Here is a 55,677-nt window from a genome sequence, read left to right as displayed (position 1 = left end):
TCCTGTCTCACCCATTGCTTCTCTTTCATAAATGTCCTTCAGAAAAACTTCTATATCTGTGATATATTCATTTTGCAGCAGGACCTCCGCTAGTTCTTTTAATGCTTCTTCCTTACTCTTAGCTTTCATATCGGTTCTAATTGTGTTTATATCTACAATATCTTTTACTTCCATGCTATCTCTCTCCCATCCCATCTTTTAAGAAGCTTATCTCGGCTGTACGATAACTTCTGCTGCCTTAGCAATTAATTTATTTGGCGATTTAACAGCTACATCTGTTGGAACTTCAATGATACGCTTTCCTTCAAAACGTTCTCTTCCTGCAATCTTTACGTCTGCAGCTATGATCACGATGTCCGCTTCCGCTATTTGTTCCTGCGTCAATTCGTTTTCCGTTCCGATTGTTCCTTGTGTTTCCACAGTAATCTCATATCCTGCTTTCTTGCCTGCGTTCTCTAATTTCTCCTGCGCGATATAAGTGTGAGCAATACCCACTGTACATGCTGCTACTCCTACGATTTTCATGATTATTCCTCCTGTTATCTTTTGATTTGTTTATAAAAATCGGCTTCTTCCTCAATCGTCAGCAACCGGTCTACATATTCTTCATCCGCTAACGCTCGCATGAATGAAGCTATTTTTTGCTTTATTTGTACATCTTCGTTTTCTTTCAGTAAAACACCGATTATCAGCCGTATATCTTTTGTTTCCGCATCCCAGGATTCTATTGAATGTAATAAACGGATAAGGATGATTTGGCTTTTCCCCACCTTATTGCTCTCGATATGCGGCAGCACGACATGTTCAGCAATTAACATGCTCCCTTGTCCTTCTCTTTGTATTAATTGCTTCACAACAGCTTCTTTTTGCAAAGGATCTTCTAACCTAGCAACGTTTGAAAGGAAAACATATACCTCATTCTTGGTACTTAACGCAGCGTTAGAATAAATTTGATAGAAAGAGTCATCCTGCATGATTAATTTCCTCTATCTTTCTCTGCAGCCGCTTTTGATCATCCACCGTAAACATTGCACTCACCAGTAAATGATGCATTGGTACCTTGTCTTTTAATTGAACCGTACTTAGAATCAATTCAGCATCTGCGTACTTCTCATTTACCATCTGTATATTTTGCGAAGCTACTACATCTACGATTTCCAGCTCAGGGAATTTTCTTGACACCTTAGCTTTTAGAAGCTCTGACGTACCAATGCCTGTCGTACACATAATAAGTGTTTTTATCGGGCGCTGATACTGACCCGTTACAATGACTTTTGCAAAATAGAGTGTAATAAAGCCATTTTCATCGTCATTGATAGCCGGCAGATTATATTTCTCACATACAAATTGAGAGACTTTTGCGACCCCCGAATATACATCACCATAAGTTGCTTTAATTTGGTTTAGCACACTGTTCTTCGTTCGAATCTTATATTCCAATCTGTTCAGCATCGGTTTAATATGGTTGGCTAAATCATTGAAAATAGATTCACTTTCTATATCGATACCCAAGTAAACACGCATGCCTTCAATATACGCATCGGTCACTTCGATAACCTCTGGTGAAAAGGTAGAGGTTTTTGCAGCAGAACCCTGCATTCTCGACGAAACTAAATACTGATAGAGAAAATAAATCTCAATATCCGGCAGAGAGCAGTTTAGATACGTTTGGGTATCATGCACAACGTCTTTCGCAACCGCATACAAAATTGTGTCTCTTTTCATATTTTCTAGTTCTTCATCAGAAACCTTATCAATAAAGAGCAAGGCAGGCACTTTTCTTAAGCGGCTGAGCAGTATATATAAGTGAGAGAAAATGTTTACATTATACGGATAAGGAATCGTACTATCTAAAACCTTCTCCATGTCTCTTAACTGTCCTAATATAAACAACACATCGAATTTATTAAAATTGAGTTCCTGATTTCGTTTCAGATCATCGAGATCAATCGTGTTAAATATCTCATTAACGTGCTTAATCGCCTTTCTGATTTCAGCTTCTTCCCCAAGGATGACCAGCTTCCGATCTTTCCGCTCTAATACTAAGTTGTACTTTTTCAGTTCTTTGCTCATTATCTGTTCATCATTAAAAATGACAGATTCACCTACGTAGTAGTCACTAAACAAATGGTAAATACTTATTGGCTTAGGGGATGACAGTAGCAGTTCTTCCATAATACGTTTGCGTCTCTCACCCGGCGAAAATTGTTTCTCGTGATACTTGTTATTACTTTTTTGGTAGTTAATGAAGTTTTCATAATCTAATCGATAACCTCTCCCTCTCTCCGATAAAATTAAGGGACTGCCCATGGACCCATCGTTGATTTTCTTTATCAGGCGGTAGATTGTTTTCTGTGATACATCCAGTTCATCTACCAACTCATTTGAAGTAACATAATCCTGCCTTATTGAAAGGAACAATAACAGATCTTGTTCGCGATTATCTTTTGAACTCATCGGTCATGCCTCCCTTGTATTTATAGTAACGCATTTTATGTAAACGCTTCCTTTGAAAAATGGCCGTTGTAACGGTCATTTTTTTGTCGCTTTATAGGTATTTTATGATCTTTGAGATGTCAATGAAGGTAAAGTGAAGCGTTCCGGGTTAATAAAAACAGCCATTACAGGCATTGGAGCCAAAACAAACAATTGTGACATGATTTTCAAATGTAATTGTCAGAACCTTTAGTATCTTACTTTTGCTGATAGTCTCCCGCTCTTATGCTGTTACTGAAAGAAAAAATAGCCATCTGGCACCAAGGGACAATACCCGCTAAGTACGGTCAATGGAATTTTAAAAAAAGGGTCTGCCCCTTCATAATTGAAAGGACAGACCCTTTTTTTATTTATCTCTTACATTAAATATAGTGGACCGAGATATAGATATTGCCTATGTCTCAAAACGAATAGGACATATAAATTCTCAGACCACACAGAACTACTACCTAGAATTAATGCCAGAAAAAAAGCACCAGCAAGATGCTGATGCTTTAAATCTGTTGAGTGCTTTATCCAGTTGATAATTTGAACCAACTTGAACCAAAGATCTCTTGTAAACGTTGATGCAATAAGGAATTGATTAACGTTTTGAGAACTGTGGAGCGCGACGTGCACCTTTAAGACCGTATTTCTTACGTTCTTTCATACGTGCGTCACGAGTTAGGAAACCAGCTGCTTTAAGTGTTCCGCGGTATTCTGGGTCCGCTTGTAGAAGCGCACGAGATACACCGTGACGGATAGCACCTGCTTGTCCTGTGAATCCACCACCACTAACGTTGATTAGAACGTCGTAGTTACCAGCAGTTTCTGTTGCAACTAGTGGTTGGTTGATGATTGTACGAAGTGTTTCGTATGGGAAGTAATCTTCCGCACTACGGTTGTTTACTGTTACTTGACCTGTGCCTGGTACTAGACGTACGCGGGCAGTAGAGCTTTTACGGCGACCGGTGCCGTAGTATTGTACTTGTGCCACTATCGTTTACCTCCTTTTTATTAACCGCGAAGCGTGTAAGCTTCTGGTTGTTGTGCTTGGTGTTTGTGCTCAGCGCCACGGTATACGTGAAGCTTTTTAATCATTTTACGTGCAAGTGGACCCTTAGGTAGCATGCCTTTAACAGCAAGCTCAAGCATTTGCTCAGGGTATTTTGTACGCATTTCATCAGCAGTACGCTGTTTCAAACCACCTGGGTGGTTAGAGTGACGGTAATAAATCTTGTCAGCAAGTTTGTTACCAGTAAGTTGAATTTTTTCAGCGTTGATGATGATTACATTGTCACCAGTGTCGGCATGTGGAGTGTAAGTTGGTTTGTGCTTACCGCGAAGGATAGCAGCAACTTCACTTGCAAGACGACCAAGAGTTTGGCCTTCTGCATCCACAACAAGCCATTTGCGTTCGATATTGCTTTCGTTCGCCATGAATGTTGTACGCATGTCAGTTCCTCCAATTTTCGATTTAAATCGTTCATTTATTATTCTACACAATTAGTCTTCCGGGGCTAATCGTGGTATAGAAATAAAATGCCATAAACCATAGTATATCATCATAGTCGCCTATGTCAAGTTCATGTAACGCCCGAATGCGTTGTTTTACAAAAAAAGTTTTCAGTAATCTACTTTCCAAAGGAAAAGGCCGCTTGCAGCCGCTGTTTTACTTGCTAGCTGACGGTCCTTCGAAGCTAGTATGCCAGCCATATCCTCGGGCTCCTTCCGGCCGTTTCCGATATCAATTAATGTACCGGCAAGAATTCGCACCATATTGTAAAGAAAACCGTTTCCGGTAAAGGTCAAAACGAGCATATCATCTTGCTTTTCACAAGTGGCTTCATAGATGGTTCGGATCTTCTCACCCTTTACCTCCGCACGAGCAGAACAGAAGGCAGTAAAATCATGCGTTCCCTCTATAACTTGGATTGCTTGCTGCATCCTATCGAACTCGAGGTTATACGGCACATGGTGCACAAAGCGGCGCTTAAACACATCTTGTTCCGGGGCATTATGAATGAAATACCTGTATTGCTTCCGCTTCGCGTTGTAGCGCGCATGGAAGCCTTCCTCCGCCTCTGTTATATCTACAATACGAATATCGTCAGGCAGCAGCGTGTTCAGCGCCTTACGCCAATTATAGTCTCCTAAACGGAGCTCTGTATCGAAGTGGATAACCTGGCCCTTTGCGTGCACGCCTGCATCTGTGCGGCCTGATGCCTGGATCCTGATCTGCTGTCCTTTATGAATCTTGGTAAGTGCTTTCTCTATTTCACCTTGGATAGTGCGATACTGATCCTGCACCTGAAATCCGGAAAACTTCGTACCTTCATAGCTGACAATCGCCTTCATACGTTGCGTCATTTTTCTTTCTCCTAACTATAATCTCTCGTTATCAGCGCTGCGGCTGTGATGACAATAAAGCAGACAAGCGCTGCAACATCTCGTTTTACCACCCGCAATTCCCGAAGCTTGGTCCGGCCTTCTCCGCCGCGATAACCTCTTGCCTCCATTGCCATAGCGAGCTCTTCCGCCCGTTTAAACGCACTTACAAACAACGGCACAAGCAAAGGGATAACCGCCCGCACACGCTCTCGAAACGGCCCTGTACGGAAATCTACACCCCTGGATGCTTGAGCGTTGGAAATCTTCTCCGTTTCCTGCAGCAAAGTCGGGATAAAGCGCAGGGAAATAGACATCATTAATGCTAATTCATGGACAGGAAATTTGAATCGGCGCAGCGGTCCGAGTAACGATTCAACAGCATCCGTTATCTCAATTGGTGTCGTTGTTAATGTCAGTAGAGACGTTAACAAAATAAGCAAAAAGAAACGCAAAGAGATTACCGCACCTTGCTCTAGCGCACCGCTGTAGATGGGCAAACCGAAGACATGAAACAAGACAAAACCTTCCCTGGTCACAAATAAGTGCAGAATGAATGTGAACACAATCAGGAACCATACTGGCGTCAACCCTTTGGCAATAAAGCGCCGCGGCACCTTCGTCAGTATCGTACTTCCTAATGCGAACAATGTGAATAAACCATAGCTAATTACATTATTGGCAAAGAAAATAAAAATAACGTAAAAGAAAATAATCAGCATTTTCACGCGCGGGTCCATTCGGTGCACGATGGAATTAGTCGGTACATACTGACCTACGATTAATAGATTATTCATCCCTATCACCTGCCAAAGCTGCCAGCTGTTCTGCCAGTCTCTCAACATCCTGCCCTTGATAAGCAAGTGGTTTTCCAAACTGGTCCGAGGCCTTTAAAAGAAATTGAAACATCTCTGGTACGTCCAGCTGAACCTGCTGAAGCGCCTCACGTTGAGAGAATACCTCGACTGGTGTGCCCTCCATGTATTTCTTGCCTTTATCCAGTACAAGCACATGGTCGGCATACGCAAGCGCATCTTCCATACTGTGTGTCACCAGTAACGTCGTCAGCTGCTGTTCCTTATGAATACGATAAAACATGTCCATGATTTCCTTTTGTCCACGCGGATCCAGACCCGCTGTTGGTTCGTCTAAGACCAATACTCGTGGACGCACAGCCAATATACCTGCAATCGCTACTCTTCGCATTTGCCCGCCGCTCAATTCAAACGGCGAACGTTTTAACAGATCTTCACCCAGACCAACTGCCCGCGCACTTTCTGCTACTCGCTTTTGAATCTCTTGTTCCGGCACACCGAAGTTACGCGGACCAAAAGCGATATCTTTCTCTACTGTCTCTTCAAATAACTGATGTTCTGGATACTGAAAGACAATACCGACTTTTTCACGGAGCGCTTTTGCGTGCTTTGGTTTCTTTTTCGGTTCTAATACGTAATCACCGATGCGGACCTTCCCATTTGTCGGTCGGATTAAGCCGTTCAAGTGCTGGATAAGGGTAGATTTCCCGCTGCCAGTATGACCTACAATGGCTGTAAAACTGCCAGAAGGAAGATGGAAAGACATACTATCCAGTGCTTTATGCTCGAACGGGGAATTCGCTTGATACGTATAGTCTACTTTCTCGAATGTAATGTCCATAATGTATCTAACAACTCCTCGTGATCAATCGGCTCTTCCGTAAGCGGTACACCTAGCTTCTGCAAAGCATGCGCAAGCTGGGAGACGAACGGCACGTCTAGTCCAATCTGCTGTAATTCAGTTTGTTTCTTCACTAACTCTCTTGGTACTGTCGTCATCCATACTTCCCCATTATTCATCACTAAGACTCTTTCTGCCTGCATGACTTCATTTAGATCATGTGTGATTGTTATGAGGCCGATCTGCTGCTCTGCTTGTACACGATGCACGGTATCCAGGATTTCTTTTCTGCCTAATGGATCTAGCATTGCTGTCGCTTCATCTAAAATGATGACACGCGGAGATATAGCCAGCACACCAGCAATCGCTACTCGCTGCTTTTGCCCGCCTGACAGCCGGTACGGTTCATGCAGAAGATAATCATGCATACGCACTTGCTCTAAGGATGACGTGATACGTTCCATCATCTCTGTACGCGGCACACCGCGATTCTCTAAACCAAATGCTACGTCATCACGTACAGTTGTACCAACAAACTGATTATCTGGATTTTGAAATACCATTCCAACTTGGCTGCGTATCTCCCATATATTCTCCTCTGTTAAAGGGATGCCATTAATGAAGATTTCTCCTTCACTAGGGAACAGTAAGCCATTCATCAGCTTGGCGATCGTTGATTTACCGGAACCATTGTGCCCGATAATAGCCAGCCATTCACCAGTCTCTACTTGAAAACTCACATTGCGTAATACGTAAGGCTGGTCTTCTTCGTAGCGAAAAGAAACATTCCTAAATTCAATCGCGTGCATACTTGTCGTGCTCCTTCGTCATTACCCGACTATTTCCGGGGAAATACTGCAAACGTGTATGTCCGTTCCTGTCATTTCTATTGCTAGTATAAATAAATTAGACAAAAAAGAAAAGCAAGCCCCATAATGGTGCTTGCTTTTAATAAAAGAAAAAGGGCCGGAATACACCTCGTGGTAGAGATTTTCCTGCCCTTGTAGCTTACTTATACTAGTTCAATGATTGCCATTGCGGCACCGTCACCACGACGCTGTCCAAGTTTCAACACGCGTGTGTAACCACCTTGTCGCTCTTCGTAACGTCCGGCGATATCGCTGAATAGTTTTTGTACTGCATCTTGGTTCTCATCCGCTTTTGTACCGTACAAGAAAGAAGCAGCTTGACGACGAGCGTGAAGGTCTCCACGTTTGCCAAGAGTGATCATTTTTTCTACTACAGAACGAAGCTCCTTCGCTTTCGCCTCCGTTGTTTCCAATCTTTCGTGTACGATAAGATCAGTTGCAAGGTTGCGCAAAAGCGCCATACGAGCATCAGTAGTACGTCCTAACTTTCTAGCCATAGGTTATCCCTCCCTTTCCTGGTGTCAAAATGCTTCGCTAGGCGGGATTAGTCTTCTTTGCGAAGACCAAGTCCTAAATCGATTAGTTTCTTTTTCACTTCTTCTAATGATTTACGTCCTAGGTTACGCACTTTCATCATATCTTCTTCAGATTTATTAGCAAGTTCTTGTACTGTGTTAATACCAGCACGCTTCAGACAGTTGTAAGAACGGACAGACAAGTCCAGCTCTTCGATTGTCATCTCAAGAACTTTCTCTTTTTGATCTTCTTCTTTTTCGACCATGATTTCAGCATTTTGTGCTTCATCAGTAAGACCTACGAAGATATTTAAGTGCTCCGTATAAATCTTCGCTCCAAGAGATACTGCCTCTTCTGGTCGAATACTTCCGTCAGTATTGACATCCAACGTCAACTTGTCGAAATTAGCCAATTGGCCAACACGCGTGTTCTCCACTTGATACGTTACTTTCGAAACTGGCGTGAAGATCGAATCAATCGGAATAACACCGATTGGCTGATCGTCATGTTTGTTCTGATCAGCTGGGCGATAGCCGCGGCCGCGTTCTGCCGTAAGCTTCATGTGCAAGTGCGCATTTTTACCCAATGTTGCAATGTGAAGATCCGGATTCAGTACTTCTACATCACTATCAAAAGTAATGTCAGCAGCTGTTACTTTTCCTTCACCTTGTACATCGATCTCTAAAGTTTTCTCTTCATCAGAGTAGATTTTCAGAGCCAGTTTTTTCAAGTTCAAAATAACAGTTGTCACGTCTTCTACTACGCCTTCAATCGTAGAGAATTCATGAAGCACACCGTCAATTTGAATGGATGTTACAGCAGCGCCAGGAAGTGAGGATAATAGGATACGACGCAAGGAGTTTCCTAGTGTAGTACCATATCCACGCTCAAGCGGTTCTACAACGAACTTTCCAAATGTAGCATCATCGCTGATCTCAACCGTTTCAATCTTTGGTTTTTCAATTTCGATCATTTCTAAAGCCCTCCTTTAAAACGTCGAAACCCCGGTTAGAATTACTTCTAACCGAAATTCCCCATATTGGTTCCCGTTTCTGCATCTTGGCGATACGTCTCTTGCTGTATGACCTGATCGCTTTTAAGCTATCATAACCCATTATAGACAAGGATACAAATTCTATACAGCAAGCAGGAAAAACTTATACGCGACGACGTTTTGGCGGACGGCAGCCGTTATGCGGAACTGGAGTGACGTCACGAATCGCTGTTACTTCAAGACCTGCAGCTTGAAGAGAACGGATCGCAGCTTCACGGCCAGCACCAGGGCCTTTAACTGTTACTTCTAGAGTTTTCATGCCGTTTTCGACAGAAACTTTAGCAGCAGCTTCAGCAGCCATTTGTGCAGCGAATGGAGTAGATTTACGGGAACCTTTGAAACCAAGGGAACCTGAGCTGCTCCAGCTGATTACGTTACCTTGAACATCAGTAATCGTAACGATTGTGTTGTTGAAAGTAGAACGGATGTGAGCAATACCAGTTTCGATATGCTTTTTCACACGACGTTTACGTGTTTGTTGTCTACGTGCCATAGTTTGTTACCTCCTTACTTATTTTTTCTTGTTAGCGATTGTGCGGCGTGGGCCTTTACGAGTACGAGAGTTGTTCTTCGTTTTCTGACCACGAACCGGCAAACCGCGACGGTGGCGAAGACCACGATAAGAACCGATTTCGATCAAACGTTTGATGTTAAGAGAAATCTCACGACGAAGATCACCTTCAGTTGTGTAAGCATCAATTGCTTGACGGATTCTAGCTAGTTCGTCTTCTGTAAGATCGCGAACGCGTGTATCTTCAGAAACACCAGCTTCTTTCAATACTTGTTGCGATGTGTTTTTTCCAATACCGTATACATATGTTAGGGAAATAACAACGCGTTTGTCGCGTGGAATATCAATACCTGCTATACGTGCCATTAGCTACGTGCACCTCCTTGTATTATCCTTGTTTTTGCTTATGCTTAGGATTTTCACAGATTACCATTACTTTGCCTTTACGACGAATAACTTTACATTTTTCGCATATAGGCTTTACAGATGGTCTTACCTTCATCATCTATTCCTCCTTTAGTATCGGAGCTAGTCAATTTATTTATAACGGTACGTAATACGTCCTTTAGTTAAGTCATAAGGGGAAAGCTCTACCGTTACTTTATCTCCTGGAAGAATTCGAATAAAGTGCATACGAATTTTACCGGAAACATGTGCTAAAACGGTGTGGCCATTCTCTAACTCCACCTTAAATTGCGCATTTGGCAATGTATCGGTGACAGTTCCTTCTACTTCAATTGCATCATCTTTCGCCATCGGTCTATCTCCCTTCTTCAAATCTCTTCACGGTATGATTGACATAAGTAGATATCGCAAATCGCAGTTTACCATTGGTTACGCGACCAGCTTCTAGAAGACTGATCCGGACTTCCGGAGATATATACGGCAGCAGCTCTACATGGCGCAAAGCTTTGCGCTTGGAGAATCAAATCTGCGTTTATCACCGTCAGCAAGCAACACAAAACGACTGTCAATTTTTCGAATGACAATCGCAAGCTGGCCTGCTTCTCGCCCATGTACGATACGAACAACCTGCCCGATTTGTGGAACTGTATTCGTTTCGCTCAAACATGATCACCTTCAGTTTAGCTCGTTTCGAAGCTGTACATAAGTTAGCATTATATGCTGCAAACAAGGAGCATATTCTACCACCTTCCTGCCCAGATGTCCAGGTTAGGAAAGCTGCATGTTAGGGAATCTATATAAAGTCCACAAACTGGAACACAATTTGTTTCATGATTGTTCATATTCAGCCTTGTCAATTAGCGTCAGGATATCAGTAAGGCACGGTTCCGATGATGGAAGTTTGAACGAGTCACAAATGTAAATCGTTTCAACTCTACCACGAGGTCTATTATACTCTATCAAGGGACAGAATGCATCCTTACGCTATTAAGAGCTAAAGAACAATTCCATCCGTTTTAAGAGAGTATAGTTTGCACACCTGTATCAGCGAAGATTATTCAAGCGCTGATCGATGTCGTGGAAGACCTGATCGATTGCTTGGTCACCGTTCACTGTTACAAGATAGCCCTTGTCGTTGTAGAAATCTAATATCGGCTTTTGCTGCTCGATATTGACTTCCAAACGTTTTTTCACCGTTTCCGGCTTATCGTCGTCTCGCTGGATCAGCGCAGTACCATCCTTGTCACAGACGCCTTCCTCTTTTGGAGGGTTGTAGACGGTATGATACGTAGTACCGCATGTCGGACAAACCCATCTCCCAGATAGACGCTCCACCAACTTCTCTTGCGGAACCTCTACATGTAAGACGTAATCTACATTAGCATTCAATTCGTCCAGCAATGCGTCAAGCGCTTCTGCCTGAGCAAGCGTACGAGGAAAACCGTCAAGTAAAAATCCGTTATTGGTGTCATCCTGCCCTAAACGGTCACGGACTATACCAATGGTTACTTCATCCGGAACTAGTTTCCCTTGATCCATATAAGCTTTCGCTTCACGGCCAAGTTCTGTTCCTTCTTTGATTGCTGCTCGGAACATATCTCCTGTAGAGATATGAGGGATGCTATATTTATCTACAATCTTCTCTGCCTGTGTGCCTTTACCAGCACCTGGCAGACCCATAAGAATTAAATTCAACGAAATTCCCCTCGCTCTCGTCTGTTTGTAGACTGTCTCTATTTCATGAAGCCTTTATAATGACGCTTCACTAACTGGCTTTCTAACTGCTTCATCGTCTGCAACGCTACCCCTACCACGATCAGCAGGCTCGTTCCTCCGATTTGGACAGAAGTCGGCAAGTTGGCAATAGAACCTAGAATAATAGGTAATACAGCTACAGCAGCCAAGAAGAGAGACCCAACGAAGGTTAAACGATACATCACACTGGTGAGGTACGTTTCTGTGCTTTTACCTGGGCGAATACCCGGGATGTAGCCACCTTGCTTGTTTAAGTTCTCTGCCATTTGTTCCGGATTAACCTGAACAAATGTATAGAAGTAACTAAATGCAAGAATTAGGACTACATAGATTACCATCCCAATTGGTTGCGTATAATCGAATACGTTCTCGATCGTAGTTGCCACGTTACCTTCAAAAAAGCTCGCGATAGTACGCGGCGCATAGATAAAGGAAACGGCGAAAATTACAGGGATTACACCCGCAGCGTTAACTTTGATCGGCAAGTGAGTGGATTGCCCGCCTACTTGAGATCGACTAGTTGTACGCTTTGAGTACTGGATCGGAATTTTACGAAGTGCTTGGGTAATATAAATTACACCAACAGTTACGGCAATGATCACAATAGCGATAATTGCAACGATCACGACATTCAGGAATAAATCATCACCAGGATTGCTGAAGTACTGTTCCCATAGCTGGTTTACACCATTTGGGATAGCTGCAGCGATACCGGCGAAGATGATAATAGAAATACCATTACCAACACCATGAGCTGTGATCTGTTCTCCTAACCACATCAAAAATGCTGTTCCCGCGGTCAACACGAGTGCAATGACAGCGAATTTGTAGAAACTTGGTTCAGATATAAGCATGCCGCCGGATAACTGATTGAATCCGATGGACATACCGACTGCCTGTATTAACGCTAGCACGATAGTGGCATAACGAGTCACTTGTGCTAATTTACGACGTCCCATCTCACCTTGCTTTTTCCACTCACTGAATGTTGGTATAACATCCATTTGCAGAAGCTGCATGATGATCGAGGCAGTGATGTATGGCATGATACCCATCGCAAGGATAGAGAAGTTCTGCAATGCACCGCCGCCAAATGTATTCAAGAAGCCGAATACGTTCTGCTGGTTCATAAAGTCGATCGCGGAACGATCTGTGAAAGGAACCGGAATAAACGTACCAATCCTGAATACGATCAACATTAACAATGTGAAGATAATTTTATTTCGTATATCTTTTACACGCATAAAATTGGAGATTGTACGAAACATTAGATCACCTCTGTTTGACCGCCCGCTGCCTCAATCGCTTCTTTAGCAGAAGCTGAGAACTTGTGAGCTTTAACAGTAAGTTTCTTTTCAAGATTCCCGTTACCTAGAACTTTGATACCGGCTCTCAATTTGCTAACAACTCCGCTTTCTAGTAGAAGCTCTGGAGTTACTTCAGTTCCCTCTTCGAAACGGTTAAGGGAATCAAGGTTAACGATTGAGTACTCAGTACGGTGGATGTTTGTGAATCCACGTTTAGGAAGACGTTGGAATAGTGGCATTTGTCCACCTTCGAAACCTAGACGTACACCGCCGCCAGAACGTGCTTTTTGTCCTTTATGTCCGCGGCCCGATGTTTTACCGTTACCTGAAGACATACCGCGACCTACACGATTGCGAGTCTTACGTGTTCCTTCTGCTGACTTCAATTCATGAAGTTTCATAATGGCACCTCCTCTTTTACATTTGAATCATTATACTTCTTTAACTGTTACTAGATGAGAAACTACGTTAATCATACCGCGCACAGTTGGGTTGTCTTCCAAGACAACTGATTGACGGATTTTCTTAAGACCTAGAGCAGCAACAGTTTTGCGCTGTTTCTCAAGTCTTCCGATCGTACTGCGGTTGAGGGTGATTTCTAATTTGTTAGCCATGTGCTTTCCCTCCTTATCCTAACAGTTCTTCTACAGACTTTCCACGAAGTTTCGCAACTTCTTCTGCACGTTTCAATCTGCTAAGGCCGTTAAGTGTAGCACGAACCATGTTGATTGGTGTGTTAGAACCAAGTGATTTAGAAAGGATATCTCCAATACCACCAAGCTCAAGCACTGCACGTACAGGTCCACCGGCGATAACTCCAGTACCTTCTGCTGCTGGCTTCATCAAGATGTTTCCAGCGCCGAATTCACCGATGATTTCATGTGGAATAGTTGTACCGACGATAGGTATAGTGATTAGATTTTTCTTCGCGTCTTCGACAGCTTTACGAATCGCTTCTGGTACTTCTTGTGCTTTACCAGTACCGAATCCTACATGGCCGTTTTTATCGCCTACTACTACAAGAGCAGCGAAACGGAAACGACGACCACCTTTTACTACTTTCGCAACACGGTTAACCGTTACTACGCGTTCTTCAAGATCAAGTTTGTTCGGGTCAATTGTTGTACGCAAAATATGTCCCTCCTTTTACGATTAGAATTGAAGTCCAGCTTCACGAGCTGCTTCAGCCAATGCTTTTACACGTCCGTGGTATAGATATCCTCCACGGTCAAATACGATTGTTGTTACGCCAGCTTCTTTCGCACGGTTAGCAACTGCTTCTCCGACTTTCTGAGCAGCTTCCACATTGCTAGTAGATTCTAGGTTAAGGCTTGCATCCTTAGTAGAAGCGTTAGCAATTGTTTTGCCAGTTGTATCATCGATTAGCTGTGCGTAGATGTGTTTGTTTGAACGGTAAACGTTCAAACGCGGACGCTCAGATGTTCCTGAAATGCTCTTACGGACACGGTTGTGTCTTCTCTTACGCAATTCGTTTTTTGCAGCTTTTGTAATCATTCAGGTCACTCCTTTCTGGTTCCAAGAAAACCTTATTTCGCTGTTTTACCTTCTTTACGACGTACGAATTCGCCTTCGTAACGGATTCCTTTACCTTTGTAAGGCTCTGGAGGACGGATTGCACGGATGTTAGCTGCAACTGCGCCAACTGCTTCCTTATCGATACCTTTAACTACTACACGAGTGTTAGAAGGTACTTCGACTTCAATTCCATCACGGTTTTCAACTTCAACTGGGTGAGAGTAACCAGCGTTGATTACGACTTTCTCACCTTGTTTAGTAGCACGGTAACCTACACCGATGATTTCAAGAGCTTTCTCGAAACCAGTGTGTACGCCTTCTACCATGTTACCAAGAATGGAACGAGTAGTTCCGTGAAGAGTACGGTGTTCCTTACTTTCAGATGGGCGTTCAACAGTAAGAACGTTCTCTTCGATTTTGATCACCATATCTTGGTTGAATGTACGAGTTAGTTCCCCTTTAGGACCTTTAACAGTCACAGTGTTGTTATCGTTAGTGATTTCAACTCCTGCAGGGATTTCAAGAATCTTTTTACCTACGCGGGACATATGTGCACCTCCTTACTTATTGTGAAATATTACCAAACGTATGCTAGCACTTCGCCGCCTACAGCTTGCTCACGTGCTTCTTTATCAGACAATACGCCTTTAGAAGTTGAAACAACTGCGATACCAAGTCCGTTTAGGACACGTGGAATCTCGTCAGATTTCGCGTAAACACGAAGACCAGGCTTACTGATACGTTTAATACCAGTGATAACACGCTCGTCGTTTTTACCGTATTTCAAAAAGATGCGTAGAACACCTTGTTTATCATCTTCTACGAATTCGTAATCGCGAATAAAGCCTTCACGTTTAAGGATATCAGCAACATCCTTTTTTAACTTAGAAGCAGGAAGCTCCAGTTTTTCATGACGAACAGTATTTGCATTACGAATACGAGTTAGCATATCTGCGATAGGATCTGTCATAACCATTAATCATTACCTCCTTCCCTGATTTAGGGGATTACCAGCTTGCTTTTTTAACGCCAGGAATTTGACCTTTATAGGCTAGTTCGCGGAAACAAATACGGCATAGCTTGAATTTACGAAGTACAGAATGTGGACGTCCGCAACGTTCGCAGCGAGTGTACTCTTGTACTTTAAATTTCTGTGGGCGCTGTTGTTTCGCGATCATAGATTTTTTAGCCACAATATTCCCTCCTTTTTACCTTTATTTTTGGAAAGGCATGCCTAGCTGAGTTAGTAGCTCACGAGCTTCTTCGTCAGTGTTGGCTGTAGTTACGATAACGATGTCCATTCCACGTACTTTACTTACTTTATCGTAATTGATTTCTGGGAAGATTAGCTGTTCTTTAACACCTAGCGTGTAGTTTCCACGACCGTCAAACGCTTTGTTTGAGATTCCACGGAAGTCACGTACACGTGGAAGAGAAACTGCGACTAATTTTTGAAGGAATTCATACATACGCTCTCCGCGCAATGTAACTTTCGCTCCGATTGGCATACCTTCACGTAGACGGAAACCTGCGATAGATTTCTTCGCTTTCGTGATGATAGGCTGCTGACCAGCAAGCAAAGCCAATTCTTCTACTGCAGAATCAAGTGCTTTAGAGTTTTGAACGGCGTCACCGACACCCATGTTGATTACGATCTTTTCGATCTTTGGTACTTCCATAACGGATTTGTAGCTGAATTTTTCCAATAGAGATGGAGAAATTTCGCTTTGGTATCTTTGTTTCAATTCATTCATCGAGTAGCCCTCCTTTCAGAAGAAATTATTTATCGATAGCTTGACCGGATTTCTTAGCGATACGGACTTTTTTGCCGTCTTTCACTTCGTAGCCAACGCGAGTAGGCTCTCCAGTTTTAGGATCGATCAGCATTACGTTAGAAACGTGAATAGCTGCTTCGATGTCAAGGATTCCGCCCTGCGGGTTATCCTGAGAAGGTTTTGCGTGTTTTTTGACGATGTTTACGCCTTCGACAAGAACACGGTTCTTCTTCGGATAAGCTTCAAGGATGGTACCTTCTTTACCACGATCTTTACCAGTGATTACTTTGACTTTGTCACCTTTTTTAACATGCATGTGTACTGCACCTCCTTAACAAGGCATTAAGTGTATTACAATACTTCAGGAGCAAGGGATACGATCTTCATGAACTTAGCGTCACGCAATTCACGTGCAACTGGTCCGAAGATACGAGTTCCTCTTGGGCTCTTGTCGTCTTTTACAATTACAGCCGCATTCTCATCGAATTTGATGTAAGAACCATCTTTACGACGAACGCCGCTCTTCGTACGAACGATAACAGCTTTAACAACTTCACCTTTTTTGACAACGCCACCAGGTGTTGCTTGTTTCACCGTACAAACGATTACGTCACCGATGTTAGCTGTTTTACGACCAGATCCGCCAAGTACTTTAATAGTTAGTACTTCACGAGCACCAGAGTTATCAGCGACTTTCAAACGAGTCTCTTGTTGAATCATACGAGTGTTACCTCCCTTCGGAATCCTTCCGAGCGATCTTAAATTAGATAATTACTGCTTCTTCTACTACTTCAACCAAACGGAAACGTTTCGTTGCAGACAATGGACGAGTCTCCATGATACGGACCAAGTCACCAGTTTTTGCTGTGCCGTTTTCATCATGTGCTTTTAACTTCTTAGAGTACTTAACACGTTTGCCGTACAGCTTGTGAGTTTTGTAGGTTTCAACAAGAACAGTGATTGTTTTATCCATTTTATCGGATACAACGCGTCCAACGTAGACTTTACGATTGTTACGTTCACTCATGTCGCGAACCTCCTCTCGGAATTTAGTTATTTACGCTTACTTCTCTTTCACGAACAACAGTCTTCATGCGAGCAATTGTTTTACGGACTGTGCGAATACGTGCAGTATTCTCAAGCTGTCCAGTAGCTAATTGGAAGCGCAGGTTGAAAAGTTCTTCTTTAAGAGACTTAACTTTTTGTTCAATTTCGGCAGTGGTAAGTTCTTTGATTTCATTAGCCTTCATTGATTTCACCACCAATTTCTTCACGTTTTACGATCTTTGTTCTTACTGGTAGTTTATGAGAAGCAAGACGCAATGCTTCGCGAGCCACCTCTTCAGGTACTCCAGCGACTTCGAACATAATTTTACCAGGTTTTGTAACAGCTACCCAACCTTCAGGTGAACCTTTACCAGAACCCATTCGAACTTCTAGAGGCTTTTTAGTGTATGGCTTATCCGGGAAGATTTTGATCCATACTTTACCGCCACGTTTCATGTAACGAGTCATTGCAATACGGGCAGATTCGATTTGACGGCTAGTAATCCAAGCTGGATCTAAAGCTTGAAGACCCCATTCACCAAATGCAACTTCTGTACCGCCTTTAGCACGACCATTCAATTTACCACGGTGTTGTCTACGATATTTTACGCGTTTAGGCATTAACATAATGCTTTTCCCCCTTCCTTATCGGTTGTTTTTTGTTGGAAGGACTTCGCCACGGTAAATCCATACTTTAATACCAAGCTTACCATAAGTTGTGTCAGCTTCAGCTGTGCCATAGTCAATGTCAGCACGTAGAGTATGAAGTGGAACTGTTCCTTCGCTATAAGATTCTGCACGAGCGATGTCTGCTCCGCCTAGACGACCAGAAACTTGTGTACGGATACCTTTAGCACCAGCACGCATTGCACGCTGCAATGTTTGTTTCTGCGCACGACGGAATGAAATACGGTTTTCAAGCTGACGAGCGATGTTGTCTGCTACCAATTTAGCATCAAGATCGACACGTTTCACTTCTACGATGTTGATGTGAACACGTTTGCCAGTAAGGCTGTTTAGAGCTTTACGAAGCGCTTCAACTTCAGAACCGCCTTTACCAATTACCATACCAGGTTTACCAGTATGAATAGAGATGTTTACACGGTTAGCAGCACGTTCGATTTCCACTTTGGAAAGCGCAGCATCTTTCAAACGTTGTTCTAAATAATCACGGATTCTGATATCTTCGTGTAATAAATCGGCGTAATCTTTGCCACCGTACCATTTGGAATCCCAGTCACGGATGACGCCGACGCGAAGACCTGTCGGATTTACTTTTTGACCCACTGCTTAACCCTCCTTCTTTTCTGTAACAACCACTGTAATGTGGCTAGTACGTTTGTTGATTTGGCTTGCACGACCTTGTGCACGTGGACGGAAACGTTTCAATGTAGCACCTTCGTTAACGAATGCTTCAGAGATAATAAGGTTATCCGTATCCATTTCATAGTTATGTTCTGCGTTAGCAACTGCAGAACGAAGTACTTTTTCTACTGGCAATGATGCACCACGCTGTGTGTGACGCAGAATTGCAATAGCTTCTCCAACATTTTTTCCTCGAATTAAATCAACTACTAAGCGAACCTTACGAGGAGCAATGCGAACTGATTTTGCCATAGCTTTTGCTTGCATTTAGGATTGCCTCCCCTCTTAGCGTTTTGTTTTCTTATCGTCCGCTGCGTGACCTTTGTACGTACGAGTTGGTGCGAATTCACCAAGTTTATGACCTACCATATCTTCAGTAACATAAACAGGTACGTGTTTACGGCCATCGTAGACAGCGATTGTGTGTCCAACGAATGTTGGGAAAATAGTTGAACGACGAGACCAAGTTCTGATTACTTGCTTCTTATCGTCTTCATTCATTTTGTCGACTTTCTTTAGCAAATGGTCATCTGCGAAAGGTCCTTTTTTCAAGCTGCGACCCATACATAAACCTCCCTTTGCGATATGGAGACGGGTGAAAATCCCCGTCTTGCTACCACATTATTTTTTACGCTTACGCACGATAAATTTATCAGACTGCTTGTTACGTTTACGTGTTTTGTATCCAAGTGTCGGTTTGCCCCATGGAGACATTGGTGATTTACGTCCGATTGGAGCGCGTCCTTCACCACCACCGTGTGGGTGATCATTAGGGTTCATTACAGAACCACGTACAGTTGGGCGTTTGCCCTTCCAACGAGAACGTCCTGCTTTACCAATGATGATTAATTCGTGTTCTAGGTTACCAACTTGACCTACTGTCGCACGGCAAGTACCTAGTACTAGACGTACTTCACCAGAAGTTAGTCTTACAAGAACATATTTACCTTCACGTCCAAGGATTTGAGCCTGTGCACCAGCAGAACGAGCAAGCTGAGCGCCACGACCTGGCTTCAATTCGATGTTGTGGATGATTGTACCAACTGGGATAGAAGCAAGTTCCATAGCGTTACCTACTTTAAAGTCAGCACCTTCACCAGAAAGGATTTCAGTTCCTACTTCCAAGCCTTTTGGAGCAAGGATGTAGCGTTTTTCACCATCAACATAGTGAATAAGAGCGATATTCGCAGTACGGTTTGGATCGTACTCGATTGTAGCAACGCGTCCTGGTATTCCATCTTTGTCGCGTTTAAAGTCAATAATACGGTATTGACGCTTATGTCCGCCACCTTGGTGACGTACTGTCAATCTACCTTGGTTGTTACGTCCGCCACGTTTGTGAAGCGGTGCAAGCAATGATTTTTCAGGCTTGTCAGTTGTGATTTCAGCAAAATCCGATACGGACATATTACGACGTCCATTAGTGGTCGGTTTATACTTTTTAATCGCCATCTTTGTTTCCCTCCTTCTCTATTAGTTCTTAAACACCTTCGAAGAAGTCGATTTCTTTACTGTCTTCTGTAAGTGTTACAACTGCTTTTTTACGGTCTGGGCGGAATCCGCCGTAACGACCTTGACGTTTGAATTTACCTTTAAGGTTAAGTGTGTTGATTTGCTCCACTTTAACACCGAAGATCACTTCAACCGCTTGTTTGATTTCGATCTTGTTGGCGCGTTTGTCAACTTCGAACGTATATTTCTTATCAACCATAAGGTCAGAAGAATGTTCCGTAATTACAGGGCGCTTAATAATATCACGTGGATCTCTCATTATGCAAGCACCTCCCCTGCTTTTTCAGCTGCCTCTTTCGTTAAGATCAGCTTATCATGCGTTAGCAAGTCAAGAACGTTTACTTCGCTTTGTGTCAACACTTTAACGTTTTTAAGGTTGTTAGCAGAACGTACAACTGTTTCGTCTTTTTCTGCAGTAACGATCAATACCTTTTTATCTACGTTGAGTGCGTTAAGCATAGCAACGACATCTTTTGTTTTAGGAGCATCAAATGCAAGGCTATCTAGAACGAAGATGCTTTCTTCTTGTACTTTAGAAGATAGTGCTGATTTAAGCGCTAGACGACGAACTTTTTTAGGTAGTTTGTAGCTGTAGCTGCGTGGAGTCGGTCCGAAAACAGTTCCACCGCCAACCCATTGTGGAGAACGGATGGATCCTTGACGTGCACGGCCAGTACCTTTTTGACGCCATGGCTTTCTTCCGCCGCCTCGTACTTCAGAACGTCCTTTTACTTTATGCGTACCTTGACGCATAGAAGCACGCTGCATTAGTACAGCTTCGTGTAATACATGTGTGTGTGGCTCAATACCGAAAACGGAATCGTTCAATTCGATATCACCGACTTGAGAACCGCTTTGGTTGAATAGTGCTACTTTAGGCATGATATATCCTCCCTTCGTATTATGAATTAGTTACCTTTTACGGCACCTGATACTTTCACGTAAGATTTTTTCGCGCCAGGCACGTTACCTTTTACAAGGATAAGGTTGCGCTCAGCGTCAACTTTAACGATTTCAAGGTTTTGAACAGTAATTTGCTCTCCGCCCATTTGTCCTGGTAGTGCTTTACCTTTGAAAACGCGCATAGGGTCAATTACACCCATAGAACCTGGTCTTCTGTGGTAACGAGAACCGTGTGACATTGGTCCGCGGGATTGGTTGTGGCGCTTGATCGCACCTTGGAATCCTTTACCTTTAGAAGTACCTGTTACATCTACAACGTCTCCTGCAGCGAAAATCTCTACGCTTAGCTCTTGGCCAACTTCATGTTCAGCTAGAGCAGCGTCACGGATTTCACGAATGTAGCGCTTAGGTGTTGTGTTTGCTTTCTCAGCATGGCCCTTCGCAGGTTTGTTAGCGTTGTTTGCTTTCTGATCAGCAAATCCTAGTTGCAATGCATTGTAACCATCAGTTTCGACGGTTTTCTTTTGAAGAATTACGTTTGGTTCAGCTTGGATAACTGTAACAGCTTGAAGTTCACCATTTTCAGTGAAAAGCTGTGTCATGCCGATCTTGCGTCCCAAGATTCCTTTCGTCATCCGTTACACCTCCTATTTATTGTAAAATTATAGTTTAATTTCGATGTCCACACCGGACGGTAGGTCAAGTCTCATCAATGAATCGACTGTTTGCGGTGTAGGACTTACGATATCGATAAGACGTTTGTGAGTACGCATTTCGAACTGCTCACGAGAGTCTTTGTATTTGTGCACCGCACGTAGAACTGTATATACAGATCTTTCTGTAGGAAGCGGAATCGGACCTGATACGTTAGCACCAGAGCGCTTCGCTGTATCTACGATTTTTTCTGCAGACTGATCAAGGATTCTGTGATCGTATGCTTTTAAACGGATTCTGATTTTCTCTTTTGCCATTATTTTCCCTCCTTTATCGCCCTTATTTTTTAGGACATTCTCAGCGGAAATTAACTTGACCACCCTGCCATGGCAAAGGGGCCTGGTGTGCCAACAACCTCCCGCATCATCGCCTTTTAAATGACCAACATTATAATTATATAGAAAAAACGCGGTCAATGCAAGTCTTATCTAGATTTACAGTTTCTAAACAGTAATCTTTCATAAGATGACACTTTATGTATTATACAGAGGCTTCCACCTGTTTTCAAGTGGTTTCGGCATTTTTTACAAAACAGCACTGCTGCCAATGTTTGGTTAATGGAAATAAAAAAACAGACAGCACGTCTGCTGTCTGTTTTTTCTATATTGTTATATCAGCTTACGCTTCGATAACAGATACAACGCCTGATCCAACAGTACGTCCACCCTCACGGATAGAGAAGCGAGTACCATCTTCGATAGCGATTGGAGAAATAAGTTCTACACTCATTTCTGTGTTATCGCCAGGCATGATCATTTCAGTACCTTCTGGAAGGTGAACTACGCCAGTTACGTCAGTTGTACGGAAGTAGAACTGTGGGCGGTAGTTAGTGAAGAATGGAGTATGACGTCCACCTTCATCTTTAGAAAGAACATAAACTTCAGCTTTGAACTTTGTGTGTGGAGTGATTGTACCTGGCTTAGCAAGTACTTGTCCACGGTTGATGTCTTCACGAGATACACCACGAAGTAGCGCACCGATGTTGTCACCAGCTTCAGCATAGTCAAGAAGCTTACGGAACATTTCTACACCTGTAACAGTTGTTTTCTTGTTTTCTTCAGCAAGACCGATGATGTCAACTTCGTCACCGACTTTAACTTCTCCACGCTCAACACGGCCAGTTGCTACTGTACCACGGCCAGTGATAGAGAATACGTCCTCTACAGGCATCATGAATGGTTTTTCTTTGTCGCGCTCTGGAGTTGGGATGTATTCATCAACCGCATCCATAAGTTCGAAGATTTTCGCTTCATAATCAGCGTCGCCTTCAAGAGCTTTAAGAGCAGAACCTTTGATTACTGGTACATCATCACCAGGGAAGTCGTATTCGCTTAGAAGATCGCGAACTTCCATTTCAACAAGTTCAAGAAGCTCTTCGTCGTCAACCATGTCGCATTTGTTTAGGAATACAACGATAGCAGGTACACCTACGTTACGAGAAAGAAGGATGTGCTCACGAGTTTGTGGCATTGGACCATCAGCAGCAGATACTACTAGGATCGCACCATCCATTTGTGCAGCACCAGTGATCATGTTTTTAACATAGTCAGCGTGACCTGGGCAGTCAACGTGTGCATAGTGACGAGTTTCTGTTTCATATTCTACGTGTGCAGTAGAGATTGTGATTCCACGTTCTCTTTCTTCAGGTGCACCGTCGATTTGATCATAAGCCATAGCTGTACCGTTACCAGACTTCTTGTGAAGTACAGTAGTGATAGCTGCAGTTAGTGTAGTTTTACCATGGTCAACGTGTCCGATAGTACCAACGTTAACGTGGGATTTGGAGCGGTCGAATTTTTCTTTACCCATTAGTAATTCCTCCTTAAATATAGAAAATATCATGTAATAGATAGTATGTTTCTTGTATTGCGGAAGCATACGCACGCGCACGCAGGCTTCCACTACAAGTTATACTTGATTACTGGCAAAAAATCAATTATTGACCAGCGTTTTTCTTAATAATTTCTTCTCCAACGCTTTTCGGAACTTCTTCATAGTGGTCGAATGTCATTGTGTAAGTTCCACGGCCTTGTGTGTTGGAACGCAACGCTGTTGCGTAACCGAACATTTCAGCTAGTGGCACGAATGCATTAACTACTTGAGCAGGTCCGCGTGTATCCATACCTTCTACACGGCCGCGGCGGGAAGTGATGTCGCCCATGATGTCTCCCATGTATTCTTCAGGGATAACAACTTCCACTTTTACAAGTGGCTCCAAGATGACAGGCTGACATTTGTTCTTAGCGTTTTTAAGCGCCATAGAAGCAGCAACCTTAAAGGCCATCTCGTTGGAATCGACATCGTGGTAGCTACCATCAAATAGAGATGCTTTTACGTCGATTAGCGGATATCCAGCCAATACACCGTTTTCCATCGCTTCTTTGATTCCAGCTTCAACAGATGGGATGTATTCACGAGGAACTACACCACCAACGATTTTGTTTTCGAACTCGAAACCAGCACCCTCTTCGTTTGGCTCAAATTTGATCCAAACGTGACCGAACTGTCCGCGTCCACCAGACTGACGTACGAATTTACCTTCGACTTCAGCAGATGCACGGAATGTTTCGCGGTAAGCAACTTGCGGAGCACCTACGTTTGCTTCTACCTTGAATTCGCGACGCATACGGTCAACGATGATATCCAAGTGAAGCTCACCCATACCAGAGATAATAGTCTGGCCAGTTTCAACGTTTGTTTCCGTTCTGAAAGTAGGATCTTCCTCAGCTAGTTTACCAAGTGCAACAGACATTTTATCTTGGTCTGCTTTTGTTTTCGGTTCGATCGCAACAGAAATTACTGGTTCTGGGAATACCATAGACTCAAGAATAACTAGTGATTTCTCGTCACATAGTGTATCTCCAGTTGAAGTATCTTTCAAACCTACTGCTCCGGCGATATCACCAGCGTAAACCGTTGAAATCTCTTCACGAGTGTTAGCATGCATTTGCAGGATACGGCCTACACGCTCACGCTTGTCCTTCGTAGAGTTTTTCACGTATGAACCTGCATCCAATGTACCAGAGTACACACGGAAGAAGGTTAGTTTACCAACGAACGGATCCGTTGCAACTTTAAATGCAAGTGCACTGAATGGCTCGCTGTCGCTTGATTTACGTACAACTTGTTCTTCAGTACCTGGAACAATACCTTCGATAGCCGGTACGTCAGTTGGTGCTGGCAAGTAATCAACTACACCGTCAATTAGAAGCTGTACACCTTTGTTTTTGAATGCTGAACCACAGAATACTGGGTAGAATTCAACAGATAGAGTCGCATTACGAACCGCTTGTTTAAGCTCTTCGTTAGAGAACTCTTCCCCTTCAAGGTAGCGTTCCATAAGACTTTCATCTTGTTCCGCTACTGCTTCAATAAGGTTTGTGCGGTATTCTTCCGCAAGTTCTTTCATATCTTCTGGAATAGCACGAGCTTCAGAACGCTGTCCTAAATCATCAAGATAATAGAAAGCTTCCATTGTGATCAGGTCAATGATTCCTTCGAAATCATCTTCCGCACCGATTGGAAGTTGTACTGGGTGCGCATTTGCGCCCAGACGTTCATGCATCGTCTTAACGGAATAAAGGAAGTCTGCACCTGTTTTATCCATTTTGTTGACGAATACGATACGTGGTACACCGTATGTTGTAGCCTGACGCCAAACTGTTTCAGTTTGCGGCTCAACACCGGACTGTGCATCAAGGACAGCTACCGCGCCATCAAGAACACGCAGGGAACGTTCAACTTCAACTGTGAAGTCTACGTGTCCTGGTGTATCAATGATGTTGATACGGTGACCTTTCCATGAAGCTGTTGTTGCAGCAGAGGTGATTGTGATACCACGCTCTTGCTCCTGCTCCATCCAGTCCATTTGAGAAGCACCTTCATGTGTTTCTCCAATTTTATGGATACGTCCTGTATAGAATAGAATACGCTCTGTAGCAGTTGTTTTACCAGCATCGATGTGAGCCATAATACCGATATTACGCGTATTTTCTAAGGAGAACTCTCTAGCCATGCAGTATTTCTCCTTCCTAGAGTGAATTTAAATTGTATCTTACCAGCGGTAGTGAGCAAACGCTTTGTTTGCTTCCGCCATTTTATGCATATCTTCACGCTTCTTAACAGAAGCACCAGTGTTGTTAGACGCATCAAGAATTTCGTTAGCAAGGCGCTCTTCCATTGTTTTCTCGCCGCGTAGACGGGAATAGTTAACAATGTAACGAAGACCTAGTGCTTGACGACGCTCTGGGCGTACTTCAACAGGAACTTGGTAGTTAGAACCACCAACACGGCGCGCGCGTACTTCAAGTACAGGCATAACGTTCTTCATGGAATTTTCGAAAACCTCCATTGGATCGTTACCGCTACGTTCTTTAACTAGTTCAAATGCTGCATAAAGAATCTTTTGTGCTTTACCGCGTTGTCCGTCAACCATGATTTGGTTAATCAAACGAGTTACCAATTTAGAGTTGTACAACGGATCTGGTAATACGTCGCGTTTCGCAACAGGACCTTTTCTTGGCATATGTTCTCCTCCTTTCTTATGATGTTCAAATTATTTTAGTTTTATTTTTTAGGGCGTTTTGTTCCATATTTAGAACGACCTTGAGCACGGCCGTCAACACCTGAAGTATCAAGCGCACCACGTACGATATGGTAACGTACACCCGGTAAATCTTTTACACGTCCGCCGCGGATCAAAACAACACTGTGCTCTTGCAAGTTATGTCCGATACCAGGAATGTAGGCAGTAACCTCGATTCCGTTTGTCAAACGTACACGTGCATATTTACGCAACGCGGAGTTTGGTTTCTTCGGAGTCATTGTACCAACACGAGTACATACACCACGTTTTTGTGGAGAAGACTGATCAGTCAAAGACTTCTTGAAACTGTTGTACCCTTTGTTCAATGCTGGAGAGTCAGATTTCTTTGTTTTGCTTACGCGACCTTTGCGTACTAATTGGTTAATAGTAGGCATGTTTTTTCCTCCTTTCAAAGCTTTTTGTAATACCACACATCCAGGTGGTTCATTTTAGGGCAAAAAACAAAGTTTTCACGAGCTGAGCTAGCATCAGCTGCGCCAAAACTATCTTTTAATTGCCAAAGTAGCTGTCCCTACATCTATGCCACAAGCTTCTCCTAATCGTTTCATAGAATCGACTTGGATCACTGGTATGCCTAATTCTTCTGCCAGCTTTCTTACCTGGCTGGTAATGTGCTCGGCAGCGTCATTTGCAATGACAACTGTTTCCACTTTAGCCTGCTTCATGGCTTTCAGTGTTTGTTTGGTTCCGATAACGATTCCCGTGTTAGCTTGTGCTACTTTTTCATAAGACATATGCATATCCTCCAAAGTATACAAGGAGAATCGGAAGCACCTTGAATATAGTATCACTCAAGTAAGGTAATTGTCAATCACCTTACGAGAGATTTACAGTGCTTCCGACAATTATTTAGTTTCCTTGCGTATTAAGGGCACCGTTACGGTGTAACAGATTCTAAATTCTGATCTTCTGTCTTTTCTTCAGGTACATCCAGTTTCGCTTTAATCTTACGATACTGCGGCATACCAGTACCTGCTGGAACTAGTTTACCGATGATAACATTCTCTTTCAGGCCTAGAAGCTCATCACGCTTACCTTTAATTGCTGCATCAGTCAAGACACGAGTTGTTTCCTGGAAGGAAGCAGCAGACAAGAAGGAATCAGTTTCCAGGGAAGCTTTCGTAATACCAAGTAATACTGGCTTACCGCTTGCCGGCTGTAAGTCCTCTTGAAGTACAGAACGGTTTGCTTCTCTGAATTGGTGAATCTCAAGAAGAGATCCTGGCAGTACATTCGTTTGCCCCGAATCGACAACACGTACTTTGCGAAGCATCTGACGAACCATTACTTCTACGTGTTTATCACCGATTTCTACACCTTGCATACGATATACTTTTTGTACTTCTTTCAATAGATACTGCTGAACACCAGCTACACCGCGCACACGAAGCAATTCTTTCGGATCGATAGAACCTTCAGTCAGTCCTTCACCCGCTTCAATTGCATCACCTTCTGCAACACGCAGACGGGCGCCGTATGGAGCTGTGTATGTCTTCGTCTCAACGGCACCTTGAACAACAACTTCTTGTTTTTCTTTGACTTCGTTGATTTCGATGACAGTACCTTTAATTTCGGAAATAACCGCTTGACCTTTCGGGTGACGAGCCTCGAACAATTCCTGGATACGCGGCAAACCTTGTGTAATATCGTCTCCAGCTACCCCACCTGTGTGGAACGTACGCATTGTAAGCTGTGTTCCTGGTTCACCGATAGATTGTGCTGCGATGATACCAACTGCCTCACCGACTTCAACGTCGCTGCCAGTTGCAAGGTTACGGCCATAACATTTCTTACAAGCTCCGTGTTTTGTATTACATGTAAACACGGTACGGATTGAAACTTCTTCAATACCAGCTTCAATAATCTGTCTAGCTGTATCTTCGTTAATCAATTCGTTCTTCGTTACGATCACATCGCCTGTTTCTGGATGTTTCACATTCTCAAATGCTGTACGTCCAACAAGACGGTCATATAATGGTTCAATCATTTCTGTGCCTTCTGTAAGTGCGCGCACTTTCAAGCTGCGGTCCGTGCCGCAATCTTCTTCACGGATGATAACATCCTGTGCAACGTCTACTAGACGACGAGTCAAGTAACCGGAATCGGCTGTTTTCAGAGCGGTATCGGCAAGACCTTTACGCGCACCGTGTGTAGAGATGAAGTACTCGAGTACTGTCAGACCTTCACGGAAACTGGACTTGATCGGCAATTCGATGATTCGGCCGGCTGGGTTGGCCATCAGACCACGCATACCAGCAAGCTGCGTGAAGTTAGATGCGTTACCACGGGCACCAGAGTCACTCATCATAAAGATCGGGTTACGGTTGCTCAAGGATTTCATCAGACGTTCCTGAATGTCATCCTTCGCTTTAGACCAGATCGAGATAACACGGTCGTAACGTTCTTCTTCTGTGATCAAACCACGGCGGAACTGTTTCAATACTTTATCTACACGTGATTGTGCCTCATCAAGAATTTCCGTTTTCTCTTTCAATACGACGATATCAGAGATACCAACCGTAATACCTGCTTTTGTAGAATAGCTGAATCCTAGATCTTTCATGCGGTCAAGCATTTTAGATGTTTCGCTGATTTTGAAACGCTTGAATACTTCAGCAATGATGTCTCCAAGGAAGCCTTTCTTGAACGGTGAGATAACATCGCGTTTAGCGATTTCCTCTTTAATGTTCGCACCCTTCTCAACGAAGTAGTGTGCAGGTGTTTTTTCTTCCAAGTTCTCACGAGTTGGTTCGTTCATGTAAGGGAACGAGCTCGGCAAGATTGTATTAAAGATCAGTTTACCTACTGATGTAAGCAAGATCTGTTCATTCTGCTCCGCAGTGAATGTTTCGTTATTCAATGAACCTGCATGTACTGCTACACGAGTGTGCAAGTGTACATAGCCGTTCTGATAAGCAAGCATCGCTTCGTTTACATCATTGAAGATCTTACCTTCACCGATGGCACCTTCGCGCTCAAGCGTCAAGTAGTAGTTACCTAGTACCATATCCTGAGACGGTGTAACAACTGGTTTACCATCTTTCGGGTTCAAGATATTCTGTGCTGCAAGCATAAGAATACGAGCTTCTGCTTGTGCTTCTGCAGATAGAGGTACGTGAACGGCCATCTGGTCTCCATCAAAGTCAGCGTTATATGCTGTACATACGAGTGGGTGAAGACGGATTGCACGACCTTCTACTAGTGTTGGTTCGAATGCCTGAATACCTAGGCGGTGAAGCGTAGGGGCACGGTTAAGTAATACTGGATGCTCGCGGATAACTTCCTCGAGTACATCCCATACTTCTGGGTGCAAGCGTTCGATTTTACGTTTAGCAGACTTAATATTATGCGCAAGTCCTTTTTCAACCAATTCTTTCATGATGAACGGTTTGAATAGCTCAAGCGCCATCTCTTTCGGAAGACCACACTGATACATCTTCAGATGCGGACCTACAACGATTACGGAACGACCGGAATAGTCTACACGTTTACCTAGTAAGTTCTGACGGAAACGTCCTTGCTTCCCTTTCAGCATATGAGAAAGAGATTTCAAAGGACGGTTACCAGGACCTGTAACTGGACGACCGCGGCGACCGTTATCGATCAACGCATCAACAGCTTCCTGCAGCATACGTTTTTCATTTTGTACGATGATGCTAGGAGCGCCAAGATCAAGCAAGCGTTTCAGACGGTTGTTCCGGTTGATTACACGGCGATACAAATCGTTCAGGTCAGACGTAGCAAAACGTCCTCCATCAAGCTGTACCATCGGACGAAGCTCCGGCGGGATGATTGGAAGTACATCCAATACCATCCAAGAAGGATCGTTTCCGGAATTACGGAATGCTTCCAAAACTTCTAAACGTTTGATCGCACGCGTTCTGCGCTGACCTTGTGCTGTTTTTAATTCTTCACGAAGTGTTTCTACTTCTTTTTCTGCATCAATATCAGAAAGAAGCTTACGGATAGCTTCCGCACCCATTTGAGCTTGGAATGTATTACCGTATTTTTCGCGATAGAGGCGATATTCCTTCTCAGAAAGAAGTTGTTTTTTCTCAAGCGCTGTGTCACCAGTTTCTGTAACAATGTACGCTGCAAAGTAAATAACTTCTTCAAGCGCGCGAGGGGACATATCTAGTACAAGACCCATACGGCTTGGAATACCTTTAAAGTACCAAATGTGAGACACAGGAGCAGCTAGCTCGATGTGTCCCATACGCTCACGGCGTACTTTTGCTTTAGTAACTTCTACGCCGCATCGATCACATACGACACCTTTATAACGGACGCGTTTGTATTTTCCGCAGTGACATTCCCAGTCTTTTTGAGGACCGAAGATACGTTCACAGAACAAACCGTCTTTCTCAGGCTTCAACGTACGATAGTTGATCGTTTCCGGCTTTTTCACTTCTCCATAAGACCAAGAACGAATCTTATCAGGTGAAGCCAAACCTATTTTCATAAACTCAAAATTATTTACATCTATCAAGGGGCCTACCTCCCTTTTAGTATCCCGTTACTGCCCTGCAGTTGATGTTGCGTCGCTTAACCTTCCTGCACATCAAGATTGATGCGGTCAGGTGCTTGCGTATCGTCTTCATCCTCGAGTTCGCGCAATTCTACTTCTTCTTCATCACCGTTGAGGATTTTAACATCCATACCAAGACTCTGAAGCTCTTTGATCAATACTTTGAATGATTCTGGTACACCTGGCTCTGGTACATTATCACCTTTAACAATAGCTTCATAAGTTTTTACACGTCCGACTACGTCATCGGATTTAACTGTTAGAATCTCTTGCAATGTGTATGCTGCACCATATGCTTCGAGTGCCCATACCTCCATCTCACCGAAACGCTGTCCACCGAACTGCGCTTTACCACCGAGCGGCTGCTGCGTAACAAGAGAGTAAGGACCAGTGGAACGTGCATGCAGCTTGTCATCAACCATGTGGGCAAGCTTGATCATGTACGATACACCAACAGAAACGCGGTTATCAAATGGTTCACCGGATCTTCCGTCGTAAAGGATTGTTTTCGCATCACGCGGCATTCCAGCTTCTTCAAGTGTTTCCCAAACATCTTCTTCACGCGCGCCATCAAATACTGGTGTTGCAACGTGGATGCCTAGAGCACGAGCTGCCATTCCTAAATGAAGCTCAAACACCTGACCGATATTCATACGAGATGGTACCCCTAGTGGGTTAAGCATGATATCAACTGGTGTGCCGTCTGGCATGAACGGCATATCCTCTTCTGGAAGGATTTTAGAGATAACACCTTTGTTACCGTGACGTCCGGCCATCTTATCCCCTTCAGAAATCTTACGTTTCTGAACGATGTAAGCACGCACTAGCTGGTTTACACCTGGAGGAAGCTCATCGCCATCTTCACGGTTGAAGATTTTAACATCTAAGACAATACCGCCGGCACCGTGTGGCACACGAAGGGAAGTATCACGTACTTCACGAGCTTTTTCACCGAAGATTGCGTGTAATAAACGCTCTTCCGCAGAAAGCTCCGTTACGCCTTTAGGTGTTACTTTACCAACAAGCAAATCACCATCGGAAACCTCAGCACCAACACGGATAATACCGCGCTCGTCAAGGTTCTTCAGTGCATCTTCCCCAACGTTAGGGATATCGCGAGTGATTTCTTCTGGTCCAAGCTTCGTATCACGAGCTTCTGATTCATACTCCTCGATGTGGATAGATGTATAAACATCATCTTTTACAAGGCGTTCACTCATGATGATCGCATCCTCGTAGTTGTAACCTTCCCATGTCATGAAGGCAACTAGTACGTTACGGCCAAGTGCAAGCTCCCCATCTTCCATAGAAGGACCGTCAGCAAGAATTTCTCCTTTTGTGACGCGGTCGCCAACACTTACGATTGGACGCTGGTTATAACAAGTTCCTTGGTTGGAACGTTTGAATTTCTGCAAACGATAGCGGTCTGTATCGCCTTTTACTTCACTGCCGCCAACTTCTGTAACACGGCGGACAAAGATTTCTTTTGCTTCTACACGCTCAACGATACCGTCTTCGCGGCAGATAACAGCTGCACCGGAGTCTTTACCAGATACATATTCCATACCCGTACCAACGATCGGCGCTTCCGGCTGCATCAACGGTACTGCTTGTCGCTGCATGTTCGCACCCATCAGTGCACGGTTGGAGTCATCATTTTCCAAGAAAGGAATACATGCTGTCGCGGCAGATACAACCTGCTTCGGCGATACGTCCATGTAATCGATACGATCACGGCCTACGATTGTATTCTCTTCACGGAAACGAGCAACTACTTCTTCGTTCTCGAAGCTTCCGTCTTCTAATAACGGAGAGTTTGCCTGTGCGATAACATAGTTATCTTGTTCATCGGCAGTTAAGTAGTCGATATGTTCTGTAACACGGTTTGTTTCTGGATCAACGCGGCGGTAAGGCGTTTCGATAAATCCAAATTTGTTCACTTTTGCATAAGAAGATAGTGAGTTAATCAAACCAATGTTCGGACCCTCTGGCGTTTCGATTGGACACATTCTTCCATAGTGTGAGTAGTGTACGTCACGCACTTCGAAGCCGGCACGTTCCCGAGTAAGTCCACCAGGTCCCAAAGCAGAAAGACGACGTTTGTGCGTCAATTCGCCAAGCGGATTCGTTTGGTCCATGAACTGGGAAAGCTGAGAGCTACCAAAGAACTCTTTAATAGATGCAATTACCGGACGAATATTAATCAGCTGCTGCGGTGTAATGGAAGAAGTGTCTTGGATAGACATACGCTCTCTTACCACACGCTCCATACGGGATAGACCGATACGGAACTGGTTTTGAAGCAGCTCACCAACAGAACGCAATCTTCTGTTACCAAGATGGTCAATGTCATCTGTGCCGCCTACTTCATACAATAAGTTAAAGAAGTAGCTGACAGCAGATAAGATATCAGCAGGATCAAGGTTTTTGATGCTGTCATCAACTGTAGCATTACCAGTAACATTTAATGTGCGCTCACCTTCAGGATCTGTAGGGTCGACAATTTTAATTGTCTGTACTACAACAGGCTCTTCTACAACACCATCATGAGGTTCAACAACATTTTCACCGAATTTACCGTTTGTTCCGTCCAAGTAAGGAAGGATCTTATCAAGCAAACGACGGTCTAATTTATCGCCTTTTTGAGCAAGCACTTCGCCTGTCTCTTCATCAACAACTGGCTCCGCCAATGTTTGGTTGAAAAGACGGTTTGCGATGTTAAGTTTTTTATTCATTTTGTAACGACCTACATGCGCTAGGTCATAACGTTTTGGATCGAAGAAACGTGAAACAAGCAAGCTTTTCGCATTCTCTACTGTTGGCGGCTCACCTGGGCGAAGACGCTCATAGATTTCAAGCAATGCTTTTTCTGTTGTTTCTGTGTTGTCTTTCTCCAAAGTGTTGCGTAAGTATTCGTTCTCACCAATCAAATCAATGATTTCTTGGTCAGTTCCGAATCCAAGTGCACGAAGCAATACAGTGATTGGCAGTTTACGAGTACGGTCAATACGTACGTGTACAACGTCTTTTGCATCTGTTTCGAATTCCAGCCATGCACCACGGTTAGGAATTACAGTTGCTGTATGACCGCGTTTTCCGTTCTTATCAACTTTTTCACTGAAATAAACACTAGGGGAGCGAACAAGCTGAGAAACGATAACACGTTCTGCACCATTAATGACGAACGTACCTGTATCAGTCATTAATGGGAAGTCACCCATGAATACTTCTTGTTCTTTCACTTCGCCTGTCTCGTTATTCAACAAGCGGACTTTCACACGAAGTGGAGCGTTATAGGTAACGTCTCTTTCTTTCGCTTCATCTACTGGATATTTCGGTTCGCCAAGGCTATAGTCGACAAATTCCAGCGATAGATTACCCGCAAAATCCTCAATCGGGGAAATATCCTGGAACATCTCTCGCAATCCTTCTTCTAAAAACCATTCATAAGAAGCGGTTTGAATCTCGATAAGATTCGGTAACTCTAGCACTTCACTAATACGTGCATAGCTTCTGCGCTGGCGGTGTCGTCCATACTGAACTACTTGACCTGTCAACAGCTTCACCCCTCAAATCAAACATTAGTAATGTATTCAAGCTACAGTCCGTAAACTGCAGTAAATCAACACTTTGCGACAGTTTATTCCCGTTGCCTATAAGAGACATACCGGGCCTTCTCCGGATAAAGGTCTGCCTGAATTGCCGGAAATGCCGATTGACTTTCCAAGCAATAAATTATATATTGTAGCTAACATAAATGAATCGCCACAATATTTACATTGTTCACATCTTCTCTTTTACATAGAAAAGCATTCGCATAAATACGAATGTGATGTGAATGTTGTAATGAAGCGGGCTTCCCTTCCTGTTTAACCAAAAACAAAAAGTGGTATAGTTTCAACAGCAAATACTCCCAACTGTTCACTCTGCGCCGCCTGCAAGCTAAAAGCGAAAAAGGTTTTTTCATAAAAACCGTTAAAAATTCAGCTTACTAGCTCCCCCGAATGGCGACATACCCTAATCATACATATTAAAATAAAATCGACGACAGCAAAAAGCATAATAATGATAGCAGTCTTGCCAATCAGCCGACAGTTTAAACACGATCACTAAAGAAAAATTATAAATTTCTCCAAGTATCGTTACCTATTGGCATTTTACAATACTATCACAAGCAATTCTTAGAGTCAATCTTTTTTAGCTAGCAGAATATAATAGCCTTTATCTTTTTTCACGATCTCACAAGAACCGAATAGCTGATTCAATTTTTCCTGAGCAGATGGCGCACCCTGTTTCTTCTGGATAACTACCCAGAGCTCACCTTGAGGAAGCAAAGCGTGATAGCTTTCTTCTAATAATTGATGAACAAGCTTCTTGCCTGCCCGGATTGGAGGATTAGTGGCAATTGCTGCAAATTTGCGGTCCGAAAAAGCAGTTAAGCGATCACTCACATAAAAAGATGTATTGTCCGCACCATTCGCCTTTGCATTCTGTCTCGCAAGTGCAACAGCACGTTCATTCACATCACTCATAACAACAGAGCGTTTTTCGTAAGTTTTTGCGAACGAAATGCCAATCGGTCCATATCCACAGCCCAAGTCCAGTATATCCCCTTCAATTTCTGGTTCACGGAAAACATCAATCAAGACCCTAGAACCGAAATCCACTTCTTTCTTGGAAAACACACCGCTATCCGACGTGAATACGAGTTCCTGTCCCTTTAAGCTGAACTGCCATGTAGCAGGAGCACTTTCGGAATTTGGCTGGTTAGTATAATAATGATCCGACATAATTGGTCACCTTCTTTTTCAGGATCCATTCACGATTGCCATGGAGAAATGGAGAAATAGATAAAAGGAAAGCTCGCCCGAGGGCGAGCTTTCTTGTTATTACTTAACTTCTACAGAAGCTCCAGCTTCTTCAAGTTTAGCTTTAAGTTCTTCAGCATCTTCTTTAGAAACGCCTTCTTTGATGTTACCAGGAGCGTTATCTACAAGATCTTTAGCGTCTTTAAGACCTAGACCAGTTGCTTCGCGTACAGCTTTAACAACTTTGATTTTAGAAGCGCCAGCGCTTGTAAGAACAACGTTAAATTCAGTTTGTTCTTCAGCAGCTTCAGCAGCGCCACCACCAGCAGCAGCTACAGGAGCAGCAGCAGTTACGCCAAATTCTTCTTCGATAGCTTTAACAAGATCGTTCAATTCTAGAACGGACATACCTTTAATCTCTTCAATGATTGTCTCTTTAGACATGTTATTTCCTCCTTGGAAAATGTGTATTTTTGTTTGGAAGTTCTAAGCGGCTTTACGCGCCTTGTTCTTCTTTTTGTTCCGCGATTGCTTTCGCTGCATAAGCGAAGTTGCGAACCGGTGCTTGTAGCACGCTAAGCAACATAGAAAGCAAGCCTTCGTAGTTCGGTAGAGATGCAAGTTCTTGCACTTGTTCTACAGTAGCTACATTACCTTGGATGACACCAGCTTTGATTTCTAAAGCTTCATGCTTTTTAGCGAACTCGTTCAAGATCTTAGCAGGTGCGATTACGTCTTCATTACTGAAAGCAATAGCAGTTGGGCCTGTCAAGTTCTCGTCTAGTTCAGACAAACCAGCTACTTCTGTAGCACGGCGAGTCATAGAGTTTTTGTAAACTTTGAAATCCACACCAGCTTCACGAAGCTGTTTGCGAAGTTCAGTCACCTCAGAAACAGAAAGACCACGGTAGTCTACGATAACTGTAGATTGGCTCGCTTGGAATTTATCAGCGATTTCCGTAACAACCTGTTTCTTTTGTTCGATGATATTGGACATATGTTCCACCTCCTGTTAGCTTGTTCACCATTATACCTGGAGTTAACATGAAAAATGCCTCCATTCGACATGGAGGCATGATCATATAGGAACAGTCGGAACAGACTGCCTGTTATATCTCACACACCTCGGCAGGAGATTAAGCCCGAAGGCACCTGCTGTCTTAGGTATAACGTTTATTAGGTTTTAACCACAATTGATTATATAGTGTTTCCAGTTAGATGTCAATAGACGATTAACGGAAAGGAGATACGTCAACTTTGATTCCAGGACCCATAGTAGATGCAATTGCTGCATTTTTCATGTAAAGGCCTTTGGAAGCTTGTGGTTTAACTTTAACTAGCTGTTCAATTAATGCAACAAGGTTTTCTTCCAACTTCTCTTGAGAGAAGGAAGCTTTACCGATTGGTACATGAACGTTAGATTGCTTGTCAACGCGGTACTCAACTTTACCAGCTTTGATTTCCTGGATAGCTTTTGTCACGTCGAAAGTAACTGTTCCAGTTTTCGGGTTAGGCATTAGACCTTTTGGTCCTAGCACACGGCCCAATTTACCAACTTCAGCCATCATGTCCGGAGTTGCAACGATTACGTCAAACTCGAACCAGCCTCCGTTGATTTTCGCGATTAGATCTTGTTCGCCAACGAAGTCAGCTCCAGCAGCTTCCGCTTCTTTTGCTTTATCGCCTTTAGCGAATACTAATACGCGCTGAGATTTACCAGTACCATGCGGCAATACCATAGCTCCGCGAATTTGCTGGTCAGCTTTCTTAGGGTCTACTCCCAAACGGAAAGCAGCTTCAATTGTTTCATCAAATTTAGCAGTTGCTGTCTTTTTGACAAGTTCAACAGCTTCTTTTACTTCGTACAGCTGTGTACGATCAACAAGCTTAATTGCTTCTTGTTTCTTTTTGCTTTTTACAGCCATTTCCTTTTCCTCCTCGGATTGTGGTTTTAACGGTAGGACCTCCCACTTGTTAAAGCGGAGCGGACAAAGCCCGCTATTGCCGGAAATGCCGGCTTTTAAAAAGGCTGCGAAATGGTATCCTCCATTCACGCAACCTCGTCATTTTCCTTGATTGAAACAGAATTAGTCTTCGATGACAATTCCCATACTGCGAGCAGTACCTTCAACCATACGCATTGCTGCTTCAACACTTGCAGCATTCAAGTCAGGCATTTTGGATTCAGCGATTTCTTGTACTTTATCGCGTTTAACCGTAGCAACTTTGTTGCGGTTCGGTTCACCTGATCCTGATTCGATACCAGCTGCTTTCTTAAGCAAGACTGCAGCAGGCGGAGTTTTAGTGATGAATGTAAATGAACGGTCTTCGAATACCGTGATTTCAACTGGAATGATCAAGCCAGCTTGCTCTTGCGTGCGGGCGTTAAATTCCTTACAGAATCCCATGATGTTCACACCTGCTTGACCTAATGCCGGTCCTACTGGTGGAGCTGGATTCGCTTTTGCTGCAGGGATCTGCAATTTTACAACTTTGATTACTTTTTTAGCCACGAGACACACCTCCTTAAGTCCGTGATGTGGTAATAGGGCTTGTCACCCTCCCACTCAACATGTCTGTATATAGCTATAGATAGTATACACTATAGTCATTAACATTAAGATTCTAGCATTTATCCATAAACAATGCAAGAGGCCTTCCAGATAAATTCCGGATAAGGGAATTATAATTTCTCGATCTGTGAGAAGTCAAGTTCAACTGGTGTTTCTCTTCCAAACATATTCACATGGACTTTGACTTTCTGTTTATCCATATCAATATGTTCGATTGTTCCTGTAAAGTCATTAAATGGACCATCCGTAACACGCACACTTTCTTTCTCTTCGAAATCGAAATCTGTAAGTGCTTCTTCCATGCCCATCCGCTTCAGAATAACTTCTACTTCTTCTTCTAATAGCGGCGTCGGTTTAGATCCAGACCCAGTTGAGCCGACGAAACCTGTTACACCAGGTGTATTCCGCACAACGTACCATGAGTCATCTGTCATAACCATCTCAGTCAAAACATAACCAGGGAAAACCTTTTTCATCGATGTTTTGCGTTTGCCGTTCTTGATTTCCGTTTCTTCGTCTTCTGGAACGACAACGCGGAAGATCTTATCTTCCATTCCCATAGAATCGAGTCTCTTCTCCAAGTTGGCCTTTACTTTATTTTCATACCCAGAATAGGTGTGTACGACATACCATCTTTTTTCCATGTGTCAGGACAAACGCTTGTCCTTCCCTCCCTTTAATTCTTAGTTATTGCAAATGCTGAGGCAAAAAATCCAATTTAAAAAACCCGTATAGAAACGGGTTTTTCGCTGCGAGCAATATTTAATATCATTATAGCATATATTAGTGGGTATTATTCAAAAGAATAAATTTAAGAGCTCCGAGATCCCAAAATCGACCAAACCGAAAAATATAGCTGTGAACGCAACTGTCAGGACAGTCACAATTGTATAACGGAATAATTCCTTGCCGGTTGGCCAGCTGACCTTCTTCATCTCTTTTGATACATTTCTCAAAAACGTAACAGGATTCATGGTACTACCCCCAAACTTTCGCCGACAGGCATTGATGTCTATTTCGTCTCCCGATGGACTGTATGCTTGTCGCATCGTTTGCAGAATTTCTTCGTCTCTAATCGCTGTGTTTGATTTATATTCTTTGCTGTTGAATAATTGCGGCTCAAGCATTCAGAGCACGCTAATGTAACTGTTTTACGCAGTATTTCCACCCTCTTCGGGTAATTTTGACACAATTTTACTGTAGCACGCTTAAAATGGCTTGTCAACGGCGCTTATAATGTCACTTCGCTGATTTCAAGATAACGCTCTAACTTCCGCTTTACTCGCTGAAGTGCATTATCTATCGATTTGACGTGCCGCTTCAATTCCTCAGAAATCTCTTGATAAGATCTGCCATCCAAGTAAAGAGCCAGCACCTGTCTTTCCAATTCACTGAGCAGTTGTGCCATCTTCTCCTCCATATCAAGGAAGCGCTCCTGGTTGATAAGGACGTCCTGCGGATCACCCGCTTTGGAACTGACAATGATATCAAGCAATGTCCTGTCCGATTCCTCATCATAAATAGGTTTGTCCAATGATACATAAGAATTGAGCGGAATATGCTTCTGTCTTGTTGCTGTCTTAATTGCTGTTATAATCTGTCTTGTCACACACAGTTCAGCAAATGCTTTAAATGAGGCCAGCTTTTCACCGTTAAAATCACGGATGGCCTTGTACAGACCAATCATACCTTCTTGCACAATGTCTTCCCGGTCGGCTCCAATCAGAAAATACGTACGAGCTTTTGCTCTGACAAAATTTCGATACTTGTTAATCAGAAAATCTAGGGCATCAACGCGTCCTGCTTTAACTAAATCTACAAGTGCACCATCTTCCATCACTGCATAATCTTGGTCTTCCGTCCGCTGTTTGACAATTGTCACTTAAGGATTCCCCCTGACCATATATACCGCGAGTACATTAGGGTCATTATACAGTCGGTCCAAATAACCGTCAATATACTACTTTGGTTATTTCTTCCTTCTGCGCCAAGCTTCGAGGGTATCTCGCACTTCAGGTTTTAAGGGGATTTTTGGCGGAAAATGTCGAGTATTGTATCCCTCTATCTCCTGGTCAATTTCCCGCTCGATCTGCTTGATTTCCAGATATAGTTCCCGAGATGATTTACGAAGTGCACCTTGCCCAAATATAGTACGCTGCTCTGCATAATCGCTTGTTGCAACGTAGACTTGCGTCTTGACATTTTTCAACGTTTTAATCAGTTTTTCGATACGGTCATCAGCTGTCTCTTTTTCTTTTGTATATACAACTTCTACTTTAAAGTTTTCGTATTTTTTCTCCAAACCTCTCACATGGTAAGCGTCAAATACGACAATGACTCGCTGTCCTGTGTATGCCTGGTACTCCGCCAGCTTCTCAATCAAAAGCTGGCGGGATTGTTCAAAGTCCTTATCGCGGAGTGCGTGCAATTCATCCCATGCACCAATGACGTTATAGCCATCGACCACTAAGATAATCATCTTTATTCTCCTAACGGAAAACGCTGACGATGAACTTCATACATAAGCAGACTTGCTGCAACACTTGCGTTAAGAGATGTAACGCTGCCTTTCATTGGGAGGGCAACTGTCCAGTCACATTTCTCCCGAACAAGACGGCTAATGCCTTTTCCTTCATTGCCGATCACAAGACCGATTGCTCCGACAGCATCAAGACGACGGTAATCGATTGCTCCTTCCGCTGCTGTACCGGCAATCCATACATTCCGCTCCTTCAGTTCATCAATCGTCTTAGCCAGGTTTGTCACCCGTGCAACTGGAATATATTCTATTGCTCCGGCAGAAGTTTTCGCCACTGTAGCTGTTAAGCTGACCGAGCGCCGCTTTGGAATAATAACACCATGCGCTCCGACAGAATCTGCTGTCCGCAAAATGGAGCCAAGATTATGCGGGTCCTCCATCTCATCTAGGATAATGAAGAATGGTTCCTCTCCTCTTTCCTCTGCTACACGGAACAAGTCGTCCACTGTGCTGTATTCGTATGCTGCTACAGATGCAACGATTCCTTGATGACTTCCCTCAATAAGCTGATCCAATTTCCGTTTCGGTACTTTTTGCACGACTGTGCCGCTAGCTTTAGCTAGCTCTTGTATTGACTGCCATGTTTTTGGCTGCAAGTGCTCTGATACCATAATCTTGTTGATAGACCGGCCTGAGCGCAATGCTTCTGTTACGGGATTTTTCCCGATTATCCATTCATCTGCCATGCTGCTGTCTCCTCTCTTCTACGTGTGTAATTGCTGCTTGTACGAGAAATTCCAGACGATCGGTATCTTCCAGCAAATAGTGATAGCCGATTAACGCCTCAAACCCTGTACTATATCGATATGTCTGAACGTCCGTATTTTTAGGAACCGTGCCGGATTTGGCATTACGCCCTCTTCGTACGACACCCTGTTCTTCCTCTGACAGCATGTCCTGCTCCAGCCAATCCCGAATCACCCTCGCTTGCGACTTAGCGGAAACGAAGGTGACAGCTGCGTGATGCAGCTGATTCGGTTTAACCTCTCCTTTCTGGAGAAGATGGCGGCGGACATAGATTTCATATACAGCGTCCCCCATATAAGCGAGCGCTAGACTTTTCGTTTGTTTCACGTTCATGCCTTACCCTCTTTTCCAGCGTGTACCTTGCGGCGTATCCTCGAGGATGATGTTTTTCTCCTTTAACAGGTCGCGAATGCGATCTGCTTCCTGGAAGTCTCGATTTTTACGCGCTTCCACTCGCTGCGTGAGCAAACCTTCAATTTCATCATCTAGTAATTCTTCTTCTGCAGTGAATACAATTCCAAGCACACTGCCAAGTTCCTCAAATGCTTTTGTGAATGCATCAATTACCTGTTCAGATGTCTGCTCTTGCTGTAAGTAAACATTCGCCTCTTTGGCGAGATCGAACAGAACAGAAACAGCATTTGCTGTATTAAAATCATCATCCATCTCTTGTTCAAATCGGGTTACAAGCTGCTGTACCAATTCCAACACACGTGCTTCATTGCTATCATGATTTGTGCTTGCAGCTTTACGATGCTGCAAGTTGTCATATGCATTCTTAATTCTCGCCAGTCCAGTTTTTGCACTTTCCAAAAGCTCATCTGTGAAGTTGATTGGATTGCGGTAGTGCACACTCAGCATGAAGAAACGCAGCACTTGCGGATCATGTTTCTTAATCAGGTCATGCGCAAGAATGAAGTTGCCGAGTGATTTGGACATTTTTTCGTTATCAATATTTATGTGTCCGTTATGCATCCAGTAGTTCGCAAATGCTTTCCCATTGAGCGCCTCCGATTGGGCAATCTCGTTCTCATGATGCGGAAAAGTTAGATCCTGACCGCCTGCATGAATATCAATGGTATCACCTAGGTGTTTCTTCACCATTGCCGAGCACTCGATATGCCAGCCAGGACGACCGTGTCCCCAAGGTGTTTCCCAGGAAACTTCTCCAGGCTTTGCATTTTTCCACAATGCAAAATCAAGCGGATCATCTTTTTGTTCGCCAACGCGAATGCGCGCTCCAGAGCGAAGTTCGTCAATAGGCTGGTGAGATAATTTGCCGTAGCCATCGAAGCTTCGTGTGCGGAAGTATACGTCTCCTTCCGAAACATACGCATGACCATTATCAATCAAGCCTTGAACAAAATCGATAATCTCTTCCATGCTTTCTGTTACGCGCGGATGCAGTGCGCCCTCTTTCACGCCTAGCGCCGAAGTATCCTCTTTGTAGGCTTGAATGAATTTCTCTGCTACCGCATAAACATCTTCGCCCATTTCCTTGGCTGCGTTAATGATTTTATCGTCAACATCAGTGAAATTCATAACATATTTGACTTCATAACCGCGATATTCCAAATAACGGCGGACTGTATCAAATACAATTGGCGGTCTCGCATTTCCGATGTGAATGTAGTTGTATACAGTAGGCCCGCATACATACATACTTACTTTTCCTTCTTCCAATGGAACGAATGGTTCCTTCTTTCGGCTTAATGTATTATAAATTTTTACCGACATGCTGCCTCTCTCCTTTTGCTGCAGCTAATTCCCGCTGCAATTCTTTTATATCCTGGTCCATTTGCTTTAGTTTCTCCGCAATTGGATCCGGTAAATCCTGATGGTCCAAATCTCTTCTGACCCGCTCTCCATCTTTAATGACGACACGGCCAGGAATGCCGACTACGGTTGAACAGTCTGGGACATCATGCAAGACGACAGATCCTGCTCCTATTTTTGAATTGGCTCCAATCGTGATGGAGCCAAGTACTTTTGCACCCGTCGCAATAAGTGCGTTATCTTTCACAGTTGGATGACGTTTGCCTTTTTCCTTCCCAGTACCACCTAGCGTCACACCTTGAAATATCGTCACATCATTACCTATCTCGCAGGTTTCTCCGATAACGACACCCATTCCGTGGTCAATGAAGAATCGATGCCCGATTGTTGCTCCAGGATGAATTTCGATACCAGTAAAAAAACGACTTACTTGTGAAACAACGCGGGCAAGAAAATAGAATTTATGCTTATACAATCGGTGCGCAAATCGATGTGACCAGATGGCGTGCAGACCAGAGTATGTTAGGATAACTTCCAGATAAGAACGAGCAGCTGGATCTTGGTCAAAAACAACCGTAACATCCTCTTTCAGCATTTTGAAAAATCCCATTTTCCCCTTCCTTTCCGCTTCCTTCGTTCCACAAAAAAAGCGCCTCTGTACAATGACAGAGACGCTTTTTGCGCGGTTCCACTCTATTTGGGCGAGTCTGACAGACTTCCCCAGCTTTACTCAGATAACGGTGAGAACCGCTTCGGCCTACTATTAGTTTCGGCAAAAGACTCCGAGGTGCATTTCCGCATAAACTCTCCAAAGCCGCTCGCAGCATTTGCGGCTCTCTCTGCATGGAAAGACAGATACGTACTTTTCCTCTTCTACGTTCGAATGTGTAGTATTACTATATTATATTTCAGTCAAAAAGTGAATGTTTTACTTTGTAAGCTGATCAATCGCAGCACGAAGGCGGTTTTGGACTACTGTTTCACCAAGCAGGTGAATGGAGTTCGGAAGCTCCGGTCCATGTGTGAAGCCTGTCGTTGCCACACGTATTGGCATAAAGAGTTTCTTACCCTTTTGACCTGTCTGCTTTTGCGTTGCTTTGATAGCGCCTTTAATCGCATCCGGCTCGAAGGCATCCAAAGCTGTCAGTTGTTCAGAGAAGGCTGTCAGTACATCTGGTACTTGTTCATCCTTCAGGACTGCCATCGCTTCTTCATCATAAGAAATCTCTTCTTGGAAGAATAACTCTGTCAACTCAACAATTTCCGCTCCATAGTTCAACTGATCTTTATATAACGCAATAAGCTCAGCAGCCCAGTCACGACGAGAATTTTCCATGTTTTCCGGCAGCTTGCCTGCTTGAATCAAGTGCGGTAAAGTCAGTTTCTCAATACGCCCTGCATCTTCAGACTTGATGTATTGGTTGTTCATCCATTTTAGCTTCTGCGGATCAAAGATTGCTGCAGAAGTAGAAAGACGGTTCGGATCAAAAATCTTGATAATCTCTTCTTTAGAGAAAATCTCTTCTTCACCGACTGGAGACCAGCCAAGAAGACTAATAAAGTTGAACATTGCTTCTGGCAAGTAGCCTAAGTTCTTATATTGCTCGATGAACTGAAGGATATGCTCATCCCGCTTGGACAGCTTTTTGCGGTTTTCGTTTAGAATCAACGTCATATGACCAAACTGCGGCGGCTCCCAACCGAATGCTTCATAGATCATCAGCTGCTTCGGTGTGTTGGAGATATGCTCTTCCCCGCGAAGGATATGTGAAATCTCCATCAAGTGATCATCAACTGCAACAGCGAAGTTATACGTTGGGATACCATTCTTTTTCACAATAACCCAATCGCCAAAATCACTAGACTCGAAGCTAATCTCATCGCGTACGATATCTTGGAACTTATACGTTTTATTTTCTGGCACTCGGAAACGAATACTCGGCTGTCTTCCTTCTTCTACAAATGCCGCTTCCTGCTCCGGTGTCAAATCACGGTGTGCACCTGAATATTTCGGTACTTGTCCGTTTGCCTTTTGCTCTTCACGCTCTTTTTCCAATTCCTCTTCTGTTACATAACATTTATAAGCAAGTCCGCGATCAAGCAGCTCATCTACATATTTTTGATAAATATCCAGACGCTCTAATTGGCGGTATGGACCGTATTCGCCACCGATGTCCGCACCTTCGTCCCATTTAATTCCGAGCCATTTCAAATAGCTGAACTGACTTTCTTCGCCGCCTTCTACATTACGCTTTTGGTCGGTATCTTCTGTGCGGACGATGAATTTACCATCGTGATGGCGTGCATATAAATAATTAAATAGTGCAGTTCGTGCATTTCCAATATGCAAATGGCCAGTCGGGCTTGGCGCATATCTTACACGTACAGGTCTTGTCATTAGAATTACTCCCTTTTGTTTTAAGTTAGGCTTGCTGAAGAAGGACAACAGCTTGCGCAGCGATTCCTTCCTTGCGTCCAGTAAATCCTAGTTTTTCTGTTGTTGTTGCTTTTACATTAATTTGATCAGGTTCTGCTTCAAGCATGCTTGCTACATTTTCACGAATCTGGTCGATGTACGGCGCCATTTTCGGTGCCTGAGCAATAACTGTACAGTCGAGGTTCCCCAGTTTGAACCCTTTCTCTTTTACAAGCTGCCACACATGGCGCAGCAATACTTCAGAATCTGCATCTTTGAAAGCCGGATCGGTATCCGGGAAATGTTTGCCTATATCACCTAGCGCCAATGCACCTAGGCAAGCATCTGCTATTGTATGTAATAGTACATCTGCATCTGAATGGCCAAGCAGTCCTAATTCGTACGGAATGGTAATCCCGCCGATAATACACGGTCTGTCTTCTGCAAATGCATGTACATCAAATCCTTGTCCAATACGAAACATTATGTGACCCTCGCTTTATTTACCGTTTAAGTAAGCCTCTGCTTTATATAAATCTTCTGGCGTTGTCAGCTTTATATTATCATAGCTGCCTTCTACGATGAATACATCGCGCTCGAGACGTTCTACCAGTGAAGCATCATCTGTTCCAAGTACTCCATCTGCTTTTGCCGCTACATGCGCATCATAAATCAACTGATAATCAAAGGCTTGCGGTGTTTGTGCTGCCCACAATAACCCACGGTCCATCGTCTCCAGCCGGTTTCCCCGTCGAACTTTGATCGTATCCGTCACTGGTACTGCCAGCAAGGCAGCTTGATGCTGCTGACAAGCCTCAGCGAGTGCATGGAGCCTTTCAACTGTGACAAACGGACGCGCACCATCGTGTATGAAAACCATACCATTATTTTTAGGCAAAGCTTCCAGCCCCATTAAAACACTCTCTTGGCGCTCACTTCCGCCATCAGCCATATTGATAGCTGTGGCCCAGAGCTGGGATGTGAGAACCTCTGCCATCAACTCCTTATCAGCTTTACTGACAACAAGTGTAATTGATTCACACCAAGGATCCTTGTCGAAAACCGTCAGCGTATGCACAATGAGCGGCTTTTGCCCGATTGTGAGGAATTGTTTATTATGGCCTGCCTGCATGCGTTTACCTTGCCCGGCAGCTAACACGATAGCTTGATAATACATCTACTTTACCGCCTTATATTATGTCGAATCCAAACAAAAGCGATAACATCCCATGTTATCACTTTTGTCTACTTCTATCATGTTATACTTTTTTACAATGCTTTTTCAAGTAATTTCGGCTTCGCAAAGATCATTCGACCTGCAGATGTCTGCAAGACACTCGTAATTAGCACTTCAATTGTCTTGCCGATATAATTCTTTCCTTCTTCGACAACAATCATCGTACCATCATCCAAGTACGCAACACCTTGGTTATGCTCTTTACCATCCTTAATTACTTGGACAGTCAGTTCCTCACCCGGAATGACTACCGGCTTTACAGCATTGGCCAAGTCATTAATATTCAGTACCGGAACGTTCTGGAACTCACATACCTTATTCAAGTTAAAATCATTTGTTACAACAATACCATTTAGTACTTTAGCCAATTTCACCAGTTTGGAATCTACTTCGGGAATATCCTCAAAATCACCTTCGTAAAATTCTACTTGTACTCCTGGCATGTCTTTCTGGATACGGTTCAAAACATCCAAGCCACGGCGGCCGCGGTTACGCTTCAATGCATCAGATGAATCTGCAATATGCTGCAATTCATTCAACACAAACTGCGGAATAACAATGGTACCTTCCAAGAAATTCGTTTCACAAATATCCGCGATACGCCCATCAATTATAACGCTTGTATCCAGCAGTTTAGATTTAGGCTGAATTGCTGCCTCTTTATCATCCCGCTCGTCTAACTCATCTGTTGCCTTCTTCCTGTCTTTCTTCGGCAAAGTCATCATATTGAGGAACTCATCCCGGCGTTTAAAACCGACTTGGAACCCAATATAGCCCAGGAAGATCGTAACGAATAGCGGCAAGACTTCCGAAACTAACACAAAATTAATTCCTTGAATAGGTATTGTGATCAAATACGCTACGACCAATCCAATGATGAGACCGACGCTGCCAAAGAACAAATCAGCAGCTGGTGTCTTAACGAGTGAGTCCTCCACCCAGTGGATGAACCCGACAATATAGTCAACCACCCAGAACAGTAATAAGAATAATAGAATAGCTCCGCCAATTAAACCTACAATCGGAGAATCAAGCCAACCAATGTTAGCAGTGTTCACTAAATCCATAAGATTTGGGATATAGATGAATCCGATCATACCACCTGCAACGATAATAAATAATTGCACGATACGCTTTAACATTACTGTCACCTCCTAACAGAAAGTATTGCCTGAAATAAAATATATTAGACGTAAAAATAAATAATTGCAGTTTAACGGTAGCATGTTTTAGACTTTCCGTCAATTTAGGAAACATTACATAGTAGCATAGTTATAGAGATTGTGTCAAAAATTACTCCATAATCAGGAGAGGTTAATCCTCTCCCAGCACAATCCGCAAAGCTTCACTTACAGAGTTCACACCGACAACTTTAATCCCTGACGGCGTTGTCCAGCCATCTAAATTCTTTTTTGGCACAATGGCACGCTTGAACCCAAGCTTAGCTGCTTCTTGCACACGCTGTTCAATTCGGGAAACACGTCTTACCTCTCCAGTCAAACCTACTTCTCCAATCAGTACATCATCTGGCTTGGTTGGCTTGTCCTTAAAACTGGATGCAATGCTTGCCGCCACCGCTAAATCAATAGCTGGTTCATCCAAACGCATTCCGCCGGCAACTTTTACATAGGCATCTTGATTTTGTAGCATAAGACCAACCCGCTTCTCCAGCACTGCCATTAGCAATGGAACGCGGTTATGATCGGTACCGGTAGCCATTCGGCGAGGATTACCAAAACTAGTTGGTGAGATGAGCGCCTGAATCTCAACAAGTACAGGTCTTGTCCCTTCCATCGAGGCTACAACCGTAGAACCTGCAGCTCCCTGTGAACGCTCTTCTAAGAATATCTCAGAAGGATTGGTAACTTCGCGCAGACCCTCTTCTTTCATCTCGAAGATGCCCATTTCATTTGTACTTCCAAATCGGTTTTTTACACTGCGTAATATCCGGAATGTATGGTGACGCTCTCCTTCAAAGTAAAGCACTGCATCTACCATATGCTCTAGCAGTCTCGGACCTGCAATAGCACCTTCCTTGGTCACATGGCCAACAAGAAAGATTGGTATACCGTTCGTTTTCGCAACCCGCATCAGCTCACTCGTTGATTCCCGCACTTGAGACACACTGCCCGGTGCGCTCGTCACTTCTTCTCGATACACCGTTTGAATGGAATCGACAACAACGAAAGCAGGCTTTATCTCCTCAATATGCCGAACAATATCCTGAAGGTTTGTCTCAGATAGAACATACAGCTCATCCGCCTTCACACCAAGCCGATCGGCCCGTAATTTCGTCTGGCGAGCTGATTCCTCCCCCGATATATACAGAACAGGCAATTCCTTCTCTGCAAGCTGCGCACTCACTTGCAGAAGTAAAGTGGATTTACCGATACCAGGATCTCCTCCGACTAACACAAGTGACCCCGGCACAATTCCGCCTCCAAGGACCCGGTTAAATTCTGGCAGGTTTGTCGTAACTCGCGGTTCCTTTTCGGAATGAATTGCTGTAATAGATTGCGGCTTTGCCGCTGTGGTTGACGTTGCGGAATGCCGAAATGCGCCGCTGCCTGCTGGTGTTACAACTTCCTCGGTAAATGTGTTCCAATTACCGCAGCTCGGACATTTACCCATCCATTTTGCAGATTCATATCCACATTCCTGACATACATACTTTGTCTTACGTTTTGCCAAGCCTATCAAATCCTTCTTCATCATTTTATACGATAATTACGGCACAAAAGTTACAGAAATATATCAATCAAATTATTTATTATAGAAAAAATTACACAATAAAGTAAAAAAGGGAGGCGAAAAACACCTCCCTATTCACTATTTGCCTGTTACGACATACTTACCGTCTTTATCTACATCAATATTCACTTGTTGCCCCATGCTAATATTCTCACGCAGCAATTCCTCCGATAACAGATCCTCTATATGCTTTTGGATTGCCCGGCGGAGCGGTCTGGCACCGTATTCCGGATCAAATCCTTCATTAGCAATCTTTTCAATAACAGCATCTGTGAGTGTGAACTCAATCTCCTGCTGTGCAAGACGTTTCTTAAGCTGCTCTGTCATCAAAGTCACAATGTCCTTCATGTGCTTCTTCTCAAGCGGATGGAACACAATTGTTTCATCAATACGGTTAAGGAATTCCGGACGGAAAGCCTTTTTCAATTCCTCTGTAACTTTAGCTTTCATATCTTTAAAGTTTGAATCTGCTTCATCCATTGCGAAGCCAAGTGATCTGCTGCGTTTCAATTCACTTGCACCAACGTTGGATGTCATAATCAATACCGTATTACGGAAATCAACCAGACGCCCTTTGGAATCAGTCAATCGGCCATCTTCCAGCACTTGAAGCAGGATATTGAATACTTCTGGGTGTGCTTTTTCAACTTCATCAAGCAAAACAACAGAATACGGTTTACGGCGTACCTTCTCTGTTAGCTGTCCGCCTTCTTCATAGCCTACATAGCCTGGAGGAGAACCAACCAAACGTGCAGTGGAATGACGTTCCATATACTCAGACATGTCGATACGAATCATTGCATCTTCATCACCGAACATTGTATCTGCCAGCGCACGTGCCAATTCCGTTTTACCGACACCAGTTGGTCCAAGGAAGATAAAGGAACCGATTGGACGCTTCGGATCTTTCAGTCCAGCTCTTGCACGGCGAATTGCTTTGGAAATTGCCAGTACAGCTTCTTCCTGACCGATCACACGTCCATGCAGCGTCTGCTCCATATTAAGCAACCGCTCCGATTCATCCTTCGTAAGTCTTGCAACAGGTACACCAGTCCAGATAGACACAACAGAAGCGATATCTTCAACTGTTACCTCACTGCTTTCCTGTCCTTGCTTTTCTTTCCATTGATCCTTTGTCTCATCCAGCTGATCGCGCAGACGCTGCTCTGTATCACGCAAGGAAGCCGCTTTTTCAAATTCCTGGCTTTGCACAGCTGCATCTTTCTCTTTGCGAACTTCTTCTAACTTCTGCTCAAGCTCTTTCAGATTCGGCGGAGCTGTATAAGAACGAAGACGTACTTTCGAACCTGCTTCATCAATTAAATCAATTGCTTTATCCGGCAGGAAACGATCCGTAATATAACGATCGGAAAATTCAGCTGCTGCTCTAATGGCCTCATCTGTAATTGTTACGCGGTGATGCGCTTCATAACGGTCGCGCAAGCCAGTTAAAATCTGAATGGATTCGTCGACAGATGGCTCATCTACTTGGATTGGCTGGAAGCGTCGTTCCAACGCAGCGTCTTTTTCGATATATTTTCGGTATTCATCTAAAGTAGTAGCACCAATACACTGCAATTCTCCGCGGGCCAAAGAAGGCTTCAGGATGTTGGAAGCATCGATTGCTCCTTCTGCTCCGCCTGCTCCGATTAGTGTATGCAGTTCATCGATGAAGAGGATAATATTCCCCGCTTGGCGAATCTCCTCCATTACTTTCTTCAAACGGTCCTCAAATTCCCCGCGATATTTAGTACCGGCTACAACCGTACCCATATCGAGCGTCATAACGCGCTTGTCACGAAGAATCTCTGGTACTTCGTTATTAATGATTTGCTGCGCTAGTCCTTCAGCAACAGCAGTTTTACCGACACCTGGCTCCCCGATTAAAACTGGGTTATTTTTTGTCCGGCGGCTAAGAACTTGGATAACACGCTCAATTTCTTTTTCACGGCCGATAACTGGATCAATATTGCCTTCTTTTGCAATAGCAGTAAGGTCACGTGCCAAAGAATCAAGTGTAGGCGTATTCGCCCTGGCAGACTGACCTCCGCGCTGTTTGCCGGCAGATGACTCATTACTGCCTAATAGCTGCAGCACTTGCTGACGGGCTTTATTCAAGCTGACACCTAGGTTATTCAGTACACGAGCGGCAACGCCCTCACCCTCACGAATTAAGCCGAGAAGGATATGTTCAGTTCCGACGTAGGAATGTCCTAGTTTTCTTGCCTCATCTAAAGAAAGCTCAATTACTTTCTTTGCCCGCGGCGTGTAATAAGGTGTACCAGTAATCTTCTGGCCGCGGCCGATCAGCTGCTCAACCTCTTCTTGAATACGTTCTGTTTCTAATCCTAAAGTAGACAGTGCCTTAGCGGCGATTCCTTCGCCTTCACTTACCAATCCTAATAGGATGTGCTCTGTCCCGATATTGTTATGTCCTAGGCGCACTGCTTCTTCTTGTGCCAGCGCAAGGACTTTCTGTGCTCTTTCAGTGAAGCGTCCAAACATCATAGGAAATTTCCTCCTTGGTCACTCAGTTATTTTCTAAATGCATTCTTTCCCTAATAAGGGATGCACGTAATACATCTCTTTCTCTGCCAGACAAGCTTCGCTTCGCATAGCGCTGCAAGAAGCCTGGCTGAATCAATACCATTAATTCATTAAGTATAGATTGCGGCATATCTTCTATATACCCAAGATCGATACCTAGTCTAACATCCGATAGACACGTTGCAGCTTCCTTTGATTCGATAATCCGGCTGTACTGCAATGTACCATAGGAACGGAAGATACGATCCTCCAGCTGAATGCTCAATTCCTCGGTTAAGGTTTCGCGTGCCTGCCGCTCTTGTTCAATCAGCTGACTTACCACACTTTCCAGATCTTCTACTATATCTTGTTCTGATTTTCCCAGCGTGATCTGGTTAGAGATTTGATAGATATTGCCTTGTGCTTCGCTTCCTTCCCCATAGATACCGCGAACGACTAAACCAAGCTGGTTAATAGCCGGGGTCAAGCGGTTCATTTGGTGCGTCATTGTAAGAGCAGGCAGATGCATCATAACCGAAGCTCTCAGTCCCGTACCAACGTTTGTTGGACAGGTAGTCAGGTAACCTCTTTCTTCATCGAAAGCGTAGGTTATTTTCTGCTCAAGCCAATCATCAACTTCAAATGCTTTATTCAATGCTTTTTGCAGCTGAAAGCCTGGCAAGTACAGCTGAATACGTAGATGGTCTTCCTCATTTACCATAATAGAGACTTGTTCGCTTTCAGAAAGCAAAACTCCTGCCTCTTCCGCATGTTCTGCTAAATGCGGACTAATCAGATGCTTTTCGACAAGTACTTTCTTTTCTATCGGAGAGAGATCTGCTATACGAATGAACTGCAGCGCTCCCTGATGATTAAAAGCTGTATTTTGATAATTCTCCTGGAAGAACTCGAGTACATCATCTAACTCCTCTGCTTTGGCAATGAGCGGAAAGGAACGATTCTCGAAATTACGAGCAAGACGGATACGGCTGCTCATGACAATATCGCAGTCAGGTCCATTTTCTTTCATCCACGGACTAATTGCATCACTCATAAAGTTCTCAAGCGACATCAGCTTTCCTCCTCTTCTTGCTGTTCCAGGAGACGGATCTTATCGCGGATTTCTGCTGCCTTCTCAAATTCCTCCGCTTGAATGTATTCCTGCATCGATTCCCGGTAAGCTGCAATCTTGCGTTTTTTCTCGATACCGCTTCCCATTCGCTTTGGTATCTTGCCTTCATGCTTTGTGTTTCCGCTGTGTACACGCCGAAATATTGGATTCAAGTTATCTTCGAAAGTTTCATAGCAGGAAGCACAACCAAATTTGCCTACGCGAGTGAACTCATGATAAGTCAGCCCGCATTTCGGACAAGCATGAGCTGCAGACGATTGGGAGAACTGTTTATGATCTTGGATAGAAGAAGGATTCATATGAAATAGGCCGGATAATAGGTTATGCAAAGAATATCCCTCTTGACCATACGATACATATCCATTCTCTTTTGCACATTGTTCGCATACGTGCATCTCCGTTTTCTGACCGTTAATGACATTTGTCAAATGCAAGGTTGCCGGTCTTTTATGACATTCTTGGCACTCCATCAAGACGTCCTCCTTATCTGACTAATACTTAATAGCAGTCAGCATTGATACCAAGATACGAGACCTGACCTCATCGCGAAGCGGTAACGGAAAGGCTAATGTATCCCGGCTTGTTGCTCTTAACATAATCTTCGCTTCTCGCTCTGTCAGGATCTTTTCTTCTGCCAGCCTTTCAATCACACTGTTGGCTGTTTGCTGCGCCACACGCGGTTGGACCATAGCAATTACTTCGTCTATCAAACTTGCTGCTGTATGGTGTTTTACCCGAATAATACGAATATAGCCACCGCCTCCGCGCTTACTTTCAACTAAATAGCCCTTTTCCACAGTGAATCTTGTTTTGATAACATAATTAATTTGGGAAGGCACACACTGAAAACGATTAGCTACTTCACTCCGCTTAATCTCCACTTCCTGTTCATCTGCAGATTGCAGGATGTTCTTTAGGTATGCTTCGATTATGTCAGATATGTTGCTCACTCATGCCGCCTCCCTTCTTTTGACTTTGACTATCTTTGACTTTATTATATACGCTTTGCAGGAGGAATGCAAAACTCTTCCTTCCTAGGATAGCCTCGAATAACAGAAAAAAAACCCTCAAAAGGGTTTTAACTTTTCACAGTACTAACGGTGCGTATATTAGGTATGTTTGTTAATTCCTCAAAGAGCTTCATCTCATTTAATGCTTGCCGTGTTTCTAGCTCCACATATAACATTTTACGACCATCGTGTTGCTTTTTCATTTTCATATCGGCAAGTGCTAGATGGTGGCTTTCCAATACTTCCATGATTGGTGTGACTGTTTCATCTCTATCTAATTCAATCTCAAGCTGATATGCTTTCTGTTTTTTATTCGCTAGAAACATCTTCTCAAAGTTATTTAGAAAGATTAAGATCAATAAAATAAGAACCGTTGTAAAGACAGCTTCCATATACATACCTGCTCCAATAACTAACCCCAGTCCAGCCACCGTCCAGACAGATGCTGCTGTTGTGAGCCCCTTAACCGTTGAACCATTTACAATGATTGTACCTGCTCCTAAGAACCCTATCCCGCTAATAACATAAGAAGGTATCCGAGCAGGATCAAATTGAACATAACCATGTTCTTCGCTAAAGGCTGTAAAGCCATATAAGGAAAGAATCATCATGAGGCAGGATCCTACTCCGACCAAGATATGTGTACGCAAACCTGCATGATGATTTCCCATTCCTCGCTCCATACCAATTGCCCCGGAGAGAAACACTGCTATTATAATTTTCATCATTACTGTTAGTGATTGATCACTAAATAAATGTTCCATTTCAAATTCCCTTCTTTCTCTATGAAGTATATGAAATTTAACTAGTAAGTATGAGCATATGTTACAGAAGTATATAGGAAGCAACACAAAAAAGCTCCCGATAAGTTATTAACTAACTCATCGGGAGTCTTCCATCTTGCCTGGCAGCGTCCTACTCTCGCAGGGCGAACCCAACTACCATCGGCGCTGAAGAGCTTAACTGCTGTGTTCGGCATGGGAACAGGTGTGACCTCTTCGCTATTACCACCAGACAATTAAAAGATTCAGGTTGAATGAACCCTCAAAACTAGATAAGAAACTTCATGCTTTTACATCTCATGCGCTGCCAAGCACCGGAGTGCTTGGTCTTTGGCGTTGACTTACTTATGAGATCTAGCTACAGAAACCAGAAACTACAGTATAAGCAATAGCCCTTCAAGGGAAAGTTCCCCTTTACGGCCTCTTACTTATCCTTCCGTTTCTAAACGGTTTCTTTC

71 protein-coding genes, 1 rRNA gene and 2 other annotated features (1 of these 74 only partly in view) are annotated in these 55,677 nt (G+C 43.6%); all 72 genes read right to left on the bottom strand.

Translation table 11 applies throughout. The features are described 5' to 3' along the window. Positions 1 to 174 carry the 5' end (the start) of a PTS sugar transporter subunit IIA gene (locus tag CRO17_RS16560; protein WP_097043568.1) on the bottom strand. 279 nt of this gene lie to the left of the window's left edge, so only the first 174 of its 453 coding nucleotides appear in the window; the start codon lies at positions 172 to 174; its stop codon lies off the left edge, out of view. Positions 175 to 207: 33 nt separating this feature from the next. After that, entirely contained in the window at positions 208 to 525 is a 318-nt protein-coding gene (locus tag CRO17_RS16555; RefSeq protein WP_097043567.1) for a PTS fructose transporter subunit IIB, read from the bottom strand. Between the two features lie 14 nt (positions 526 to 539). Continuing rightward, positions 540 to 974 carry a PTS sugar transporter subunit IIA gene (locus tag CRO17_RS16550; RefSeq protein ID WP_097043566.1) on the bottom strand — a complete coding sequence of 145 codons (435 nt, stop codon included), beginning with the start codon at positions 972 to 974 and terminating at the stop codon, positions 540 to 542. Then, positions 964 to 2,457 (bottom strand): BglG family transcription antiterminator, encoded by a 1,494-nt coding sequence (locus CRO17_RS16545; RefSeq protein ID WP_097043565.1) that lies wholly within the window; start codon positions 2,455 to 2,457, stop codon positions 964 to 966. The genes CRO17_RS16550 and CRO17_RS16545 overlap by 11 nt, the downstream gene beginning before the upstream one ends. Before the next feature lie 622 nt (positions 2,458 to 3,079). After that, positions 3,080 to 3,472, bottom strand: coding sequence for a 30S ribosomal protein S9 (gene rpsI / locus CRO17_RS16535; protein WP_077304190.1), 393 nt, complete (start codon positions 3,470 to 3,472; stop codon positions 3,080 to 3,082). Between the two features lie 20 nt (positions 3,473 to 3,492). After that, entirely contained in the window at positions 3,493 to 3,930 is a 438-nt protein-coding gene (rplM, locus tag CRO17_RS16530) for a 50S ribosomal protein L13 (RefSeq protein ID WP_077304187.1), read from the bottom strand. Between the two features lie 171 nt (positions 3,931 to 4,101). Continuing rightward, positions 4,102 to 4,845 (bottom strand): tRNA pseudouridine(38-40) synthase TruA, encoded by a 744-nt coding sequence (gene truA / locus CRO17_RS16525; RefSeq protein ID WP_097043564.1) that lies wholly within the window; start codon positions 4,843 to 4,845, stop codon positions 4,102 to 4,104. A gap of 11 nt (positions 4,846 to 4,856) precedes the next feature. Then, positions 4,857 to 5,660: an energy-coupling factor transporter transmembrane component T family protein gene (locus CRO17_RS16520; protein WP_097043563.1), complete on the bottom strand. Its 804-nt coding sequence runs from the start codon at positions 5,658 to 5,660 to the stop codon at positions 4,857 to 4,859. Next, the gene (locus CRO17_RS16515; protein WP_097043562.1) at positions 5,653 to 6,519 is read right to left on the bottom strand and encodes an energy-coupling factor ABC transporter ATP-binding protein; all 867 of its coding nucleotides are present in this window, start codon (positions 6,517 to 6,519) and stop codon (positions 5,653 to 5,655) included. Before CRO17_RS16515 ends, CRO17_RS16520 begins: the two co-directional genes overlap by 8 nt. Further along, on the bottom strand, positions 6,495 to 7,328 hold the full coding sequence (locus CRO17_RS16510; protein ID WP_097043561.1) for an energy-coupling factor ABC transporter ATP-binding protein: 834 nt from the start codon (positions 7,326 to 7,328) through the stop codon (positions 6,495 to 6,497). Before CRO17_RS16510 ends, CRO17_RS16515 begins: the two co-directional genes overlap by 25 nt. Before the next feature lie 203 nt (positions 7,329 to 7,531). Then, a complete protein-coding gene (gene rplQ / locus CRO17_RS16505; RefSeq protein ID WP_077304172.1) occupies positions 7,532 to 7,885 on the bottom strand; it encodes a 50S ribosomal protein L17 in 354 nt (117 codons plus the stop codon). Between the two features lie 47 nt (positions 7,886 to 7,932). Next, the gene (locus CRO17_RS16500; RefSeq protein ID WP_097043560.1) at positions 7,933 to 8,877 is read right to left on the bottom strand and encodes a DNA-directed RNA polymerase subunit alpha; all 945 of its coding nucleotides are present in this window, start codon (positions 8,875 to 8,877) and stop codon (positions 7,933 to 7,935) included. Between the two features lie 184 nt (positions 8,878 to 9,061). Beyond that, positions 9,062 to 9,451, bottom strand: coding sequence for a 30S ribosomal protein S11 (gene rpsK, locus CRO17_RS16495; RefSeq protein ID WP_077304166.1), 390 nt, complete (start codon positions 9,449 to 9,451; stop codon positions 9,062 to 9,064). A gap of 18 nt (positions 9,452 to 9,469) precedes the next feature. Further along, positions 9,470 to 9,835 carry a 30S ribosomal protein S13 gene (gene rpsM / locus CRO17_RS16490; RefSeq protein ID WP_097043559.1) on the bottom strand — a complete coding sequence of 122 codons (366 nt, stop codon included), beginning with the start codon at positions 9,833 to 9,835 and terminating at the stop codon, positions 9,470 to 9,472. Between the two features lie 22 nt (positions 9,836 to 9,857). Continuing rightward, complete coding sequence (rpmJ, locus tag CRO17_RS16485; RefSeq protein ID WP_003156543.1) at positions 9,858 to 9,971, bottom strand: 50S ribosomal protein L36; 114 nt, start codon at positions 9,969 to 9,971, stop codon at positions 9,858 to 9,860. 35 nt (positions 9,972 to 10,006) lie between these two features. After that, complete coding sequence (gene infA / locus CRO17_RS16480) at positions 10,007 to 10,225, bottom strand: translation initiation factor IF-1 (RefSeq protein WP_038565240.1); 219 nt, start codon at positions 10,223 to 10,225, stop codon at positions 10,007 to 10,009. Positions 10,226 to 10,363: 138 nt separating this feature from the next. Beyond that, positions 10,364 to 10,537, bottom strand: coding sequence for a hypothetical protein (locus tag CRO17_RS18095; RefSeq protein ID WP_425444479.1), 174 nt, complete (start codon positions 10,535 to 10,537; stop codon positions 10,364 to 10,366). 381 nt (positions 10,538 to 10,918) lie between these two features. Continuing rightward, on the bottom strand, positions 10,919 to 11,569 hold the full coding sequence (locus CRO17_RS16470) for an adenylate kinase (RefSeq protein WP_097043558.1): 651 nt from the start codon (positions 11,567 to 11,569) through the stop codon (positions 10,919 to 10,921). A gap of 38 nt (positions 11,570 to 11,607) precedes the next feature. Beyond that, positions 11,608 to 12,897 carry a preprotein translocase subunit SecY gene (gene secY / locus CRO17_RS16465; protein ID WP_097043557.1) on the bottom strand — a complete coding sequence of 430 codons (1,290 nt, stop codon included), beginning with the start codon at positions 12,895 to 12,897 and terminating at the stop codon, positions 11,608 to 11,610. Further along, positions 12,897 to 13,337, bottom strand: coding sequence for a 50S ribosomal protein L15 (gene rplO / locus CRO17_RS16460; RefSeq protein ID WP_097043556.1), 441 nt, complete (start codon positions 13,335 to 13,337; stop codon positions 12,897 to 12,899). The genes secY and rplO overlap by 1 nt, the downstream gene beginning before the upstream one ends. A 30-nt stretch (positions 13,338 to 13,367) precedes the next feature. After that, positions 13,368 to 13,550: a 50S ribosomal protein L30 gene (rpmD, locus tag CRO17_RS16455; protein ID WP_077304148.1), complete on the bottom strand. Its 183-nt coding sequence runs from the start codon at positions 13,548 to 13,550 to the stop codon at positions 13,368 to 13,370. 13 nt (positions 13,551 to 13,563) lie between these two features. Continuing rightward, entirely contained in the window at positions 13,564 to 14,067 is a 504-nt protein-coding gene (gene rpsE, locus CRO17_RS16450; protein ID WP_097043555.1) for a 30S ribosomal protein S5, read from the bottom strand. 21 nt (positions 14,068 to 14,088) lie between these two features. Then, positions 14,089 to 14,451, bottom strand: a complete 363-nt coding sequence (gene rplR / locus CRO17_RS16445; protein ID WP_097043554.1) for a 50S ribosomal protein L18 — start codon at positions 14,449 to 14,451, stop codon at positions 14,089 to 14,091. A gap of 32 nt (positions 14,452 to 14,483) precedes the next feature. Beyond that, positions 14,484 to 15,020, bottom strand: a complete 537-nt coding sequence (gene rplF, locus CRO17_RS16440) for a 50S ribosomal protein L6 (protein WP_097043553.1) — start codon at positions 15,018 to 15,020, stop codon at positions 14,484 to 14,486. Positions 15,021 to 15,049: 29 nt separating this feature from the next. Further along, positions 15,050 to 15,448: a 30S ribosomal protein S8 gene (rpsH, locus tag CRO17_RS16435; RefSeq protein ID WP_097043552.1), complete on the bottom strand. Its 399-nt coding sequence runs from the start codon at positions 15,446 to 15,448 to the stop codon at positions 15,050 to 15,052. Between the two features lie 31 nt (positions 15,449 to 15,479). Beyond that, the gene (gene rpsN / locus CRO17_RS16430) at positions 15,480 to 15,665 is read right to left on the bottom strand and encodes a 30S ribosomal protein S14 (RefSeq protein ID WP_077304134.1); all 186 of its coding nucleotides are present in this window, start codon (positions 15,663 to 15,665) and stop codon (positions 15,480 to 15,482) included. A gap of 21 nt (positions 15,666 to 15,686) precedes the next feature. Further along, positions 15,687 to 16,226, bottom strand: a complete 540-nt coding sequence (rplE, locus tag CRO17_RS16425; RefSeq protein WP_097043551.1) for a 50S ribosomal protein L5 — start codon at positions 16,224 to 16,226, stop codon at positions 15,687 to 15,689. A gap of 25 nt (positions 16,227 to 16,251) precedes the next feature. Continuing rightward, positions 16,252 to 16,563 carry a 50S ribosomal protein L24 gene (gene rplX, locus CRO17_RS16420; RefSeq protein ID WP_097043550.1) on the bottom strand — a complete coding sequence of 104 codons (312 nt, stop codon included), beginning with the start codon at positions 16,561 to 16,563 and terminating at the stop codon, positions 16,252 to 16,254. A gap of 35 nt (positions 16,564 to 16,598) precedes the next feature. Further along, positions 16,599 to 16,967 carry a 50S ribosomal protein L14 gene (gene rplN, locus CRO17_RS16415; RefSeq protein ID WP_077304124.1) on the bottom strand — a complete coding sequence of 123 codons (369 nt, stop codon included), beginning with the start codon at positions 16,965 to 16,967 and terminating at the stop codon, positions 16,599 to 16,601. Positions 16,968 to 17,010: 43 nt separating this feature from the next. After that, positions 17,011 to 17,274 (bottom strand): 30S ribosomal protein S17, encoded by a 264-nt coding sequence (gene rpsQ, locus CRO17_RS16410; RefSeq protein ID WP_038565201.1) that lies wholly within the window; start codon positions 17,272 to 17,274, stop codon positions 17,011 to 17,013. Between the two features lie 22 nt (positions 17,275 to 17,296). After that, positions 17,297 to 17,497, bottom strand: coding sequence for a 50S ribosomal protein L29 (gene rpmC / locus CRO17_RS16405; protein WP_077304121.1), 201 nt, complete (start codon positions 17,495 to 17,497; stop codon positions 17,297 to 17,299). After that, the gene (gene rplP, locus CRO17_RS16400) at positions 17,487 to 17,921 is read right to left on the bottom strand and encodes a 50S ribosomal protein L16 (protein WP_077304118.1); all 435 of its coding nucleotides are present in this window, start codon (positions 17,919 to 17,921) and stop codon (positions 17,487 to 17,489) included. Before rplP ends, rpmC begins: the two co-directional genes overlap by 11 nt. Before the next feature lie 18 nt (positions 17,922 to 17,939). Continuing rightward, positions 17,940 to 18,581 (bottom strand): 30S ribosomal protein S3, encoded by a 642-nt coding sequence (gene rpsC, locus CRO17_RS16395; RefSeq protein ID WP_077304115.1) that lies wholly within the window; start codon positions 18,579 to 18,581, stop codon positions 17,940 to 17,942. A gap of 3 nt (positions 18,582 to 18,584) precedes the next feature. Continuing rightward, on the bottom strand, positions 18,585 to 18,926 hold the full coding sequence (rplV, locus tag CRO17_RS16390) for a 50S ribosomal protein L22 (protein ID WP_097043549.1): 342 nt from the start codon (positions 18,924 to 18,926) through the stop codon (positions 18,585 to 18,587). Between the two features lie 18 nt (positions 18,927 to 18,944). Next, positions 18,945 to 19,223 (bottom strand): 30S ribosomal protein S19, encoded by a 279-nt coding sequence (gene rpsS / locus CRO17_RS16385; RefSeq protein ID WP_077304109.1) that lies wholly within the window; start codon positions 19,221 to 19,223, stop codon positions 18,945 to 18,947. Positions 19,224 to 19,280: 57 nt separating this feature from the next. Next, positions 19,281 to 20,111, bottom strand: a complete 831-nt coding sequence (rplB, locus tag CRO17_RS16380; RefSeq protein ID WP_097043548.1) for a 50S ribosomal protein L2 — start codon at positions 20,109 to 20,111, stop codon at positions 19,281 to 19,283. A gap of 28 nt (positions 20,112 to 20,139) precedes the next feature. Beyond that, a complete protein-coding gene (gene rplW, locus CRO17_RS16375) occupies positions 20,140 to 20,430 on the bottom strand; it encodes a 50S ribosomal protein L23 (protein WP_097043547.1) in 291 nt (96 codons plus the stop codon). After that, positions 20,430 to 21,053, bottom strand: coding sequence for a 50S ribosomal protein L4 (gene rplD, locus CRO17_RS16370; RefSeq protein ID WP_097043546.1), 624 nt, complete (start codon positions 21,051 to 21,053; stop codon positions 20,430 to 20,432). Before rplD ends, rplW begins: the two co-directional genes overlap by 1 nt. Positions 21,054 to 21,079: 26 nt before the next feature. After that, complete coding sequence (gene rplC, locus CRO17_RS16365; RefSeq protein WP_077304097.1) at positions 21,080 to 21,709, bottom strand: 50S ribosomal protein L3; 630 nt, start codon at positions 21,707 to 21,709, stop codon at positions 21,080 to 21,082. A 27-nt stretch (positions 21,710 to 21,736) separates the two neighbouring features. Next, entirely contained in the window at positions 21,737 to 22,045 is a 309-nt protein-coding gene (gene rpsJ, locus CRO17_RS16360; RefSeq protein WP_077304095.1) for a 30S ribosomal protein S10, read from the bottom strand. 361 nt (positions 22,046 to 22,406) lie between these two features. Continuing rightward, a complete protein-coding gene (gene tuf / locus CRO17_RS16355) occupies positions 22,407 to 23,597 on the bottom strand; it encodes an elongation factor Tu (protein WP_097043545.1) in 1,191 nt (396 codons plus the stop codon). Positions 23,598 to 23,724: 127 nt separating this feature from the next. Beyond that, positions 23,725 to 25,803 carry an elongation factor G gene (gene fusA, locus CRO17_RS16350; RefSeq protein WP_097043544.1) on the bottom strand — a complete coding sequence of 693 codons (2,079 nt, stop codon included), beginning with the start codon at positions 25,801 to 25,803 and terminating at the stop codon, positions 23,725 to 23,727. A gap of 39 nt (positions 25,804 to 25,842) precedes the next feature. After that, positions 25,843 to 26,313 carry a 30S ribosomal protein S7 gene (rpsG, locus tag CRO17_RS16345; protein ID WP_077304088.1) on the bottom strand — a complete coding sequence of 157 codons (471 nt, stop codon included), beginning with the start codon at positions 26,311 to 26,313 and terminating at the stop codon, positions 25,843 to 25,845. Between the two features lie 41 nt (positions 26,314 to 26,354). Further along, complete coding sequence (gene rpsL / locus CRO17_RS16340; protein WP_097043543.1) at positions 26,355 to 26,768, bottom strand: 30S ribosomal protein S12; 414 nt, start codon at positions 26,766 to 26,768, stop codon at positions 26,355 to 26,357. Between the two features lie 108 nt (positions 26,769 to 26,876). Further along, on the bottom strand, positions 26,877 to 27,128 hold the full coding sequence (locus CRO17_RS16335; protein ID WP_097043542.1) for a 50S ribosomal protein L7ae-like protein: 252 nt from the start codon (positions 27,126 to 27,128) through the stop codon (positions 26,877 to 26,879). 143 nt (positions 27,129 to 27,271) lie between these two features. After that, the gene (gene rpoC / locus CRO17_RS16330) at positions 27,272 to 30,883 is read right to left on the bottom strand and encodes a DNA-directed RNA polymerase subunit beta' (protein WP_097043541.1); all 3,612 of its coding nucleotides are present in this window, start codon (positions 30,881 to 30,883) and stop codon (positions 27,272 to 27,274) included. Positions 30,884 to 30,939: 56 nt separating this feature from the next. After that, positions 30,940 to 34,479, bottom strand: coding sequence for a DNA-directed RNA polymerase subunit beta (rpoB, locus tag CRO17_RS16325; protein ID WP_097043540.1), 3,540 nt, complete (start codon positions 34,477 to 34,479; stop codon positions 30,940 to 30,942). Positions 34,480 to 35,109: 630 nt separating this feature from the next. After that, a complete protein-coding gene (locus CRO17_RS16320) occupies positions 35,110 to 35,712 on the bottom strand; it encodes a class I SAM-dependent methyltransferase (RefSeq protein ID WP_097043539.1) in 603 nt (200 codons plus the stop codon). A gap of 99 nt (positions 35,713 to 35,811) precedes the next feature. Next, entirely contained in the window at positions 35,812 to 36,174 is a 363-nt protein-coding gene (gene rplL / locus CRO17_RS16315) for a 50S ribosomal protein L7/L12 (RefSeq protein WP_097043538.1), read from the bottom strand. A 52-nt stretch (positions 36,175 to 36,226) separates the two neighbouring features. Then, positions 36,227 to 36,727: a 50S ribosomal protein L10 gene (gene rplJ, locus CRO17_RS16310; protein ID WP_097043537.1), complete on the bottom strand. Its 501-nt coding sequence runs from the start codon at positions 36,725 to 36,727 to the stop codon at positions 36,227 to 36,229. 41 nt (positions 36,728 to 36,768) lie between these two features. Further along, positions 36,769 to 36,913, bottom strand: a sequence feature (ribosomal protein L10 leader region). Positions 36,914 to 36,962: 49 nt separating this feature from the next. Further along, complete coding sequence (rplA, locus tag CRO17_RS16305) at positions 36,963 to 37,655, bottom strand: 50S ribosomal protein L1 (RefSeq protein WP_097043536.1); 693 nt, start codon at positions 37,653 to 37,655, stop codon at positions 36,963 to 36,965. A 162-nt stretch (positions 37,656 to 37,817) separates the two neighbouring features. Beyond that, positions 37,818 to 38,243 carry a 50S ribosomal protein L11 gene (rplK, locus tag CRO17_RS16300; protein ID WP_143588801.1) on the bottom strand — a complete coding sequence of 142 codons (426 nt, stop codon included), beginning with the start codon at positions 38,241 to 38,243 and terminating at the stop codon, positions 37,818 to 37,820. A 170-nt stretch (positions 38,244 to 38,413) separates the two neighbouring features. Further along, entirely contained in the window at positions 38,414 to 38,947 is a 534-nt protein-coding gene (gene nusG / locus CRO17_RS16295) for a transcription termination/antitermination protein NusG (RefSeq protein ID WP_097043535.1), read from the bottom strand. Positions 38,948 to 39,100: 153 nt separating this feature from the next. Continuing rightward, positions 39,101 to 39,277: a preprotein translocase subunit SecE gene (gene secE / locus CRO17_RS16290; RefSeq protein WP_077304056.1), complete on the bottom strand. Its 177-nt coding sequence runs from the start codon at positions 39,275 to 39,277 to the stop codon at positions 39,101 to 39,103. A 38-nt stretch (positions 39,278 to 39,315) separates the two neighbouring features. After that, complete coding sequence (rpmG, locus tag CRO17_RS16285; protein WP_097043585.1) at positions 39,316 to 39,462, bottom strand: 50S ribosomal protein L33; 147 nt, start codon at positions 39,460 to 39,462, stop codon at positions 39,316 to 39,318. A 72-nt stretch (positions 39,463 to 39,534) separates the two neighbouring features. Beyond that, positions 39,535 to 40,185 (bottom strand): RNA polymerase sporulation sigma factor SigH, encoded by a 651-nt coding sequence (gene sigH / locus CRO17_RS16280; protein ID WP_097043534.1) that lies wholly within the window; start codon positions 40,183 to 40,185, stop codon positions 39,535 to 39,537. An 87-nt stretch (positions 40,186 to 40,272) separates the two neighbouring features. After that, the gene (locus CRO17_RS16275) at positions 40,273 to 40,782 is read right to left on the bottom strand and encodes an NYN domain-containing protein (protein WP_097043533.1); all 510 of its coding nucleotides are present in this window, start codon (positions 40,780 to 40,782) and stop codon (positions 40,273 to 40,275) included. 2 nt (positions 40,783 to 40,784) lie between these two features. After that, positions 40,785 to 41,528: a 23S rRNA (guanosine(2251)-2'-O)-methyltransferase RlmB gene (rlmB, locus tag CRO17_RS16270; RefSeq protein WP_097043532.1), complete on the bottom strand. Its 744-nt coding sequence runs from the start codon at positions 41,526 to 41,528 to the stop codon at positions 40,785 to 40,787. After that, the gene (locus tag CRO17_RS16265) at positions 41,518 to 41,922 is read right to left on the bottom strand and encodes a Mini-ribonuclease 3 (RefSeq protein WP_097043531.1); all 405 of its coding nucleotides are present in this window, start codon (positions 41,920 to 41,922) and stop codon (positions 41,518 to 41,520) included. Before CRO17_RS16265 ends, rlmB begins: the two co-directional genes overlap by 11 nt. Before the next feature lie 3 nt (positions 41,923 to 41,925). Continuing rightward, on the bottom strand, positions 41,926 to 43,326 hold the full coding sequence (cysS, locus tag CRO17_RS16260) for a cysteine--tRNA ligase (protein ID WP_097043530.1): 1,401 nt from the start codon (positions 43,324 to 43,326) through the stop codon (positions 41,926 to 41,928). Further along, positions 43,307 to 43,975: a serine O-acetyltransferase gene (gene cysE / locus CRO17_RS16255; protein WP_179637150.1), complete on the bottom strand. Its 669-nt coding sequence runs from the start codon at positions 43,973 to 43,975 to the stop codon at positions 43,307 to 43,309. Before cysE ends, cysS begins: the two co-directional genes overlap by 20 nt. Positions 43,976 to 44,029: 54 nt before the next feature. After that, positions 44,030 to 44,250 (bottom strand) — a binding site (T-box leader). 43 nt (positions 44,251 to 44,293) lie between these two features. Beyond that, entirely contained in the window at positions 44,294 to 45,763 is a 1,470-nt protein-coding gene (gltX, locus tag CRO17_RS16250) for a glutamate--tRNA ligase (protein ID WP_097043529.1), read from the bottom strand. Positions 45,764 to 45,788: 25 nt separating this feature from the next. Then, on the bottom strand, positions 45,789 to 46,265 hold the full coding sequence (gene ispF / locus CRO17_RS16245) for a 2-C-methyl-D-erythritol 2,4-cyclodiphosphate synthase (RefSeq protein ID WP_097043528.1): 477 nt from the start codon (positions 46,263 to 46,265) through the stop codon (positions 45,789 to 45,791). 15 nt (positions 46,266 to 46,280) lie between these two features. After that, a complete protein-coding gene (gene ispD, locus CRO17_RS16240) occupies positions 46,281 to 46,958 on the bottom strand; it encodes a 2-C-methyl-D-erythritol 4-phosphate cytidylyltransferase (RefSeq protein WP_097043527.1) in 678 nt (225 codons plus the stop codon). A gap of 92 nt (positions 46,959 to 47,050) precedes the next feature. Next, positions 47,051 to 48,160: a PIN/TRAM domain-containing protein gene (locus CRO17_RS16235; RefSeq protein WP_097043526.1), complete on the bottom strand. Its 1,110-nt coding sequence runs from the start codon at positions 48,158 to 48,160 to the stop codon at positions 47,051 to 47,053. 172 nt (positions 48,161 to 48,332) lie between these two features. After that, entirely contained in the window at positions 48,333 to 49,709 is a 1,377-nt protein-coding gene (gene radA, locus CRO17_RS16230; protein ID WP_097043525.1) for a DNA repair protein RadA, read from the bottom strand. Between the two features lie 138 nt (positions 49,710 to 49,847). After that, the gene (gene clpC / locus CRO17_RS16225; RefSeq protein WP_097043524.1) at positions 49,848 to 52,277 is read right to left on the bottom strand and encodes an ATP-dependent protease ATP-binding subunit ClpC; all 2,430 of its coding nucleotides are present in this window, start codon (positions 52,275 to 52,277) and stop codon (positions 49,848 to 49,850) included. Positions 52,278 to 52,299: 22 nt separating this feature from the next. Continuing rightward, positions 52,300 to 53,367, bottom strand: coding sequence for a protein-arginine kinase McsB (gene mcsB, locus CRO17_RS16220; RefSeq protein ID WP_097043523.1), 1,068 nt, complete (start codon positions 53,365 to 53,367; stop codon positions 52,300 to 52,302). Beyond that, the gene (gene mcsA / locus CRO17_RS16215; protein ID WP_097043522.1) at positions 53,367 to 53,897 is read right to left on the bottom strand and encodes a protein-arginine kinase activator protein McsA; all 531 of its coding nucleotides are present in this window, start codon (positions 53,895 to 53,897) and stop codon (positions 53,367 to 53,369) included. Before mcsA ends, mcsB begins: the two co-directional genes overlap by 1 nt. Before the next feature lie 21 nt (positions 53,898 to 53,918). Further along, entirely contained in the window at positions 53,919 to 54,377 is a 459-nt protein-coding gene (locus tag CRO17_RS16210; protein WP_077304012.1) for a CtsR family transcriptional regulator, read from the bottom strand. Positions 54,378 to 54,505: 128 nt separating this feature from the next. Then, positions 54,506 to 55,201 (bottom strand): MgtC/SapB family protein, encoded by a 696-nt coding sequence (locus CRO17_RS16205; protein WP_097043521.1) that lies wholly within the window; start codon positions 55,199 to 55,201, stop codon positions 54,506 to 54,508. Between the two features lie 138 nt (positions 55,202 to 55,339). Beyond that, positions 55,340 to 55,452, bottom strand: a 5S ribosomal RNA gene (rrf, locus tag CRO17_RS16200). Positions 55,453 to 55,677 lie beyond the last annotated feature (225 nt).

The sequence above is a fragment of the Terribacillus aidingensis genome (genome assembly GCF_900215625.1).
GTDB classification, from domain to species: domain Bacteria; phylum Bacillota; class Bacilli; order Bacillales; family Amphibacillaceae; genus Terribacillus; species Terribacillus aidingensis.
The sequence above is the reverse complement of the archived record's forward strand: the minus strand, read 5'-3'. Positions and strand labels throughout refer to the sequence as shown.

Excerpts from the sequence above, each read along its gene's own strand:
- CRO17_RS16555 (WP_097043567.1), bottom strand. The coding sequence starts at position 525 with ATGAAAATCGTAGGAGTAGCAGCATGTACAGTGGGTATTGCTCACACT.
- CRO17_RS16550 (WP_097043566.1), bottom strand. The coding sequence starts at position 974 with ATGCAGGATGACTCTTTCTATCAAATTTATTCTAACGCTGCGTTAAGT.
- CRO17_RS16545 (WP_097043565.1), bottom strand. The coding sequence starts at position 2,457 with ATGAGTTCAAAAGATAATCGCGAACAAGATCTGTTATTGTTCCTTTCA.
- rplM (WP_077304187.1), bottom strand. The coding sequence starts at position 3,930 with ATGCGTACAACATTCATGGCGAACGAAAGCAATATCGAACGCAAATGG.
- truA (WP_097043564.1), bottom strand. The coding sequence starts at position 4,845 with ATGACGCAACGTATGAAGGCGATTGTCAGCTATGAAGGTACGAAGTTT.
- CRO17_RS16520 (WP_097043563.1), bottom strand. The coding sequence starts at position 5,660 with ATGAATAATCTATTAATCGTAGGTCAGTATGTACCGACTAATTCCATC.
- CRO17_RS16515 (WP_097043562.1), bottom strand. The coding sequence starts at position 6,519 with ATGGACATTACATTCGAGAAAGTAGACTATACGTATCAAGCGAATTCC.
- CRO17_RS16510 (WP_097043561.1), bottom strand. The coding sequence starts at position 7,328 with ATGCACGCGATTGAATTTAGGAATGTTTCTTTTCGCTACGAAGAAGAC.
- rplQ (WP_077304172.1), bottom strand. The coding sequence starts at position 7,885 with ATGGCTAGAAAGTTAGGACGTACTACTGATGCTCGTATGGCGCTTTTG.
- CRO17_RS16500 (WP_097043560.1), bottom strand. The coding sequence starts at position 8,877 with ATGATCGAAATTGAAAAACCAAAGATTGAAACGGTTGAGATCAGCGAT.
- rpsK (WP_077304166.1), bottom strand. The coding sequence starts at position 9,451 with ATGGCACGTAGACAACAAACACGTAAACGTCGTGTGAAAAAGCATATC.
- rpsM (WP_097043559.1), bottom strand. The coding sequence starts at position 9,835 with ATGGCACGTATAGCAGGTATTGATATTCCACGCGACAAACGCGTTGTT.
- rpmJ (WP_003156543.1), bottom strand. The coding sequence starts at position 9,971 with ATGAAGGTAAGACCATCTGTAAAGCCTATATGCGAAAAATGTAAAGTT.
- infA (WP_038565240.1), bottom strand. The coding sequence starts at position 10,225 with ATGGCGAAAGATGATGCAATTGAAGTAGAAGGAACTGTCACCGATACA.
- secY (WP_097043557.1), bottom strand. The coding sequence starts at position 12,897 with ATGTTTCGTACAATCTCCAATTTTATGCGTGTAAAAGATATACGAAAT.
- rplO (WP_097043556.1), bottom strand. The coding sequence starts at position 13,337 with ATGAAACTTCATGAATTGAAGTCAGCAGAAGGAACACGTAAGACTCGC.
- rpmD (WP_077304148.1), bottom strand. The coding sequence starts at position 13,550 with ATGGCTAACAAATTAGAAATCACCCTCAACCGCAGTACGATCGGAAGA.
- rplR (WP_097043554.1), bottom strand. The coding sequence starts at position 14,451 with ATGATTACAAAAGCTGCAAAAAACGAATTGCGTAAGAGAAGACACAAC.
- rplF (WP_097043553.1), bottom strand. The coding sequence starts at position 15,020 with ATGTCCCGCGTAGGTAAAAAGATTCTTGAAATCCCTGCAGGAGTTGAA.
- rpsH (WP_097043552.1), bottom strand. The coding sequence starts at position 15,448 with ATGGTTATGACAGATCCTATCGCAGATATGCTAACTCGTATTCGTAAT.
- rplE (WP_097043551.1), bottom strand. The coding sequence starts at position 16,226 with ATGAATGAATTGAAACAAAGATACCAAAGCGAAATTTCTCCATCTCTA.
- rplX (WP_097043550.1), bottom strand. The coding sequence starts at position 16,563 with ATGCATGTTAAAAAAGGTGACAAAGTCAAAGTAATCACTGGTAAAGAT.
- rplN (WP_077304124.1), bottom strand. The coding sequence starts at position 16,967 with ATGATTCAACAAGAGACTCGTTTGAAAGTCGCTGATAACTCTGGTGCT.
- rpsQ (WP_038565201.1), bottom strand. The coding sequence starts at position 17,274 with ATGAGTGAACGTAACAATCGTAAAGTCTACGTTGGACGCGTTGTATCC.
- rpmC (WP_077304121.1), bottom strand. The coding sequence starts at position 17,497 with ATGAAGGCTAATGAAATCAAAGAACTTACCACTGCCGAAATTGAACAA.
- rplP (WP_077304118.1), bottom strand. The coding sequence starts at position 17,921 with ATGTTAATGCCTAAACGCGTAAAATATCGTAGACAACACCGTGGTAAA.
- rplV (WP_097043549.1), bottom strand. The coding sequence starts at position 18,926 with ATGCAAGCAAAAGCTATGGCAAAATCAGTTCGCATTGCTCCTCGTAAG.
- rpsS (WP_077304109.1), bottom strand. The coding sequence starts at position 19,223 with ATGGGTCGCAGCTTGAAAAAAGGACCTTTCGCAGATGACCATTTGCTA.
- rplB (WP_097043548.1), bottom strand. The coding sequence starts at position 20,111 with ATGGCGATTAAAAAGTATAAACCGACCACTAATGGACGTCGTAATATG.
- rplW (WP_097043547.1), bottom strand. The coding sequence starts at position 20,430 with ATGAGAGATCCACGTGATATTATTAAGCGCCCTGTAATTACGGAACAT.
- rplD (WP_097043546.1), bottom strand. The coding sequence starts at position 21,053 with ATGCCTAAAGTAGCACTATTCAACCAAAGCGGTTCTCAAGTCGGTGAT.
- rplC (WP_077304097.1), bottom strand. The coding sequence starts at position 21,709 with ATGACGAAAGGAATCTTGGGACGCAAGATCGGCATGACACAGCTTTTC.
- rpsJ (WP_077304095.1), bottom strand. The coding sequence starts at position 22,045 with ATGGCAAAAGAGAAAATCAGAATCCGTTTAAAAGCATACGATCACAGA.
- tuf (WP_097043545.1), bottom strand. The coding sequence starts at position 23,597 with ATGGGTAAAGAAAAATTCGACCGCTCCAAATCCCACGTTAACGTTGGT.
- fusA (WP_097043544.1), bottom strand. The coding sequence starts at position 25,803 with ATGGCTAGAGAGTTCTCCTTAGAAAATACGCGTAATATCGGTATTATG.
- rpsG (WP_077304088.1), bottom strand. The coding sequence starts at position 26,313 with ATGCCAAGAAAAGGTCCTGTTGCGAAACGCGACGTATTACCAGATCCG.
- rpsL (WP_097043543.1), bottom strand. The coding sequence starts at position 26,768 with ATGCCTACTATTAACCAATTAGTACGCAAAGGTCGCGTAAGCAAAACA.
- CRO17_RS16335 (WP_097043542.1), bottom strand. The coding sequence starts at position 27,128 with ATGTCTTATGAAAAAGTAGCACAAGCTAACACGGGAATCGTTATCGGA.
- CRO17_RS16320 (WP_097043539.1), bottom strand. The coding sequence starts at position 35,712 with ATGTCGGATCATTATTATACTAACCAGCCAAATTCCGAAAGTGCTCCT.
- rplL (WP_097043538.1), bottom strand. The coding sequence starts at position 36,174 with ATGTCTAAAGAGACAATCATTGAAGAGATTAAAGGTATGTCCGTTCTA.
- rplJ (WP_097043537.1), bottom strand. The coding sequence starts at position 36,727 with ATGTCCAATATCATCGAACAAAAGAAACAGGTTGTTACGGAAATCGCT.
- rplA (WP_097043536.1), bottom strand. The coding sequence starts at position 37,655 with ATGGCTGTAAAAAGCAAAAAGAAACAAGAAGCAATTAAGCTTGTTGAT.
- nusG (WP_097043535.1), bottom strand. The coding sequence starts at position 38,947 with ATGGAAAAAAGATGGTATGTCGTACACACCTATTCTGGGTATGAAAAT.
- secE (WP_077304056.1), bottom strand. The coding sequence starts at position 39,277 with ATGAATCCTGTTACGTTTTTGAGAAATGTATCAAAAGAGATGAAGAAG.
- CRO17_RS16275 (WP_097043533.1), bottom strand. The coding sequence starts at position 40,782 with ATGATTATCTTAGTGGTCGATGGCTATAACGTCATTGGTGCATGGGAT.
- rlmB (WP_097043532.1), bottom strand. The coding sequence starts at position 41,528 with ATGGCAGATGAATGGATAATCGGGAAAAATCCCGTAACAGAAGCATTG.
- CRO17_RS16265 (WP_097043531.1), bottom strand. The coding sequence starts at position 41,922 with ATGAACGTGAAACAAACGAAAAGTCTAGCGCTCGCTTATATGGGGGAC.
- cysS (WP_097043530.1), bottom strand. The coding sequence starts at position 43,326 with ATGTCGGTAAAAATTTATAATACATTAAGCCGAAAGAAGGAACCATTC.
- cysE (WP_179637150.1), bottom strand. The coding sequence starts at position 43,975 with ATGGGATTTTTCAAAATGCTGAAAGAGGATGTTACGGTTGTTTTTGAC.
- gltX (WP_097043529.1), bottom strand. The coding sequence starts at position 45,763 with ATGACAAGACCTGTACGTGTAAGATATGCGCCAAGCCCGACTGGCCAT.
- ispF (WP_097043528.1), bottom strand. The coding sequence starts at position 46,265 with ATGTTTCGTATTGGACAAGGATTTGATGTACATGCATTTGCAGAAGAC.
- ispD (WP_097043527.1), bottom strand. The coding sequence starts at position 46,958 with ATGTATTATCAAGCTATCGTGTTAGCTGCCGGGCAAGGTAAACGCATG.
- CRO17_RS16235 (WP_097043526.1), bottom strand. The coding sequence starts at position 48,160 with ATGTTAAAGCGTATCGTGCAATTATTTATTATCGTTGCAGGTGGTATG.
- clpC (WP_097043524.1), bottom strand. The coding sequence starts at position 52,277 with ATGATGTTTGGACGCTTCACTGAAAGAGCACAGAAAGTCCTTGCGCTG.
- mcsB (WP_097043523.1), bottom strand. The coding sequence starts at position 53,367 with ATGTCGCTTGAGAACTTTATGAGTGATGCAATTAGTCCGTGGATGAAA.
- mcsA (WP_097043522.1), bottom strand. The coding sequence starts at position 53,897 with ATGGAGTGCCAAGAATGTCATAAAAGACCGGCAACCTTGCATTTGACA.
- CRO17_RS16205 (WP_097043521.1), bottom strand. The coding sequence starts at position 55,201 with ATGGAACATTTATTTAGTGATCAATCACTAACAGTAATGATGAAAATT.